The following is a 57671-nucleotide window of genomic DNA, read 5'->3' as shown; positions in this document are numbered from 1 at the left end:
TCGTTACATTGAATTACGCAATATTGATATCAATCCCTTTGAAATGTATGGTATTTCGCAAGATCAAGTGAAATTTCTGCACCTTTTCTTGTTATACTTAGCAACGAAAGAGGAGGGCGCTGATGCCGATGCTTGGGTCGAAGAAGGAAATCGCAAAAACAATCAAGTGGCATTGGAACACCCATTGAATCAAACGATCTATCTTGAAGAAGCTAAAGTAGTTGCGGAAGAATTGATCGCTTTTGCAAAGGAAATCAGTCTGCCGACAATGCCTTTACTGGATCAACTGCTGCCAATGTTGGAAGATCCCGGCAAAACTTTTGCCGGTCGTTTATATCAAGCCAGCCAAAGGTCAAGTCAGGCTCAAGTGGCAACTGAACTAGGAGTATCCTATCATCAAGTTGCCTGGGAAAAACCTTATCAGTTAGCAGGCTTCACCAACATGGAACTGTCAACACAAATTTTGATGTTCGATGCGATTCAAAAGGGAATCAAGGTGGAAGTGTTGGATGAATCTGATCAGTTCTTGAAATTATCGATCGATGAACATGTTGAATATGTCAAAAACGCTAATATGACAAGTAAGGATCGTTATATCGTTCCTTTGATCATGGCCAATAAAACGGTCACAAAAAAGATTTTAGCTGAGAATGGTTTTCGGGTTCCTGCAGGAGCAGAATTCGCCACTGTAGAAAAGGCGCTTGCTGCTTACCCGCAATTTGCTGACAGAGGTTTTGTCGTCAAACCCAAAACAACCAACTATGGCGTGGGAATCTCGATCTTTAAGGATGGCGCTTCGTTGGAGGACTATCAAGCTGCTGTCCGTTTAGCTTTTGCTGAAGACCAGTCGATTTTAGTTGAAGCATTCCTTGCTGGAACAGAGTATCGTTTCTTTGTGATCGATGGTCAAGTTGAAGCAATTTTGCTACGAATACCGGCAAATGTAATAGGAGATGGTCGGCGCACGATCAAGGAATTAGTTGCAGAGAAAAATACCGATCCATTACGGGGGACCCACCATCGGACACCGTTGGAGAAGATCCAATTAGGTGAATTGGAACAGTTGATGTTGAAAGAGCAAGGCTATCACATAGATTCTGTCCCAGAAAAAGGACAAATCGTTTACTTGCGGGAAAATTCCAATATCAGCACGGGCGGCGATTCGATCGATGTCACCGATCAATTTAATGATGACTACAAAAAAATCGCTGCAGATGCCGTGACCGCATTACAGGCACGAATCAGTGGGATTGATTTGATTATTCCTGACAAGGAAAAGCCCACGGAGGATCCGGGAGCATACGGCATTATTGAAGCGAACTTCAATCCCGCTATGCATATGCATATTTACCCGTACCAAGGACAAAGCCGCCGCTTAACCATGTCTGTCCTCAAGCTGCTTTTTCCGGAACGATTTTAACAGCCGCTTAACAGTCAGAAGTTGAAAAAGGAACAGTGACAAGGCTTTTGTCACTGTTCCTTTTTTTAGAATAAATGGTTAGAAGTAGCTTCTTCGGAAATAAGCCGAAATATCTTAAAGCTGACCATTTCTAATACAACTTCTTTTGCTGTTCGTACTAGTGAAGGATCACTAGTAATTGATCCGTTGGTTTGTTTAGCGGAAGAATCGTTCCCAGAATGGTTTTTTTTCTTTGATGGGATCTTCTTCGGAAGATGATTTTGTCTTTTGAGGATACTTTTCTTCGATATCGATTACCTCTTCATTCACTGCCTCATTGGCAACGATCAGTAAACCGATACTGTCAGGATCAGCAGTCTGGGCGTCAGTCACCACTCGAAAATCGAGCTGTTGTTTCGTAATCAATGAAATAAAGGTCGTCTGAAGCGTTTCGGGCAATTTTCCGTTGATCAAGATCAGTGCCCCTTGATAGTTAGGGAGAACCGACTGTAACGTTTCTTGGTTGTCCTTTTTCTTCATTTCTGCTACCGTCATACTTAGATAACAACGTTCACGAAACGTTCCCAAGTATTTTCTTTGTTCATCTGGATTAACACGAGGTGTCCCGTACATTCCTGTATCTAGGCGTTTCTCCAATTCATCGGACATTGAAAATCCTCCTAAGCGTTTTCTTGCTTTATATTATAGCACAAAAAAGGGAGCGTCGATTATTAGAAACATTTAGCTATTTCAGTGAGGTCATAAGAAAGACTAAAAAAGATCAGAAAGAAAGCTGGTGAAAACATGGAAATCCAAAAGAACCACTTATTGATTTTAGCAGAAAATCAACGAATCGAGACACCACGATTATGGTTGCGTCCTGTGACGATGGCAGATGCCAATGATTTATTCGAATACGCAAGTGATGAAGAAACGACGGAGTTTGTTTTTCCGAGGCATCAATCACTTGTGGATACAAAAATCGCCATTGCAACGTATTTTTTAGCGGCGCCATTAGGTAAATTTGCTATTGAAGAGAAAATGAGTGGCAATATGATCGGAACGATCGACTTGCGGGTGGACCCGCTAAAGGAAGTGGCAGAACTAGGCTATACCTTGAATAAAGCTTTCTGGGGGCAAGGGATCGTACCGGAAGCTGCTCGGATGCTTTTGTCTTTGGGTTTTGAAAAATTAGCGCTTGTTCGTATTTATGCACTGCACGATCAGCGAAATCATCGATCTGGTCGCGTGATGGAAAAAATTGGCATGAAAGTGGAAGCACAGATTCCGGCTGCGCGAAGATTTCGTGGGCAAGTAGTGGACGAAGTGATGCGGGGAATTACCCGAGACGAGTGGCAAAAACGAATCATGTAAAGGAGAATCGCTATGGAAATAACGATTGATATGGATGCAGCAGCAGTAGCAAAAATCTCAGAAGTCAAACAGGAGGGAGATCGAATTTATCTAGATTTTGAAGATGGTGTGGGACCTTTTCCGGCTACGGCGATCTCTTGCCGGTTAGATATTAGTTTTCGCTTGATCCTCGTACCAGCAGATTATCCAGAAGAAGGATTGTCTATCTATGATACGAAGCTGGATACAGCAATTGGAACAGTTTGGTTAAAACAAGGCGCAGCAATGTATTTAGAAGAGCGGACACGCTTGGTGGTCGATCCTGACTATCAGCGCTTGCAGTTGACTAGTGACAGCGGTCTGCTGGCATCTAACGTTCAACTGTTGCGCATGGACAAAAAGGTGGCAGGAAACTGATATGGGGAAATTAGCCGTTATCAGCGATTTGCATGTCGATATCAATCATTTCAGTGCAACAGACTTGCAGCTGATAGCCGAATTGCTAGACGCCAATCAAGCGACGCACTTGCATCTAGCTGGAGATATTGCAAACAAAGAGACAGCAGCGATGACCGTCATTGATTTCTTTCAAAGACAGCTGCCTACTACCTTTCATTGGGGCAATCATGAAATGGCTGATTTATCAGAATCATTGATCGAAACCTATCCTGATCCAGCTTTCTTGAACTTTCAAACAGTCGCTTTATCGGAAAAAACACTCTTGTTAGGTGTCAATGGCTGGTATGACTACGGCTATTCTGACTTGCAAAGCACAGAAGAGATCCTTCGTCTCAAGCGCCTCTTTTGGTATGATCGTATGATTCAGCGGACAGGAACCGATCCGGAAATCAGTCATCAGATCAATGAAAGACTGCGTCAAACATTGCGAGGGCTCCCTCAAGATAAAGAAGTCATCGTAACGACTCATTTTGTTCCGAAAGCAACCTTTATCGTCAAACAAACGGGGAAGTATGTTCGTTGGAATCATTTGAACGCGTTTCTAGGTTCACCAGAATTTGGGGCAGTTATTGATGAGGCGGACAATGTGCGTCAAGTAGTCTTTGGTCATACCCATCGTCGGTTTGAAGATCAAGTGATTGGACAGACGATTTATAGCTGTCGTCCTTTGGGCTATTACTATGAATGGCAATTGACCCGACGATTTGTTCTGGAAAATCAGTTGACAGAAAATTTTCAGCCAACAAAGCTACGGGGACTTTTGCGAACTAATCAAGCAGCGTTCAATCAATACAAAGCAGCCCATTTAAGAGCAGAGCTCCAGCAAGCAATCACATGGATCAACTATTGATTCGCTACGAGATAAAAGCGTGCGGGACTGTGTCATAAGTCTCCTACAAGTAAAACTATCCGAACATTAATGATTATTGCTCCTGCGGTGCAGGGACTCCTCGTCGCAAAAGTCAGAGGAATCTATCCTAGCAACAGACTATTATTCGGTTTAACTTGTTGGATGATGACTTATGGCACAGTCCCTCTTTTTTTCGAATAAACGACTAACAGTAGCTTCTTCGGAAATAAGCAGAAATTTCAAAAAAATAAAGCAGCAATTTTCGGCAATTCCTTTTTATTGCTTGAAGCAGTCCACGTTTGCTACTTTCTCTTTTTTTACCGCTGCAATCTTTTCCGCAAGAAAATCCCTAAATAAGCCGCAGCAATGGCTTTGATCACACCGGGCAGAAGGAAGAGAACAAAACCGCCATTGATGGCAGCAGTCCAAGACATAGCGGTGCTCCATTTTAACCATAAGGTACCAAAAAACAATGTTGCTAATGCACCAGCGATATTCGCTAACATCCCTCTCACATATCCGGCGCGGCCTGTTTCCAAAAGTTTCCCCGTCAAGAGTCCATTAAAGATAAAACCAATCAGATAGCCGCCTGTAGGTCCGAATAAGACGCCGATGCCACTTGCTCCGCCGGCAAAAACTGGTAATCCGATCAACCCCAGCAATAAGTAAATAAGGATCGACATGGTCCCTGTGCGCATTCCTAGAAAGGTTACCGCCAAGCCGACAGCAAAGGTTTGGCCTGTCAGAGGAATCAATCCTAATGGGATGGTTAGTTGAGACAGCCCAGCAATAATGATGGCAAAAAAAGCAGCATAGATTTGTTCTCGCAATGGTAGTTTCATAGTATCCTTCTTTCGTTAACACATAATCCAATAGTTGGTTAACGAAATTATAAATCTTGGTTAACGAAAAGTAAAGAGTAAATCAACGTTTTTTTCGCAACGCTTGCAACAAAGTTTCTGTAGCCAAAAAAGGGGTAAACAGTTCAAAAACCTCAGAGGGTACAGGAAAGTATCCGACAAGCGTTACTAACGTAGATTCATCGAGAAAAGGTAGCAGGTCTTCAAGCTCTGACAACCGTTGCTCCGGATTCTCTGACGCTGCCAGGATCTTTTGAAGAATGCGTCCTAGATCTTGCTTTTCGAGAAAAGGGGCAATATCTTCCAACTCGTACAAAGACAGCGAGTTTGAGACAGACTGCTCAACTTTTTGGGCTAAGAAAGTGGCAGATAAGTAGGGCGCTGCTTCTTCCAGAAAAGCGAAAGTATAGTCCTCTTTCATCAATTGTTCCAAATGATCTGTCTCTAAAAAAGGTAAAAATTCTTCTAGTGCTTCTTCGGTCAGCGGTTCTGTTATAGGTTTCAATAAAGCAAATAATTCTTCACTGCTCAAAAAAGGTGCCAATTGCTCCACTAACTCAAGTTCAAAAGGCTGGGCTTGAGTCGCAGCTGCCAATTCTTTAGGTTTAATGATCGGCGCCAACGTGGTGATTTCCTGAGAATCGGCGACTCCCTCGTGGTAATGCATTACTGCAACTCCGCTATTTCCTAATAGTTCGTCAATGGATAACTGCAAAATTGTTGCTAGCTGGGACAATTTTTCGATGTCAGGCAATGTATTGCCTCGCTCCCAATTGCTGATAGCTTGATAACTGACCAATAATTGATCTGCTAAGTTGCTTTGAGTCATATTTAGTTCTCGACGTTTGCTGGCAATCCGTTGGCCGATTTGCCGTATGTTGAATTCATTCATGTGAACTCCTCCTTTCGTGTCTCCAGTATAGGGGAACTAGCAACTGAAATACAATCAAGCCTTCGTTGAGTTGTCTCAAAAAAATTCAAGCCCTCGTTGAGTTGTCTAAAATGACAAGTCAACGAGAGCGGTGAATGATTATGGAGTGATCAATGTGACCAGATAGTCACCGAACGCTTTGGTAGACAAACAATGCGCGTCAGTCATAGCTGCCGCAAAGTCAGTTGTGACTTTCTTTTCCTTGATTGCTGTCTCGATGGCTGTGGTAATAAGAACTGCTGCTTCATCCCACTGGATATATTCCAAGAGCATACAAGCAGAGAGCAACAACGAGCAGGGATTGGCTTTTCCTGTGTCAACGATATCGGGGGCAGTACCGTGGGTTGCTTCAAAGATTGCGGCACCACTTACATAATTGATATTTGCACCTGGAGCGATCCCAATTCCGCCGACTTGAGCGGCTAATGCGTCGGAAAGATAGTCGCCATTGAGATTGCAAGTTGCGATCACTGAAAATTTTTCTGGGTACAAAAGAATCTGTTGCAGGAAATTATCTGCGATCACATCATTGATAATGACTTTTCCGGCTTGTTGTGCAGCAGCAAGTGCTGCTTGAGCCGCTTCAATATTCTGCTCAGATTTAATTGTTGCCCATTGGTTCATCGTGAAGCACTGATCGGCATAATTCGTTTCCGCTAATTGATAGCCCCAATTTTTGAAGCCGCCTTCGGTAAATTTCATGATGTTCCCTTTATGAACAAGGGTGACAGACGGCAAGTGGTGTGCGATAGCATACTCGATCGCTCCGCTGATCAACCGCTGACTGCCCTCTTTTGAGATCGGTTTGATCCCGATGGCGCTGCTTTCTGGAAAGCGAATGTTTTTGACACTGAATTGTGTTTGCAGCACCTCAATTAATTGTTTCGTGAGGGGATCATTTTTTGCAAATTCGATTCCTGCGTAAACATCTTCTGTATTTTCACGGAAAATCACCATATTCGTCTTTTCCGGATGCTTCAAAGGAGAAGGTACCCCGGCAAAGTATCGAACGGGCCGAACACAAGCATAGAGGTCTAATGTTTGGCGCAATGTGACATTGAGGGATCGGAATCCTTTGCCAACTGGTGTGGTCAATGGTCCCTTCAATGCGATTTTAGCCTCTTGGATAGTGGTAAGAGTCGACTGCGGCAACCATTCGCCGGTTTGTCTAAATGCTTTTTCACCAGCTAAAACTTCTTGCCAGTGGATCCTTCTTTTGGGACCATACGCTTGTTTTACGGCCGCATCAATCACAGGTTGCGCTGCTTGCCAAATTTCTGGACCAATGCCGTCACCACTGATATAAGGAATTGTGAGAACAGTGTTAGATAAGGACGCTTCAGAATGCATTGCTAGTTCCTCCTGCTTCTATTTTTTTGCGAATGACCATTGGTAAGATTCCTTGATGTTTCCAGTAACGGATATCTGCTGGTGCATCGAAACGCAGCCGAGTCGGAAAGGTGATCATTGTTTCATCTGTACGTTTGGCTGTCACATCAATCTGCTGATTGACCTGCGGTTCTTCGGGCAGTTGGATAAAGAAGGATTCAGAGCCATCCAATCCCAAGGAAGCGGCAGTTTGCCCAGCAAGATATTCTAGAGGAATCACACCCATCATGACCAAATTGCTGCGATGAATCCGTTCGAAACTTTCTGCCAAGACTACTTTGACGCCTAAAAGTTGGGTCCCTTTAGCTGCCCAATCTCGGGAAGAACCCATCCCATAATCTTTACCAGCTAAAATAATGCAAGACTGTTCGTTTTTCTGATAATTCATGGCAGCGTCATAGATTGACATCGTTTCCCCTGTAGGAAAATAATGGGTGATCCCGCCAGTACTTCCAGGAACCAGCTGATTCTGTAAACGAATGTTGCCGAAAGTTCCCCGCATCATGATGTGATGATTGCCTCGCCGTGAACCAAAAGAGTTGAACTCACGGTAAGGAACAGCTTTGGTTTGCAAAAACCTGCCGGCGGGAGAATCTAATCCAATGCTACCAGCGGGAGAAATATGGTCTGTCGTAACAGAATCCCCCAATTTGGCTAACACTTTCAAATCAGACAAACTTGTTTGGATAGGTAATTCTTTGGTCAAGGAATCAAAATAGGGTGGGTGGGCAATATATGTTGATGTGTCCTCCCAAGCATAACAATCACTGGCAGTTGTATCGATACGGTTCCAACGCTCATTGGCGTCGAATAGATGCGCATAAGCTGCACGAAACGCTTCTGGTCCAACAAAAGCTTGAATATATTCATTGACTTCTTCGTTACTTGGCCAGATATCCGTCAGATAAATTTCTTGTCCTGCTACGACGCCTAGAGGCTCCTTCGTCAAATCTTTCCGGATGGTTCCAGCAATGGCATAGGCGACGACTAACGGAGGAGAAGCTAAATAATTGGCTTTGATCTGTGGATGGATCCGACCTTCAAAGTTGCGGTTTCCAGATAAAACAGAAGCGACCAGTAAATTTTCGTTTTCGATTGCTTCTGCTACGGGTGCTTCTAATGGACCGGAGTTGCCGATACAAGTCGTACAGCCGTATCCAACTAAATAAAAGCCTAATTGTTCAAGATAAGGCAATAATCCACTGGCAGTCAAATAGGTGGTTACGATCTGGGAACCAGGGGCCAAGGAAGTCTTGACCGATTTTGGCACGGTCAATCCTTTTTCTACCGCCTTTTTTGCTAACAATCCCGCAGAGAGCATGACGAAGGGATTGCTCGTATTCGTACAGCTAGTGATAGCTGCAAGTACGATATCTCCTGTCTGCAATGTTTCGGAAGGCTCGTTTGGCCAGTTAACTTGGCTGCTTTTTTGCCATTCCTTCTCCGAAAGACCGAAGCCTTTTGGTCCGATGTCAGCCGTGAGGGAACGATCGAAATCAGTGCCAACTTCCGGTAATAAGATACGGTCCTGTGGTCGTTTTGGTCCTGCCAATGCGGGCTGGATCTTGGCTAGATCGATGGTGACCGTTTTGGTGTAGTCTGGTATCTCCGTCGCATCATAAAAGAGATGATTGGCTTTTGTGTAGGCAGCAACCTTATGGATCAATTCGGGTGTTCGTCCCGTAGTAGCTAAATAGTTGAGGGTCTCTTCATCAATTGGACAAAAACCGCAAGTGGCGCCATATTCTGGTGCCATATTGGCAAGGGTCGCACGGTCAGCTAAACTTAACCGTTGGTAACCGGTTCCGAAATATTCAACAAATTTTCCTACCACTTGCTCCTTTCGCAAGACTTCAGTAACAGTCAACGCCAAATCAGTTGCGGTCGTACCGGCAGGCATTTCGTTCACAAAACAGACACCGATAACTTCTGGAGTCGGGAAAAATGACGGCTCGCCCAAAATCGCTGCTTCTGCCTCGATACCGCCAACGCCCCAGCCCAATACACCGAGACCATTGATCATCGTTGTATGGGAATCTGTTCCTTGCAATGTATCCGGAAAAAGAAACGGCTCGCCAGCAATTTTTTTTTCCAAAATCACATCAGAAAGTGATTCAATATTTACTTGATGGATGATACCGGTCTCTGGAGGGACGACTTCAAAATTGTCAAATGAACCCTGAGCCCACTTCAAGAATTGGTAGCGCTCTTGGTTTCGTTCAAATTCACGCGCCGTATTGAAAGCCACTGCTTCCGGAGTCCCTGCACAATCGACTTGGACGGAATGATCGACAACCAAAGTCACGGGAATCTCAGGATTGATTGTATCTGCATTCCCGCCTAAGGCAACGATTGCGTCTCGCATCGCAGCAAGGTCTACGACCGCTGGAACACCAGTGAAGTCTTGCAAAACGACACGTTCGGGTTTGAAAGGTACGACGCCTGTGGGCTGTTCAGCGTTCCAATTGACCAAATAATCCAAGTAAACAGCAGTGATCTCTTCATCTTGGTGACGGGCGACACTTTCTAGTAACACGCGAATCGAGTAAGGCAATCTTTTTAATTCAGCGTTAAAGTCAGCCGCGACCTTTGCTAAATCAATAAACGTATAGCGCTGATCATTCACGATCAGGTTTGTGTGCCAATTCATAAGCATCCTCCTTAAATATCAATCTATTAGGAATAATTATACGTTTATAAAAAGAAAAATCAATTAAAATTATGAAAAATATTTCATTTTATAAACATCGTGCTATAATGTTTAAAAGTTTTTATTTTTTGAATCAAATGAAGTTAGTAGCATGTTTACGTAAGGATGTTAGGAGGTAACATGGCTGTGGAAAAATTAGAAAAAGAAAAGAATATCGTATATCTTTCATCATTGTGTCAGAAACACAATCAAATCGATATGAATCTTTATTCAGAGTATGACGTAAAACGTGGACTGAGAGATTTAGATGGAAAAGGTGTCTTAGCCGGCTTAACAACCATTTCTACCATTTATCCAGAAAAAATCGTGGCGGGGAAGCCCCTCGAGGCTTGTGGGGAATTACGTTATCGAGGAATCGATATCAATGAATTGGTTGCAGGATTCGTTGAAGAAAATCGGTTTGGTTTTGAAGAGATTGCATATTTATTACTTTTTGGCGAGCTGCCAAAGTTATCTGAATTGCAGGGATTTCGTCAGTTATTGGCGGATAAACGTACGCTTCCAACCAATTTTGTTCGTGACGTGATCATGAAAGCACCTTCTGCGGATATCATGAATAGTTTATCTCGCAGTATTTTGACATTAGCCAGTTATGATCCGCAAGCCGATGATGTCAGTATTGAGAATGTATTAGAGCAAAGTTTGATGCTGATCAGTGTCTTTCCACTGCTGGCGATCTACGCTTACCACGCCTATAATCACTACAATCAAGAGGGAAGTATGTATATTCATCGCCCTTCGGAGGAATTAAGCACGGCAGAAACGATTTTGACCATGCTGCGTCCTAATAAAGCCTATAGTTTTCAAGAAGCTCAAACCTTGGATATGGCGCTGGTGCTTCATATGGAACATGGGGGCGGAAACAACTCGACCTTTACTACTCGGGTAGTTACTTCTAGCGGTACCGATACTTATTCGACGATCGCAGCCGCATTAGGATCGCTAAAAGGGCCTAAACACGGTGGAGCCAATATCAAAGTGACGGAGATGATGAGTGATCTGAAACGCCAGATTGCTGATACAACAGATGAAGCTGCAGTTCGTCGTTATTTAGAAGCAGTTTTGGATAAAGAAGCTTTTGATCGCAAGGGCTTGATCTATGGTATGGGACATGCTGTCTACAGTGACAATGATCCTCGAGCGGCAATTTTTAAAAATTATGTAGCCAAACTCGCACAAGAGAAAGGCATCGGCGCTTGGCAAGAATATCAACTTTACACAACTGTTGAACGAATCGCTCCAGAAGTGATTGCTCAAAAACGAAAAATGTATAAAGGCGTCAGTGCGAACATTGATTTTTTCAGCGGCTTTGTTTATAAAATGTTAGACTTGCCAGAAGAACTTTACACACCGATGTTTGCGATTGCGCGAATCGTCGGCTGGTCTGCTCATCGAATCGAAGAATTAGTCAATGCCCAAAAAATCATGCGACCAGCTTATAAGGAAGTGTCTTCTGACCGGAGCTATACAAGGTTGAATGAGCGGTAGGATTGAGGAAGAATCTTTTTAGATAAATCAGATAAAATATAAGAAGCGATCGAGGAAAATATTTTCTGGAATCGCTTTTTTATATTAAAAAAACGTACCTTATTTCGGTAATTTGCAAAAAAAGTATCCGGTAACAAGTGTTTTTCTTTGTAAAAAAAACAAAAAACTTCTATGCTAATAGAGGAGGGTATTTTTACCTATGGTGGCAGATAACCGCAAAAGGTTGTTGGTTTTGGTGGATCTGTTACTAAAAAAAACGTTCTTTTTTCAGAAATGCAAACAAGGAGTGTGAAAAATGGAAAATGAACAAGCGGCAAATGTAGAGACTGCTTCGCTTACCTTTGAGGAGAAAGTCTTGCAGACGATCGTAGGTGTAGCCTTGGCGTCAATTGATGGCTTAATCAGTGCAGATGGAAAATTTTTTTCAAGTATGACGGAAGATTTGGCCGACCAGAGCAATGTGACATCGGGGATCGAAGTGGAAGTTGGCAAAGAACAAGTAGCAATTGATTTGGAAGTTATTGTTGCCTACGGGAAGGATATTCCCCGGTTGTTTGCTCAGATCCAAGAAATTGTTTTGCAAGAAGTTAGTCGGTTGACTGCTTTAGAAGTCAAAGAAATCAACATTCGCATCGTGGATGTCGTCAAACAAGAAACGATCGAAAAAATCACAGATAATCAATAAGAATCCGCAGAAAAATCAGAAAGGAAGAATGATCAATGATTTCACTATACACAACGCCTAGCTGTACATCATGTCGCAAAGCGCGGGCTTGGTTGACCGAAAATGAACTACCCTTCAAAGAAAGAAACATTTTTAGCGATCCATTAAATAGTGATGAACTACTGGAAATTCTTTCTTTGACAAAAAACGGGACAGAAGATATTATCTCAACACGTTCAAAAGTGTATCAAAAATTAGCCATTGATTTGGATGACTTGAAATTAGAAGAATTATTAGCGTTGATTGAGCAATACCCGAATTTATTGAAACGTCCCATCATTGTTGATGGCGACAAACTGCAAGTAGGATATAATGAAGATGATATCCGCAAATTTGTGCCACGCAATATTCGGAAAGTAATCTTTAAAAAGCGTCAGAAAGATTTGCTGTTGTTCAACTATCATCAAAAAAATTCATCCGGAGAGTCCGTCGTCAATATTATTTGAAGTCGACCTGCCGATTAATCGCGAACTGTGTGGTATTTCCTTCGGGAAACCAGCACAGTTTTTTTGATTTCTCAAAAAAGAGGTCATGTCAGAAGTAGTCTGCTTCAAGAGAGATGAAAAGGAGAGTTCGAAAATTGCTTGTCGGATTTCTGTGAAATTTTGACTTCTTTCCGAAGAAGTTATTTCTAACAATTTATAAAAAAAGAAGCTGTGACAAGATTTCTGTCGCAGCTTCTGGTGAAAATTCTTATAGTTTTTGGTTGTAGAATTCAACGACTAGTGCTTCGTCAACTTCTGCAGTCAATTCATCGCGTTCTGGTAAACGAGTCAATGAACCTTCTAATTTTTCATCATCAAAGCTTACAAATGCTGTACGACCAGTAGTTGCTTCGATTGCTTCTTTGATTGTTGAGATGTTTTGTGATTTTTCACGAACGCTGATCACTTGACCAACTTCAACATGGTAAGAAGGGATATCTACACGTTTGCCATCTACTAAAATGTGGCCATGGTTTACTAATTGACGTGCTTGACGACGAGTAGTTGCAAGACCTAAACGGTAAACGACGTTATCCAAACGTTGTTCTAACAAGATCATGAAGTTAACACCGTGTTTACCTTCTTTGATTTTGCTTGCTTTGATAAACAATGTACGGAATTGACGTTCGTTCATGCCATACATATGACGAAGTTTTTGTTTTTCAGTCAATTGCATACCGTATTCTGATTTTTTGCCACGGCTGTTTGGTCCGTGTTGTCCTGGAGCGTAAGGACGACGTGCCAATTCTTTACCAGTTTCTGAAAGAGAAATTCCTAAACGACGAGAAATTTTCCATGATGGTCCTGTATAACGAGACATAATTTAGTTCCTCCAATAAATATAGTTTGGAGTAAAATAATCCGTTGAAAAATTCACATCCGTGCAGTTCGTTCTTCAATCTTCACCTTTGCAGCCGCGGTTACGCAATTGAACCTTTTAGGCAACGAACTGGTGACGAGCTGTTATTTCCCTGCTGCATTATTTTACACAAGGAACAGTATACGATAAAATAAGAGGAAAAGTCAAGGTATGATTGAATTCAATTGCAATGAAAATGTGATGAAAATTTCATATAAAAAGTAACGTTTTTCAGAAAACACTTTACAAATAGGCGTTTGGTTATTAAAATGTGAAGGTATTGTGTACTTTATAACGAACTCAATTATCATACCCATAAAAAGGAGCAGAAAAATGAATCCAGTATCCCCATTATTTGAAAAAATTGATTCTTCCATTGAAAAGAAGGTCGATTTGATCAAAAGCAGTTATTTACGCTATGCTGTACGGGCCATGATGGCATGTCTTTTCTTGACGCTAGGAACAGCGATTGCCTTTGCGATTGCTATGAAAGGTGAGGACATTGCACATGGACTAGGAAAAATGTTGTATGCATTTATGTTTAGTTGGTCCCTTGTCATGATCTTATATATGAACGCAGAATTAGGCACATCAAATATGTTGTATATGACCGTCGGTGTTTATCGCAAACGATTGAGTGTTCCTTTGGCATTGAAGATTTTGTTCACTTGTGTGCTCTTCAATTTAGTCGGTGGTTTGATTTTTGGATCAATTATTTCTTTGACTGGACCTTTTCAAGGGTTGCCTGCGGATAATTTCTTATTGACTTCCATTACCGCAAAACTTGATAAGCCGACACTCCAAATCGTCGTCGAAGCAATGTTCGCAAACATTGTCGTTAATACAGCTGTTTTAGTAAGTATGCGGATGAAAGATGATGCAGGGAAAGTAGCTGCGATTATTTTCATTATCTTTATCTTTGCCTTCTTAGGCTATGAACACGTCATCGCTAACTTCCCAGCGTTTACGTTAGCTTTCTGGGCATCTGGCGGCCACTTAGCTGGTATGACTGTCGGCAGCGTGATTCACAATCTTGTCTTTGCCTTTATCGGGAACTATATCGGTGGCGGCTTGATCATGGGTCTGGGCTATGCATGGCTCAATCAATCAAAATCAACTTATGTGGATTAAACGAAGAAAGAAGCAGCAATGCTTCTTTTTTTTAAAATCAATATTGACACACTAAAATCATTCTGCTATCCTTGTTAAAAATCAATAAGTAAACACGTAGAAAAAGAAAGTAAGATTCTGTGGAATTTCTAACAGAGAGCCCCGACAGCTGAAAAAGGGTGAAAGAAAACGAATCTGAAAATGGCTTTTGAGTGGGTGTTTCGAGAACGCAAGTTTTAGAAGCGCACGGATGTCCCCGTTACTGAGACCCCAATATCACGCAACAGCGTCGCATTGGAGTAGAGGCATTCTTCGTAAGTCGGATGCAAACTAAGGTGGTACCATGTAAATTTATTACATCCTTAAGAGATAACTCTTAAGGATTTTTTTTTACCCAAAAAAGGAGGAGAAACTATGTGCCAAGTGATCAATCATTATGAAATTGTAGGAAGTTTTTTGCGTCCGGAGAAGTTGAAGCAAGCAAGGGAAGCGTTCGCTGAAGGAAAAATCACTCGATCCGAGTTAAAAGAAGTTGAGGATCAGGCGATCAGTGAGTTAGTCGCAAAACAAAAAGAAGTTGGCTTGAAATATGTCAGCGATGGCGAATTTCGCCGTAGTTATTGGCACTTGGATTTTTTCTGGGGATTTCAAGGAATAGAGCATATTTTGATGGATCAAGGCTACTTGTTCCATGGGGAAGAAACCCGTGCTGATTCTGCACGATTAGCTGGGAAAGTCGCATTCAATCCAGAACATCCCGTGTTTGAGGAATATCGCTTTGTCGCGGCTCAAGCAGATGGGGTGCCTGTTCGCCAGAGTATCCCAGCGCCTGCTCAATTGTTTGTCGAACTTGTTCGAGGCAGCAACGAAGAAAAAGTGAACGCTATCTATCCGGATCGGGAAGTATTGCTTGCTGATATTGCGCAAGCCTATCGTGAAACCATTTTAGCCTTGTATGATCTTGGCTGTCGTCATCTAAAATTGGATGACTGTACGTGGGGGATGCTGGTGGACAAAAATTACTGGCAGTCAAGGACCAACGATGAGTATGATACACAAAAATTACAAGAATTGTATCTGCGGTTGAATAACAGTGCATTGGTGGATCTGCCTAACGACCTGCACGTGACTACCCATGTTTGCCGTGGCAATTACCATTCGACATGGGCGGCATCGGGAGGCTATGAGCCAGTTGCGGATTCGCTGTTGGGACATGAAGCGGTCGAAGCCTTTTTCTTGGAGTTTGATGATGATCGCTCTGGGGACTTCCAGCCATTGCGATTTGTCCCAGAAACAAAGAAAGTTGTTCTCGGTCTAGTCACAAGTAAAAATGGGGCTCTGGAAGAGAAAGAAAGCTTGATTGCCCGGATCAAAGAAGCCAGCCAATACGTGCCCTTAGAGCGTTTGAGCTTGAGTCCGCAGTGTGGCTTTGCTTCAACAGAGGAGGGCAACATTCTGTCAGAAGAAGATCAATGGAAGAAATTGCAGCTGATCATTGAAGTGGCAGATGAAGTCTGGGGCACTCAACCAGTCACTGCCAAATAGACAAAGACGATTGAGGCAAACACTTCATGTGGTTGAAAATATTTCAGTTTCCCCAAAAAATGAGCCACCTTCATTGGTAAGCAAGAGTCATTCACCAAGATCCGCCACTTATTGAAATAGACAGCTTTTTATGTTAAGAATAGGGTATGCTTTTTGGAGAGAACATGATCCAAAAGTAAAAATTCTTGTTATTTCTTACAGAAAGAGAGTCTTAGTTTTTTATGGATATGAATCGGAAATTCTTTGCTTTTGATATTGATGGCACGTTACTGGATTCGAACAAGCAACCGTTGGAAAGTACGATTGAAGCATTGGAGTTGCTGCGAAATGCTGGGCATTTCGTGACAGTTGCTACAGGCCGCAGTCGTTTCCATGCGAAAGACATCATCCGCTCCCTTGCTTTTGATAATTATATTTTATGCAATGGCGCTGCTGCATTTTTGGCACACCAACAAGTGTACAAAAATTTATTAGATGAAGAACAGCTAAAAGCATTTGTTGCTGAAGCAAACGAGTTAGGGATCGATACCGCATTTGTGGGAATGGATACGGCTAAACGAGCTTCTTCTTTAAATATTGGCATCATGGATGAAGCAATGCGCTCTTTTGGCGCACAATTGCCTGAATTAGACATGCACTTTCCGGAAGAAAAAGAAGTCTATCAAGCGTTGGCTTTTTATGGGAAAGAGTATGAAGACTATTTTGACGATCGCTACAGTAAATTACGTTTTGTTCGCTGGCATGAAAACAGTGTCGATGTCGTGCCAAAAGATGGTTCAAAAGCAGCCACGATTCTTTCGGTGGCACACCAACTAGGAATCTCACAAAAAGATGTGATTTGTTTTGGCGATGGCCAAAATGATCGCGAAATGCTGCAAGCTGCCGGCGTCGGCGTGGCCATGGGTAACGCGGCTCCCGAGATTCAAGCGATTGCTGATAAAGTCACCGCCAGCAATGATGAGGATGGCATCTGGCAAGCATTGAAAGAACTAGACTTGATTTAAACAAACTGTGTCCTAAGAAACAGACAAACCTGAAATTTTTTGCAACAGCCAAATCAGAGAAATCAGCCCCGCAAATTGCCAGAAGGATTTCCTTCGGTGCCCCTTCTTAAGGTGGCAGCCTACCTATTTTACTAAGGGATCCGGTTGATTCTATGATGGAAGCTCTGTGTAAGATTAGGCAATGTCTTATTCTTGGGAGCACAGTTTCTTTTTTTCAGCAAGTATTGGTACAATGGAAAAAAGAGGAGGAGTGAAGATGAAAATAGCATTGATAGCCCATGACCGCAAAAAAGAATTGATGGTGAAGATGGTCACCGCTTATCGCGAAATCTTGGCACAGCATCAATTATATGCCACAGGAACAACAGGAAAACGAATCCAAGAAGCTACGGGACTATCCGTTCATCGCTATAAGTCTGGTCCTTTAGGAGGCGATCAACAAATTGGGGCGATGATTTCGGAGGATGCGTTGGATATGGTGATTTTTTTGCGCGATCCATTGGCAGCGCAACCACATGAGCCGGATGTGACCGCATTGATCCGTCTGTCAGATGTTTATGAAATCCCGTTGGCTACGAATATCGGTACAGCAGAAATGCTGCTCCGAGGATTAGATGCAGGATTTGCAGATTTCCGACAGATCATCCATGAAACGGACCATCGACCATTATCTTTTTGAAGGAAGTGACGAAAGTGAAGGACAAACCAATGATCGCCGATTTTTTGCGTTATGCCAAAATCAATACCCGTTCCGATGCAAGCAGCCAAACAATTCCTACTACCCCTGGACAAGTTGAGCTGGCACTTTTATTACGGGATCAATTGCAGTCTATGGGGCTTAACGATGTGTTGTACCATGAAAAGAATAGCTTTGTGATCGGACGTCTTGCAGGAAATCCGGACAAAACGGCTGTCGGATTTATCGCACATGTAGACACCGCTGATTTTGCAGCCGAAAACATCCAACCCCAGATCCATGAAAATTATGATGGCAAAGACGTTTGCCTCAATGAGCCGTTGGGGATCATGATGACAGTCGCTGAGTTTCCTAACCTCAAAGACTACATAGGTGAGACGTTGATCACTACAGATGGAACGACGCTCCTAGGTGCAGACGATAAAGCCGGGATTGCTGAGATCATCGATGCATTGCGGATTTTACAAACGATTGATCCACAAGAACGGGGAGATGTCTGGATCGCTTTTGGTCCGGATGAAGAAATTGGGAAAGGGGCGGATCTGTTTGACCCAGCCGATTTCCCAGTGGCTTTTGCTTATACAATGGACAGTGGTCGTGTGGGACATATGGAGTATGAAACCTTTAATGCTGCGCGGATCGATATCCAAATCAACGGAACAAGCGTCCATCCTGGGACGGCTTATGGTCGTCTCGTCAATGCATTAAAGATCGCCAACCAGATCGATGCGGCACTGCCGCAAGCAGAAGTCCCGGAAAAAACAAAAGACTATCAAGGCTTTTACTTACTTCACAATCTTTCTGGACATATCGGGCAAGCAGAACTCTCCTACATCATTCGTGATCACGATCAAACGCTTTTCCAAAAGCGCAAGGAGAAGATGGTGCAGATCATTGAAAAGTTGAATGAGTACTATGGTGAGCGGATCACCTATCAGCTGTATGATCAATACTACAATATGGGCGACCGAATCAAAGAAAATCCTCAAAGTGTTATCATTGCTCGTCAAGCAATGAAAGACTTAGGGATCACACCGATCGAAGCCCCTTTTCGCGGCGGCACAGATGGGTCCAAAATCACTTACAAAGGGATCCCAACCCCTAATCTATTTACCGGCGGCGAGAATTTCCACGGTCAATATGAATTTATCACTGTTGAAGCGATGGCAAAGGCGCGGGACTTAATCGTTGCGATCGTGAAACGTGTTGCTGAATAATGATGACTCTCCAAACGACCAACGTTGTTTGGAGAGTGTTTTATTTTCTAAAGGGTCCTAGAAGAGCAACAAGAGCAGTCGGTAGGAAGGAATTCCTGTAGTTTAAGGTTGTTTGCTGTTATGGAATAGCTCTTTTTTTTCTCAAGAAAAACACTTATAATAAAGAAAGATGTTAAAAGAGAAGAGGAAAAAGTGTGCGGGTATTATTTATTGGAGATGTGGTTGGATCGTTAGGGAGAAATACCTTGACAGAGTATTTACCAAAATTGAAGAAAGCCTATCGGCCGCAAGTGACGATCGCAAATGGCGAGAATGCAGCTGCGGGTCGGGGGATCACGGGGAAAATTTATAAGAAATTTCTTCAAGATGGCGTCGATGTGATCACACTAGGAAATCATACATGGGATAATCGAGATATTTTTGAATTTATTGGTGATGCAAAAAAAATGATTCGTCCGGCAAATTTTCCAGAAGGGACTCCTGGTACAGGAATGGTCTTTGTGAAAGTCAATGCGATCGAATTAGCAGTCATCAATATGCAAGCACGCTCTTTCATGGTCGACATTGATGACCCTTTTCGTAAAATGGATGAGTTGGTGACTATCGCCCGCAAGCGTACACCATTTATCTTTGTTGATTTTCATGGTGAGACAACGAGTGAGAAACAAGCCATGGGCTGGTATCTAGACGGACGAGTTTCTGCAGTCGTCGGCACACACACCCACGTACAAACCAATGATGCCCGAATTTTGCCACAAGGAACGGCTTATTTGTCAGATGTAGGAATGACTGGTCCTTATGATGGGATTTTAGGGATGAAACGAGAACCTATCATCGAAAAATTCTTGACGGCATTGCCGCAACGCTTTGAAGTGATCGAGAACGGACGCAGTATTTTGTCCGCTTGTCTGATCGAGATCGATGAACAAACTGGAAAAGCCAAATCGATTCGTCCAATCCAAATCAGCGAAGACCGGCCTTTTACAGAATAGGAGAATCATGGACCCATTAGAAAAAGAAACAGCAGTAGCACAAGAATTGGCTGCGTTGCGGCAATTATTGGCACAACACCCGGTAGTACAAGAGTTTCAAAGGATTCAACAACGGGCGCAAAAGAATCAAAAGCTGCTGGAGTTAGAAGAAGCAATCAAGCAAACCCAAAAAGAAATCGTTCAGTATGAACATTATGATAAACCGGAAGCAAAAAAGGATGCTTTGCGACGAGTGGCTGAGTTGACCCAACAATATGACCAGCATCCACTCGTGATCGCCTATCGTGCGGCACTTCAGGAAGCAGATGAATTGCTGCACTACGTCACAACAGAAATCCAAAAGCAAGTGAATAAAGCCATCGAGGAGGAAGATGCTCATGCCTCAAAAAACTAAAAACACTCCTATGATGGAACAATATTTAAGCATCAAGGCACAATACCAAGATGCTTTTTTGTTCTATCGTCTGGGAGATTTCTATGAACTGTTCAATGAAGATGCGATCAAAGCTGCACAAATCTTGGAGCTGACATTGACAAGCCGCAACAAAAATGCGGAAGAACCGATCCCAATGTGCGGAGTCCCTTATCATGCCGCCAGTAATTACATTGATACGTTGATCGAACAAGGCTATAAAGTCGCCATCTGTGAACAAGTCGAAGATCCCAAAACCACCAAAGGAATGGTCAAACGGGAAGTCGTTCAATTGATCACTCCAGGGACAGTGATGGATAGCAAAGGGCTGTCCGCCAAAGATAATAACTTCTTGACGGCTGTGATGAAAACGACGCAAGGTTACAGTTTTGCTTATGCAGACTTGAGTACCGGCGAGTTAAAGACCGCGCTTTTAGAAGACGAGGACGCGGTATTGAATGAGGCCGCTGCCTTACAAACCAAGGAAGTCGTTTTGTGCAGCGAAGTTCCTGACTCCCTTAAAGAACTGTTGACCACTCGCTTGAGTGTTGTTTTTTCAAAACAAGAGACATATGAAGAAAATGCTGAATTCCGTTTTTTGACTAGCGGATTGCCTGAAGATGAAAAGACGGTCACTGGCAAATTATTGAGTTATCTCGCAATCACCCAAAAACGCAGCTTGGCTCATATCCAGCAAGCAGTAGAATATCAACCAGATCATTCTTTGAAAATGGACTATTACTCAAAGTTCAATCTCGAATTGAGTCGATCCATTCGAACTGGCAAAAAGCATGGAACACTCTTATGGTTATTAGATGAAACCAAAACAGCAATGGGTGCCCGTTTATTGAAGCAGTGGTTGGATCGTCCTTTGATCCAACCAAAGAAGATCTTTGCACGTCAAGAAATGGTTCAATCATTGTTGGACAGCTTTTTTGAACGAGCAGACTTACAAGACGCACTGACAAAAGTATATGACATGGAGCGCTTAGTTGGGCGAGTTGCCTTTGGCAATGTCAATGGACGGGATCTTCTGCAGCTGAAATCTTCTTTGCAGCAAGTTCCTCTGATCGCCCAGTTGATCAAAGGCATCAATCGTGGAGAGTGGAATGACCTGTTGATCGAATTGGAGCCACTGGATGAGTTAGTGGCATTGATCGATAGCGCCATCGATGAAGACGCACCGCTGCAGATCACTGAAGGAAATGTCATCAAAGATGGCTTTCACGAACAACTAGACAAGTATCGGGAAGCGATGCGCAACGGCAAGCAGTGGCTAGCTGAGTTAGAAGCCAAAGAACGCCAAGAAACAGGCATCAAGAATTTAAAAGTGGGCTTCAACCGTGTTTTTGGTTATTACATCGAAATCACCAAAGCCAATCTGGCTGGTCTCGAAGAAGGCCGTTATGAACGAAAACAGACCCTTGCTAATGCGGAGCGTTTTATTTCACCTGAATTAAAGAAGCTGGAAACAGTGATTTTAGAAGCGGAAGAAAAATCGGTGGATCTGGAATACCAATTGTTCTTGGAAGTACGAGAAGAAGTGAAAAAAAGTATCCTTCGCTTGCAGAAATTAGCCAAAGCCATTAGTGCAGTCGATGTGTTACAAAGTTTTGCGACAATTGCTGAACGCTATCAATATGTACGGCCAGTTTTGAAAAAAGAGCGCTCCTTGAATATCATCGATGGGCGTCATCCCGTTGTGGAAAAAGTGCTGGGGCACCAAGAATATATTCCTAATAGCATCGTGATGCATGAAGACACCGATATTTTACTGATCACTGGACCGAATATGTCTGGTAAGAGTACGTATATGCGGCAATTGGCACTGTTAGTGATTATGGCTCAAATCGGTTGTTTTGTTCCTGCGCAATCAGCAGAAATGCCGATTTTTGACCGCATCTTTACCCGAATCGGTGCCAGCGATGACTTGATTGCTGGACAAAGTACATTCATGGTCGAGATGATGGAAGCCAATCAGGCGTTGCGTCATGCCACACCAAACAGTTTGATCCTATTCGATGAATTAGGGCGTGGAACAGCCACCTATGATGGGATGGCACTTGCTCAAGCCATCATTGAATATATCCATAAAGAAGTCAAAGCGAAGACCCTTTTTTCGACCCATTATCACGAACTGACCATATTGGACGAAGAATTACTGCGTTTGCGGAACATTCATGTAGGAGCGGTAGAAAAAGACGGTGAAGTTGTCTTCCTGCATAAAATGATGGAAGGTCCGGCAGACAAGAGCTACGGAATCCATGTGGCGAAAATTGCAGGACTGCCTAGCGGATTACTACAACGGGCGGCAACGATCTTGAAAGCTCTGGAAGAACATGAACCAACGATCGAAAAGCCTGTGATAGAAGAAACACAACAGCTTTCATTGTTTAGCGAGGTGTCCACAGAAGAAGTTGGCGTCATCGATCAGTTGAAAAAACTGAATCTCTTAGAAATGACCCCAATGGATGCGTTAAATAAGCTTTATGAATTGCAAAAACGAATCTAGAAAGAAGGAAAACAGATGGGCAAGATCCAAGAATTATCTGAACGTCTAGCGAATCAAATCGCTGCCGGTGAAGTCGTGGAACGGCCAGCCTCTGTTGTCAAAGAACTTGTGGAAAATGCAGTGGATGCCGGCAGCACACAGATCGATATCTTCATTGAAGAAGCCGGTCTACGCAAAATCCAGGTGATCGATAATGGCGAGGGGATTGCCGAAGAAGATGTCGTTACGGCCTTCAAGCGCCATGCCACCAGTAAGATCCATAACCGCGATGACTTGTTTCGGATACGGACACTTGGCTTTCGCGGTGAGGCATTGCCAAGTATTGCCTCAGTCTCGATTTTAACAATCGAAACAGCTGTCAAAGATGCTTCCCAAGGCTCATTCCTTCGGTTGAAGGGAGGCACTGTGGAAGAACATATACCAGCGAACTTGCGCCAAGGAACGAAGATCACTGTAGAAAACCTTTTTTATAATACGCCAGCGCGCTTGAAATATGTCAAAACATTGCAGACAGAATTGGCCAATATCGGCGATATCGTGAACCGTATTGCATTGAGTCACCCGGAAGTTGCTTTTCGCTTGGTCCATGAAGGCAATAAAATGCTGACTACTACTGGTAGCGGGGATTTGAAACAAACCATCGCCGGGATCTATGGTGTTGAGACTGCTAAAAAAATGTTAGCTATCAACAGTGAAGATCTTGATTTTAAGCTGACTGGTTATGTCTCGTTGCCTGAAGTGACCCGGGCTAGCCGTAATTATCTATCCACGATCATCAATGGACGATGCATTCGGAATTTTGCCTTGAATAAAGCAATCGTTGCTGGATATGGCTCAAAATTGATGGTGGGACGATTCCCGATTGCGGTCCTGGAGATCACGATGGATCCATTATTAGTCGATGTCAATGTTCACCCCACTAAACAAGAAGTACGTTTATCAAAAGAAGAAGAACTGACCAAATTGATCAGTAAATCGATCAATGACAGTTTGCGAGACGAGAATTTGATTCCGAATGCTGCCGATAATCTTCGTTTTAAGAAAAAAGTGACCACTGAACCTGTGGAACAAACGAAACTGGATCTGGTAACGAGTCCTACGACTTCTTCGGGATTAACTTTCAACCGCGAGACAGGAAAGTTTCAAGTGGCGTCATCAGGTTATCAACAGACTGTGGATAACTTTGTGGAAAACCCTGTGGAGGAAGGTGGAAAACTTCCAGAAAGCGCGGAGCAAAGGGAAAAGGCTCCGGAGTCTTCGGCATATTCTGTGGAAAATCAAGCAGTTTTCGATAGTCTGGAAGAAACACTGCCCAATAAAACGTTGCGAGATCCCTTTGCTGCGACAGGACCTGTGACAGAGATTGTCCAAGAAGTTGATCAACCAGCAGCGTCTGTTCTCGAGGATGCCAGTCAGCAGGACTTGTCGTTAATCGAAGAGCAGGCGCAAGAACGGCTGCATCCTGAACTGCATGCCGGACAGAAAAACTATACGAAATATGTGGATCGTTTGTTAGAAGAAACGCCTGCCAAGCAACGTTTCCCTCATTTAGAATATTTCGGACAGATGCATGGGACGTACCTGTTTGCTCAAAGCGACGAAGGACTTTATATCGTGGACCAGCATGCGGCCCAAGAACGGATCAAATATGAATATTTTCGGGAAAAAATCGGAGAAGTGAGCGACGATTTGCAAGAATTATTGGTACCGATCGTCTTAGATTATCCCAATAATGATGCGATTAAGTTGAAGGAACAAACTAAAAAATTACAAGAAGTTGGGATCCATTTGGAGGAGTTTGGGGCGAACAGCTTTATTGTAAGGGCGCATCCCACTTGGTACCCAGCAGGAGAAGAAGAAAGCATCATTCGAGAAATGATCGACATGCTTTTAGAGACAGGTTCAGTCAGCGTCAAGAAATTCAGGGAAGCAACAGCGATCATGATGAGCTGCAAACGTTCGATCAAAGCCAATCATTATCTAAATGAGGCGCAAGCACGAATCCTGTTGGCGGATCTTGCAAAGTGTGAGAATCCCTTCAATTGTCCTCATGGACGTCCGGTATTGATTCATTTTACCAATAGTGATATGGAGCGAATGTTTAAACGGATCCAAGATCCGCATCGTGCAAGGAGTGGAATGGAATGATTGTCTTAGCTTCTCAATCGCCACGGCGAAAAGAATTATTAGCGGAATTGGTCCCATCTTTTCAGATACAGCCGGCAGATATCGATGAGTCTGTGGTATTTGGAGAGGCACCAGAGGAGTATGTGCAGCGAATGGCGCGGGAAAAGGCAGCAGCTGTCACAGCCTGCTTTCCCACAGATCTTGTGATCGCCAGTGACACTACCGTAGTGGTTGGCCAGGAGATTTTCGGCAAACCTGTTGATGAAGCAGATGCCAGAAGGATGTTGCAGAAGATGAGTGGAAAGACTCATTGGGTCCATACTGCGGTCGTTTTACAAAAACAAGAAAAACGACGAGAAAAATTGGTTTCTGCACAAGTCTCCTTTAGTCTGTTGACGGAGCAAATGATTACCGAGTATCTGAAAACTGGGGAATATCAAGACAAAGCCGGGGGCTATGGGATCCAAGGAGCAGCAAAAGTGTTTGTTGAAGCGATCCAAGGGGATTTTTATACGATCGTTGGCTTCCCTGTTAATACGGTTGCCAAGTTATTAAAAGAATTTCCGGAGGAGCTGGAAAAATGAATCTATCCGGTAGGTGTCTTTGTGGTCAAGTTACGATTGAGCTAACGGAGGTTCGTCCCCAAGTGACTGCTTGTCATTGCTCAATGTGTCAGAAATTTCATGGTGGTCCTTTTTTAGCGCTGGCCGCTTGTTCCCGTGATCAAATCACATTTACTGGCGAATCCTTGATTCAACGGTATAACTCTTCTAATTGGGCGTAAAGGGGATTTTGCCGCCAGTGTGGTTCTAGCTTATTTTATTATGCACAGGAGACGGCAGAATTCTTCTTTGCCACTGGTTTGTTTCAAGAATTGACAGAAGCAGTTTTCACAGAAGAAATCTATACGAAAGACCAGCCGCCGTTTTATCATTTTGCTGAAAGAACCAGAAGGTGGCCAGAACTGCCCTCTTCTTAAGTAAAGAAGCAAGTTCGTTTACAAACGATTGGAAAAAAGGCAAGATAAGAGAAGAAAGCAGGTGAGAAAAATGTCAGAATCAAAAGAAGATTTGAAAGCGAAATTGTCACCGATCGAATATGCGGTCACACAAGAAAATGCGACCGAACGTCCTTTTACAGGGACTTATGATGATTTTTATGAAAAAGGGATCTATGTGGATATCGTCAGCGGCGAACCGCTATTCGCTTCGACAGATAAGTATGATGCTGGTTGTGGCTGGCCTTCTTTTTCGAAGCCCATCGACCGCAAAGAAATCAAAGAGAAAGCAGATTTCTCTCATGGCATGCACCGTGTCGAAGTCCGCAGTAAAGAAGCAGATTCCCATTTAGGACATGTTTTTTCAGACGGCCCGCAAGACAAAGGCGGGTTGCGCTACTGCATCAATTCCGCAGCCTTGCGATTCGTCCCATTGGAAGAAATGGCTGAGCAAGGATATGGAGAATATACTTCTCTTGTTGAGTAAAGGAGCAAGCTTCGCTTGCTTCTTTTTTTGTCTTTCAGTCTATGCTACAATAAAGGGAACGTATGTACAGCTAGATGTATAGAAAGGAACGGTTATGTACGAATATATTATTGGAAAAGTCACGGATATCTTTCCGGCGTATATCGTTGTTGAAACGCACGGTATCGGTTATCAAGTGGCATTCGGCAATCCGTATGCGTTCAGCGGCAAGCTGAATCAAGAAGTGAAGATTTATCTGCATCAAGTAATTAGAGAAGATGCCCATAGTTTATACGGGTTTTCTACATTAGAAGGAAAGCAATTATTTTTAAAACTGATCAGCGTCTCTGGGATCGGTCCTAAAAGTGCATTGGCAATTATGGCGAATGAAGACCATGCGGGATTGATCACGGCTGTCGAAAACGGAGATGTCACTTATTTAACCAAATTCCCAGGTGTTGGCAAAAAAACAGCACAGCAAATGATATTGGACTTAAAAGGAAAAGTCGCAGAATTAGTCGGTGAAGAGCCAACGGCACCAGTCACTGTGGCGAATACCGCGTTGGACGAAGCGATGGCAGCTTTGAAAGCATTAGGCTATAGTGAAAAAGAAATCAAGAAAGCTGAGAAATATTTAGCGCCTAATACGACTAAATCAACAGATGAATACTTACGAGAAGCATTAAAATTGATGATGAAAAAATAAGGAGCGAGTTAGGTGACGGATGAACGGATTGTTTCACCGGAAACGAATGAAACAGAAGAATTGATCGAAAAATCATTGCGTCCGCAGTTTCTCGCGCAATATATCGGTCAAAATAAAGTAAAAGAAGAGTTGTCGATCTACATTCAAGCAGCCAAAAATCGGGAAGAAGCATTGGATCATGTGCTGCTTTACGGACCACCTGGATTAGGAAAGACGACAATGGCGATGGTCATCGCCAATGAAATGGCGGTCAACATCAAGACGACTAGTGGACCTGCTATCGAAAAGCCGGGAGACTTGATTGCGATTTTGAATGAATTGCAGCCGGGGGATGTCTTGTTTATTGATGAGATCCATCGTTTGCCGCGAGTTGCCGAAGAAATGCTCTATTCTGCAATGGAAGATTTCTTCGTGGACATCATGGTTGGCCAAGGAACAACTGCGCATCCGGTCCATTTCCCGTTGCCGCCATTCACCCTAGTAGGAGCTACGACTAGGGCAGGGATGCTTTCTGCACCATTACGGGATCGATTTGGGATCATTTCTCATATGGAATATTATGAAGACCAAGACTTAAAAGAAATCGTCTTACGTTCAGCGGATATTTTTCAGACGGAGATCGTGGAAGAAGGGGCATTTGAGATTGCTCGACGATCTCGAGGAACGCCAAGGATCGCTAACCGCTTGCTGAAACGTGTTCGAGACTTCGCGCAAGTGCAAGCGAATGGAATCATTGACCGCCAAATCGCAGATAAAGCTTTGCTGCTTTTGCAAGTCGATCATGCTGGTTTAGATTATGTGGATCAGAAGCTGATTCGAACGATGATCGAGTTGTATGGTGGAGGGCCTGTGGGCCTCAGCACATTATCTGTAAACATCGGTGAAGAAACAGAGACCGTGGAAGATATGTATGAGCCTTACTTGATTCAGAGAGGGTTTTTGAAACGAACACCACGTGGACGGATCGCTACCACACTTGCTTATACCCATTTTGGCTATGAAAATCATTTTGAAGAGCTGTAAAGCTCTTTTTTTTATGGTTTAGTGAAACGTTTTTCTATCGTTCATGTTCTAAAATTAGTTGCTTCGAGAAAAGAAACAACGCAATAAACAGTTGCAAGAGCTGTAGAAAAACAAAAATAAGTGATCTGGTGTAGCGGATAACCTTGTTATTAAAGGTTTTTGTTTGTGAAAAATATCTTTAAAGGATATGTAAGTCATTAAAAATGAGATAATGAAAAATGATAAAACTTTAATGATGTAAAGGCTTGCATTTCTTTCTAGCGCGATTTATAATCAACTCGTAGAAACGTTTCACTAAAAAGAAAAAGATAGGATGAGCGTTGAGACGATAACAGAAAGGGTTTTTGCGTATGAGTAAGCTGAAAGAGATATACCGGCAGCGGCAACTGCATTGGATGGTACTACCAGGCGTGGCATTCATGATCGTATTTAATTATATTCCAATTTATGGAATCATTATTGCTTTTAAGAATTATACGGTCATTGATACGATTTCCTCTGCACCATGGGTAGGGTTAGAGAATTTCCGAATTATTTTACACGACAGTTTTTTCTGGGAAGCAGTTGGGAATACGTTAGCAATCAGTATGATGAAGTTAGGCTTAGGCTTTGCGATTCCAATTATTCTCGCCATTATGATTTTTGAGATGCGGGACGGAAAATTGAAGAAATTTATTCAAACCGTTTCGTATATCCCTCACTTTTTTTCTTGGATTGTCCTAGGCGGTATGATGATTTCATGGTTGTCGACCAATGGGTTTATCAACCAAGTCCTGATGTCTTTAGGAATGATGGATAAAGGTGTCAATCATTTGTTGGATCCTGATAAATATTGGTGGATCGCTGTTTTATCTGACCTTTGGAAAGAAGTAGGATGGGGAACGATTTTATATCTTGCAGGAATGTCTCGTATCGATCCAACTTTTTATGAAGCGGCCAGAATCGATGGCGCCACCAAGTTGACGCAGATTCGGACAATCACATTACCACTTTTGACGCCGATCATTTCATTGAATCTGATCCTAAATGTGAGCGGCATCTTAGGATCTAATTTAGACCAGACATTGGTTTTGATGAATTCACAAAACCAAAACAAATCGGAAGTCATCAACTCATTCGTTTATAAAATGGGTCTGACACAAGGCGATTTCTCATATGCAACAGCGGTTGGCTTGGGAATAGCAATCATTTCTGTCATTCTTCTAGTCATCACCGATCGTGTGACACGCAAATTGAACAATGGCAATTCAGTTATCTTATAGGAGGGGTGACCAAGTGATAAAAAGAAGAACACAAGAGAACAAATGGTTTTATTTCTTTAACACAGTGATCCTCGTTCTGTTTTCGCTGCTGATCATTATTCCAATCTGGAATATCTTAGTCTCATCGGTATCTTCTAGTTCAGGGTTGGCTGAAAACGGTCTCGTTTTATGGCCGCGGGGATTTACTTGGGAGAATTACCGGAAAGTATTTTCCGATGACAGTATCCCACGGGCATTTTTGATCTCTGTACTGAAAACATTGATCGGGGCAGTGACACATACACTGTTTTGTGCCGTTGTGGCATACGGACTCAGTAAATCACGGCTGATCGGCCGGAATATCTACACCACGCTAGGAGTCATTACGATGTACTTCGGCGGGGGGATGATCCCAACCTATTTGCTGATCAAATCGTTAGGGTTATTAGATTCATTTTGGGTCTATATCATTCCAGCGTTATTCAGCTATTATGACGTCGTTATCTTGATGAACTTTTTCCGTGAGATTCCTCCTTCTTTGGAAGAATCGGCGAAAATCGATGGGGCCAGCGAATTTCAAATTTTTTACAAGATTTTCCTACCATTAACGAAACCAGCATTAGCTACCATCATATTGTTCAATGGTGTCGGACAATGGAACGACTTTATGACCACAAAATTGTACATCACCAAAGAATATCTCTATCCGCTGCAAATGAAGATCTATGAAATCATTGTGCAGTCCAACTTAAGCACGATGACCGAAAGCGGTAGTACCGACTTTGTCGTGCAGGCAACGACCCGCGGGGTGCAATTGGCTACTATCGTTATCACGACTGTACCAATTTTGATTATCTATCCATTACTTCAAAAACACTTCATCGGCGGTATGATGGCCGGTGCGGTAAAAGAATAGAAAGAGGGATCAGTATGAAAAAAGTATTAGGCAGTTTATTGGCAGCAACAGCATTACTTAGCTTAGCAGCATGTGGCGGCAGCTCGAATGACGCTAGCAGCTCAGATTTTTCGATCAAAGATCGTTATGAGCTTGATGAGAAAACACCAGCATGGAAACTTGATACCAAAAAAGAACCAACTAAAATCACTTGGTACATCAACTCAGACTGGACGGCATTACCTTTTGGGGAAGATGTTACCACCGCACAGATCAAGAAAGATTTAAATATCGATATCGAATTTATTTCCGGAGACGACTCGAAGTTGAATGCACTTATTTCAAGTGGCGATATGCCAGACATCGTGACATTGATGGACAAAACCAGTCAAGCAGCCACTAAAGCAGATAGCTGGGCTTACTCATTGAATGATCTAGCGAAAAAATATGATCCTTACCTATTGAATGTCGTAACAGAAGATACCTTCAATTGGTTTGCATTAGACGATGGCAAAACATATGGCTATCCAAACTATTCGAATACAGCAGCCGATTATGAAAGCGGCAATATTCCGGTAAATGATAACTTCGTCATTCGTGAAGATGTCTATGAAGCACTTGGCAAACCAGACATTTCTAAACCAGAAAATTTTGTCAAAGTAATGGATCAAATCAAAGAGAAATATCCTGATCTAACCCCAATGGGCTTCACGACTGTCGGTGACACAGCAGGTCCTTTCTTAGATAAATTACAAGACTTCTTAGGTGTTCCATTAGAAGATGAATCTGGTAATTACTATGACCGCAACTTAGATGAAGAATATATCAATTGGTTGAAAACATTCAACAAAGTATACCGTGAAGGCAACATCAGTGATGACAGCTTTACAGATGACGGTCCGACCTATGATGAAAAAGTAAAACAAGGGAAATATGCAACGATGCTTGTTGCAGGAACTAGTGGTCAAGGCGGCAACTTTACTGAATTTATGAAGAATTCTGATACTCGCTATATTGCTATTGATGGACCAGCCAGCACATCAGGCCGGAAACCAACATTGAATCAAACCGGTATCTCAGGCTGGTTGATCAACTACATCACAAAAGATGCAGTCGATCCAGCAAAAGTCACTCAACTATTCACTTACTTGATCGATGAACCAGGACAAATCTTGACGAAATTCGGTGTTGAAGGCGTCACTTATGAATACAATGACGAAGGCAAAATCGATTACTTACCTGAAGTAAAAGAAATGGAGAAAACAGATAACGAAGGGTACAACAAGAAATATGGTATCAGTCGCTTCAACTACTTCAACAATGACCGTGTCAATGCATTGAAAGTAGAAACAGAGAGCGCATTAACCCAAATGCAAGAATGGGGTGAAGGAAAACTTTATCCGCACTTTGTTATTGAGAACACAGATCCAGATGCTGGGACTGCAGAAGCTCGTTCCAATAATTCGATCAAAACAAAACTAAATAGCACAGTCATCTCCTTGATTCGTTCAAAAGATGAAAAAACGTTTGATTCAACACTGTCTGATTTTGAAAGTTTCTTAGATTCCAACAATTGGGATGCAATCAAAGAAGTCAAATCTGAAAAAATGGCAGAAAACCGCGAAAAACTTAAATAATCAGTTATAGAAAGGATGAAAAGAGGAAAGCGAGACCCAACGACCTTTCCTCTTTTTGCTTTGAAACACTGCGATTGGCTTACAAAGCAAGACATGCAAGTTCTTCTTGGCGCCAGCCTAGAAGCAACTGTAGGCGAAGCGCAGTGTAGACGAGCAGATGTAGAAAAGTACCTACTCGGTGCTTTGAAACACTGCGATTGGCTTACAAAGCAAGACATGCAAGTTCTTCTTGGCGCCAGCCTAGAAGCAACTGTAGGCGAAGCGCAGTGTAGACGAGCAGATGTAGAAATGTACCAACAAAAGTATATGTAAAAGGATCTTTTTACTACTTTAGCAAAAGGATAATAAACAAGAGATGAGTAAGAAAACAACAAGAAATCAGTAGGATTGAAACTAGAAAGGGAGCAGGTGAGTGGAGATGAAACAAATTTTCTCTTATGAAGGATGGTACTATCGTGTCTTTTCCTTTGCCGCGGATATGATCCTATTAAGTTTTTTGTTCCTTGTTCCTGCGGTCACGATTGTACTGACAGGACCAGCCTTGATCGCCTTGTATCAAACCATCGATCAGCTTTACCAAGAAAAAGATGTTCCAGTTTGGCAACGGTATAGTCGAGCTTTTCTAGCAAATATCAAACGTGGAATCGTACTTGAAGGGATCATCGTGGGGTATGTTGCTGTCACCGCGGCGATCATTTATGGATTGATGGGAATCACCACTTATCTTGGGGTGTTGGCAGTGATACTCAGCAGTTTAGCTGGTTTATTCTTGACGGTGTTTGTCCTACTGTTTTGTTTGTTTTCTTCCACAGTCAAACAAACCGCACACGAAACTGCCTATGCGGTGTTGAGTAGTACCGCAAATGCGATCATCTTGCTAGTGATTCCAGTATTCGTATTTCTATTGCTGAATAAGATCAATTCTTTCTTATTCGTATGTTTAGGTATTTCAGGATTCGCTTATCTGCAAGTACTGTTCTTTCATAAGGTGTGGGCAAAAGAGGGTGACGTCAATGAAATCAATTAGAAATGAACCATCTCAGGAGGAAATCGACCGTTTTTGGCGACAAGTCAAACAAGAAATCAAACAGATTCCATTAGCGTTTGAACGAAAGCAACAACCAGCATTGCTGACAGGAATCGATGTCTATCAGGTCAATTTCCAAAGTTTATACAATGAAACGATTTACGGCTATCTTTTAGTTCCGAAAAATAAGAGCCAACTTCCAATCGTCATCGATTATTTAGGTTATATGAATCACCTACAGGAACCCTTTCAGTTTGCCCACTGGGCATTGATTGATTGTGCCTGCTTGGTGATCGATAATCGCGGGCAAGGCGGCCGTACGAAAGATACACATCCTTATGAAACGACGCAACATGAGGCACCGTTTGGTCGAGGAATTTTAAAAAAAGAAGATTTTTATATGAAACGCATGATTGCAGATAGTCTTCGCCTGCTAGAGGTCGCAGCAGAGCTGCCGGAGATTGATTCTGAACGAGTGATTTTAAGAGGCGGGTCACAAGGCGGCGGGATTGCATTAATTGTCAATGCGCTGGCTGAAACGCCAATCTTTGCGACTTTTGCAGATGTTCCTAGTCACTCGAATATTTCTCACCGCATCGAAAGCAGAACTGGGAGCTATCATGTGATGCAAGAATATATTGATACCTTTCCAGATAGCAAGGAGACCATCTATTACCAAATGGCCTACTATGATTTGAAAAATCTGGCAGCAAAAATCACTGGCCCTGTCTTTGCTTCAGTAGGGAGCCAGGATCCTATCTGCCCAATGACCGATTTTTTTGTCAGTTACCATCGAATCTCAACCCCAAAACAATTAACTGTGTATTTAAACAAAGGGCATGGCGGCGGTGAAGCCAAACAGATTCGAAAAGAAATGCAACAGATCCAAAAATTGTTAAAAAGGATATGAAGAAATGAAAGTGGCAACTTACAATTTACGTGTGGATACGGATTACGATAAAGAGTGGCAATGGTCTTATCGTGCGGACAAAGTATTGGCATTGATCGATTATCATGATTGGGATATTTTGTGCGTACAAGAAGTCCGGCCGACGCAAGTCGCTGATTTAGCAAGATTGACTGATTACGAGTCGGTAACTGCTGAACGAGACGGCGATGGAACAGGAGAAGGTATCGGGATCTATTATAAGAAGACGATGTTTTCTAAAGTAGATTCAGGCTCATTTTGGTTATCTCTGACACCTGATGTGCCAAGTATTCATCCAGAAGCGGAATACTTGCGTCTGTGTTTGTGGACGGTACTAAGAGATAGAAAAGGACATGACTTTTTAGTCATCGATACGCATCTGGACAATATTTCAGAAATCGCCCGTTTTGAAGGGATGAAAGTCATCTTGGAACGGTTAGCGGATAAAATCGCCGCTTTACCCGTTTTACTAATGGGGGATCTCAATGCAGAAGCAGTTGAACGCGTCCATGAATCCCTGCAAACGATTTTTGTTAACGCAAAAGAACAAAATGAAAAAGGACATTACGGTCCCAGAGGTTCCTATCAAAATTTTGACTATCAACTCCCATGGAACCAGTTAGAAGAAATTGATTATATTTATACTAAAGGATTTCGAATCATTAAAACCGGGTGTTTGACGGATTCTTGTGACGGACGGTTTCCTTCCGATCATTTCCCGTTGGAAGCAGATCTCCGATTCGATGAACGATAAAGGTGGAACAAAAATGGAAAAGACAAAATTGACGCACTTACTTGAACAAATGACTATCGATGAAAAAATCGATCAATTATTGCAACTGGCTGCTGCGTTTTATTCAGACAAAGCGGAAGAAAAAACCGGACCGATGAGTGATCTGGGACTGACCCAAGAAACCATCAACAACGCTGGAACAACGCTAGGCGTTTCCGGTGCCAAAGAAGCGATCCGAGTACAACAAGAATACATCAAAAACAATCGCCTGCAGATCCCGACGATTCTAATGGCAGATATTATCCATGGGTTTCGAACAATCTTCCCGATTCCATTGGCTCTAGGTAGTTCGTGGGATCTGAATGCTGCGGAACAAATGGCCGAAATTTCAGCTAGAGAAGCCGCTGTGTCTGGGCTCCATGTGACGTTCTCGCCAATGGTGGACTTAGTCCGAGACCCTCGTTGGGGACGAGTGATGGAATCTACCGGAGAAGATCCCTACTTGAACAGTCGCCTTGCGGAGGCTTTCGTGAAAGGCTACCAAGGAGAAGATTTGACCAATGATTTTGAACGGGTCGCCGCTTGTGTGAAGCATTTTGCGGCGTATGGCGCAGCAATTGGCGGTCGTGATTACAACACAGTCAATATGTCTGAGCGTCAATTGCGGGAAAGTTACTTACCAGGCTACCAAGCCGCACTAGCAGCTGGGGCAAAATTGGTGATGACTTCCTTTAATACGGTAGATGGGATTCCGGCTACAGCGAATCGCTGGTTGTTCCGTGATGTGTTGCGAAAAGAATTTGGTTTTGATGGCGTAGTGATCTCTGACTGGGGTGCGGTCAAAGAAATCATTGCCCATGGCGCAGCAGAGGATGAGAAACAGGCGGCAGAATTAGCGATCAAAGCAGGCGTCGATATTGAAATGATGACGACTTGCTACAACGATTATTTGAAAGAATTGATCGAAGAAGGCGCTGTTGCGGAAGAGTTATTGGATGAAGCAGTATTGCGGATCTTGACCCTTAAAAATGATCTTGGTCTTTTTGAAAATCCTCATCGTGGGGCAGATGAAGCTGCTGAAGCTAGGGTCGTACTTTCGCAAGAACATCGAACAGCCGCGAGAGAAATCGCTCAAAAATCAATGGTTTTATTGAAGAATGAGAACATCTTACCATTTAAATCAACGGAGACGGTCGCGATCATTGGACCAGCGGCTCACTCTAAAGATATTTTAGGTGCATGGTCATGGCAAGGGAAACAAGAAGAAGCCGTTTCATTGATCGAAGGGAGCAAAGCAGTTTCAGAGAACATTCTTTATGGAAAAGAACCATTCGATTATTTTGCGCCAACAGAAGCAGCGATCAATGAAGCTGTTACATTAGCTAAACAAGCAGATAAAGTGGTTCTCGCACTAGGTGAACAAGACTGGATGAGCGGAGAAGCAGCGAGCCGCAGCGATATTCGCTTGCCTGAAGCGCAGTTAGCATTATTCAAACAATTGCAGGCAGTCAATGAGCAACTCGTTGTGACCTTGTATAATGGTCGTCCATTAGATCTTCAAGGCATTGATGAAGCAAAAGCCATCGTTGAAGCATGGTTCCCTGGAACAGAAGGTGGTCACGCATTAGCAAATCTTTTATGGGGACAATACAATCCAAGCGGCCGTTTGAGTATGTCTTTCCCAGAAACAGTCGGTCAAGTACCTGTTTATTACAATACTGAAACTACCGGTCGTCCTTATGAAAGTGCACCTGATGAAAAATATGTCTCGAAATATTTGGATGTCTCCAACTATGCAAAATATCCTTTTGGTTTCGGTTTGAGCTATCACGAGGCTCAGTATAGTGAGTTAAGTTTAGATAAATCACAACTGTCTGCTGAAGAGACACTGACAGTATCCCTTCAGATCAAGAATAATAGCGACTTTGCTGGTGAAGAAACCGTCCAGTTATATCTGCGAGACCTCGTTGGTGAAGTTGTCCGACCAATCAAAGAATTAAAAGGATTCCAAAAAGTATGGTTAGAACCAGGGGAAACCAAAGAAGTAACTTTTTCAATTACGGAAGATATGTTGCGTTACGTCCACAGCAATCAGGAAACATCCAGTGATGCTGGCACATTCCAAGCCATGGTCGGCAGCAACAGTCGCGATCTGCAGATGGCTACATTCAAATTCGTAAGATAAGGATAGGAAGGTTTATATGACACAATATATTACTCTTGAAAAGAATCAGACACGCCTGAGATTTTTGAAAACCGGGGATCTGTATGAAATAGATAGCAATGGCATGATGATCAATCAACTAAATGGCAATCCGTTAGACGGCAGTTTGAATCAATTGTATCTGCGAGTCTATACATCAGAAGGGATTCGTTGGACACCGATGGTCGGTTCTAATTCAGCCAGTAAGTTTGGGTATTCCCAACAGCAGTTGTCTTGGTCAGGAGAGTTTTTGGACGTTCATTATCAAGTGGACTTGCAACTGGCAGAAGATTGCTGGTTTTGGCGAATCCAGTTAACGGGTTCTGGAAAAGCAGATATCATTTATGGTCAAGATATAGGCAATGCACTAAAAGGAGCAGTTCAGTCCAATGAAGCGTATGTTTCTCAATATCTGGATCACCACGTGACTCAGGATAACGGAACGATCGTCGTCTCTTCTCGTCAAAATCAACCGCAATCCGGCAAATTTCCATTAGTCGAACAAGGAAGTTTCCAACCCTTGCGGAGTTATTCAACAGATGGGTATCAATTTTTTGGCAGAACATACAAGGTGACTAATTTGGCGCAAGCCTTAGCGCACGAAACATTAGCGAATGAAGTGTATCAATATGAATTTGCCTACATTGCTTTGCAGTCCGAGTCTTATCAGCTATCTGACGAAACAACAGAAGTCATTTTTTATAGTGCTGTCAAGGCAGATCAGCCACAAGCAGTATCCGGTCCGCAATTCGACCGCCCTTCTCTGAAGGAACAGTTTCAAAAATTGACTTTTGAGTCATTGACGACACAGCTACTTCCGGCAAAACAACTCGGAGCAGCATTGACTGGAGAGACCTTGTCAGAAGCAGATATTTCCGCGCTATTTCCAAAACAGGAAGCAATGGAACGAATCGATGGCCAAATGTATTCATTTTTTACCGAAAACTACCGTCACGTTGTGTTGAAGGAAAAAGAAAGTGCCGTGGAACGGGCTCATGGGCATATATTGCTGAGTGGCAGTGATCTAGTGGTAGATCAGCCGTTGCTTAGTACGACGGTTTATATGTATGGTATTTTCAATTCGCAGATCGTTCTAGGGAATACGTCAATGAATAAATTATTGAGTAACAGCCGTAATGCGTTGAATGTCATGAAACGATCAGGACAGCGGATCTACTTGAAAGAACAGGATACGTGGCGCTTATTGACGATGCCATCTGCGTTCGAGATGGGGCTGAACTCTGCAACGTGGTATTACAAAACAGCAGATGATTTGATCACGGTCACGACGTATACACTGCTTGACAGCCGTGAGATCCGAACGACGATCCATAGCAAAAAGGCTTATTCATGGGCCATCAGCAACCAGTTTTTGATGGGACCAGATGAAGAAGCACCGACAGCGGTTGTGAAAAAAGAGCAGCAAGTAGTGATCACAAGCGGGACTATGTCACCAGTAAAAGAAGCGTATCCAGAATTAACTTATTATCTGCAGGCGGATCAGCCTTTTGATGTGACAGATGATTCCTTGTTCTTACAAGAAAACAGTGATGGCGCACTAACTGTTCTGACATTTGCGGATCAGTCAGAAGTTACCCTTAAGATTCAAGGAACGTTGACCGGAGATCCTTACCGAGAACAAGCGTCTTCTAAGCAGCAAGAAGAAGCAAAATATGTGACGTTCATTGATTCACTGCTGAATCAATTTGAATTGACCCATGACCAAGCAGAAGTCCAAACTCTTAATTTGCTCTCTCGGTGGTACACGCACAACATGCTGGTCCATTATTTGTCTCCTCATGGTTTGGAACAGTATGGCGGTGCTGCTTGGGGGACCAGAGATGTCTCACAAGGACCAACAGAATTTTTCTTAGCAGTCAATCGTCCAGAGATCGTTGCGTCGATCATCAAACACCTCTTTGCCAATCAATTTGCCGACGATGGCAATTGGCCGCAATGGTTTATGTTTGACCGCTACGAAAAACAAAAAGCCGACGAAAGTCATGGAGATGTGATTGTGTGGCCAATGAAAGTCGTCAGCGATTACTTGGAAAAAACGAAGGACTTCGCGATTTTAGAAACGCAAATACCTTATACAGATCGCGAAACGTTCTTAAAGACAAGTCAAACTGCTTCTCTTTATGATCATTTACAGAAAGAGATTGCATATATCGAAGCGAATTTCTTGGAAGGTACGTATCTTTCATGTTATGGGGATGGGGACTGGGATGATACCCTGCAGCCAAACAATAGCAAATTGAAAAAGCAGATGGCCAGCAGTTGGACAGTTGCATTAACTTATGAAGTGATGAAGAAACTAGCGGCACAGCTGAAAGACTATGATCCAAATTATGCTGATCATTTACAAACCATCGTCAGCGGCATTCGTACAGATTTTGATAAATACATTTTGTCCTCAGGAACCATCCCAGGATTTGTTTATATGGAAGACCCTGAACATGTGGAATTGATGATCCATCCAGAAGACAAAAAGACAGGGATTCAGTACCGATTGTTGCCGATGCAGCAAAGCATGATCGGTGAATTACTTTCTCCGGACGAAGCCGAGCACCATTTAGGCATCATCAAAGAACACTTGCAACATCCAGATGGCGTTCGCTTGATGAATCGTCCAGCGGCTTATCATGGTGGGGTCAGTACGAATTTCAAACGTGCAGAGCAAGCAGCGAACTTTGGTCGGGAAATCGGGTTGCAATATGTTCATGCCCACATCCGTTTTACTGAAGCAATGGCCAAATTGGGACAAAAAGAAGAAACTTGGCATGCTTTAGGGGTCATCAATCCTATTCAGTTGCAAGAACGCGTGCCAAATGCAGAACTGCGACAAGCCAATGTCTATTTCAGCAGCTCTGACGGCGATTTCAAAACAAGGCTTGAAGCCCAAGAGAATTTTGGTAAACTTAGAGATGGAAGCGTCGGTGTAAAAGGCGGTTGGCGCGTGTACTCCAGCGGACCAGGTATCTATTTGAATCAATTGATCAGCAATGTCTTGGGCATTCGCGAAATGGCAGATGATTTGTTCCTTGATCCTGTCTTGCCAACTGAGTTATCTGACTTAACGATGACCTACCGGGTCTTTGATCAACCGGTTAAGATCCATTTTCACGAAGCGTCAAAAGAACAGGTATTGATCAATGGCCAACCGGTAGACTATACACTAGCAGAAAACAGCTATCGAAAAGGGGCCTTTTGTTTAGACAAATCAGCAGTGCTGCCGTTGTTCAATAAGGAAATAAATCATATCGATATTTATCGATAGAAAGGAGGAGCCATGGTAGGGATCAAAGATATTGCTAAAAAAGCCGGTGTGTCTATTTCCACTGTATCCTATGCTTTGAACGGCAGCCCTAAAGTGACGGAGGAGACGCGCGCCCGTATCCAAGCGATTGCTCGTGACTTGAATTATGTTCCGAACATGGCTGCTCGTACACTGAAGCGCAGACAAACGAACATCATTGGCGTGTACCTCGCAGACTACGCGGGGAGTTTCTATGGAGAGTTGCTAGACGGGATTAAAAAAAGTCTCGAGACTTTTGGTTACGAAATGATTGTTTGCAGCGGCAAAAAATCCCATTTGTTTATACCAGAGCGTATGATCGATGGAGCCATCATTTTAGATTGGACTTTTCCTTCAGAGGAAATTGAGCGGTATGCTCAGCGGGGACATCAAATCGTTGTACTAGATCGGATCCTCGATCATGAAAATATCCATCAAGTCCTTTTGGATAATAAAGGTGGTGCGGCACTGGCTATTGATAAATTGATTTCAGGTGGCAGCCAACATGTCTTTTTACTTGCTGGTCCTGAAAAAAGTTATGATAGTCAAGAACGGTTAGAAGCCAGTATCAAAGAGCTTACCCGATTTGGCATTTCCTATGATGTAATAGCTGGTGATTTTACTGAACCCTCAGGGTATCGGGGAGCAGAAGAAATTTTAGCAAAAAATCCGCTAAGACCAATCGATATCTTTGCCTTAAACGATGAAATGGCCATCGGGGTTTATAAGTATGTACGTAAAACAGACTTAAAAATCGGAGAAGATATCCGCATCATTGGTTTTGACAATACAGAATTAGGGGCGTTTATACAGCCGCGGTTGTCGACAATTTCTTACTCGAAGCATCGTTGGGGAATGATTGCTTCAGAGAAAATCGTCAAATCGATTCAAGGAGAGCAAGTAGAGGACGAGCATATCTATACAACATTTATTGATGGACGTTCTTTTCCAAATAATTGAAAATGAAGCACCAAACAGAGGACTGTTTGGTGCTTTTTTTGCGCACGGAAATAAAAATACATGCTGTTAAATTAGATTAATAGTTATTTTATTTTTTATGATTGTATTATTTTTCTAATGTTGTTTAGAAAAAATTATAAATTTTTTTTCGGTTATTATACTTTGAGTTATTTTATTTTAGAAAATACAGTGAATTATTATTCGTTATAACATTATTAATTCTATGAAATATAAATGATGTTAGCGATTTCTATATAGGGGCATCAAGTACAAATAATTCGGATAATAGATTAATTTTTCAGTGGTAAAGATTGCTTTATTATGTGATTTTTATAATCTTATTCTAATTATATCTCTTGAACTCTTACGTTTTTTTAGTATGCTAGGTGAAATTAACTCTAAATTTATCCTTTCCAAGCATTTCAAGTAAATGTCAAACAAACTGCCTGACAAGGCCAAAAATGAGAAGAAACAAGCGGTTAGGATGTCAATTTATAATCATAATTTTGGAATGGATGAAAAAAAAATTATAATCCTTTTTTTATTTGGATATAGACTATGGATAGCATAATGCGTGTATTGCGCAATATTTTACTCATTTTCACTCAGTCAGGAGGGATAAAGTGAATCGTTTTTTAACCAATTTTCTTGTTTTTCTATTAGTATCTTCTCCTTGTTTTTCATATACAGAGGTAGTTGCACATGCAGAAAGTATCGCGCAAAAAAGTGAAACAACGGATACTTTAAACGAGTTAGAAAAGCTTAGCGATATAGATAATAAGGAAAGTATCACGAGTAACAGAGAAAGTAGCAGTGAAAGCAGTGAAGGTACCGCAAGTCAGGATAACGAAACAAACGAAACATCTGAAGCGACTGAAACAGCAGAATCGGATGAATCGCCAGCACATTCAGCATCTGAATCTCATTCCCAAGAATCTGTTACTAGTTCTTCACAAGAGTCAGAAGAACTGACGATAACCTTCAAAAGTGCTGAAGGGCGTTTGTTGGAAACAGGAGAAACAAGCCTTCAAATCAGCAAGAAAAAAGGGGAACGTCTTACAGCAACGGACATTCCTTCCTTTAAAAATCCGGCATCCTTTGAAGGCTGGCAGCTAGAAGGAAAAATTTATAGTAATGAAGCATTGCAAAACGTGGACCTAGATCATGATCAGATCCTGCTAGCAGTTTTTAAACAGGGCGTGAGTGTCCGGTCTAGCGGTTCCTTAGTAGACCTGTCCATCAAAGATATTATTGCAAGTGCAGATCCTTCACGACTTGTTGCCGTTCCAAGTCCTGCAGGCGATGGGGAAACTTACGCTGAGTATGCAAATAGTGTCGATGGCTTTCGGCAAGCCTTGTTTGATATGTATCAAAATGGCAATGGCGGTGAGTTTGCTTTGTATGTCGGATCAGGGGGTACCTTGACTTTACCGGCTGATCTGACAGCCAAAACAATACCAAGCACAGTAGACAGTAGCAATATCACGTTTTATGCATTACAAGGGAAAGTTAGTCGCTTGATATTAACTGGTCATGCTAACGATCCCATCACAGATGCGACAACATTGGCTTCAGGCAGTCGACGGGTTGATTTCTCAACGAATAATTATTTTGGCTCGGATATCGTGTTTCGCAATATCGACTATAGGGGATCGACGATTTACATGAACGGGCACAGTCTTTTCCTCAATGGGGGTGCCGTTGGAAATGGCTTTACGATATATGGTGGCACAAACAGTGGGGATCTGGAAGGCAATCCGACGATCCATGTGAATAACACGGGTTCAGGTACTTGGAATATTTATGGGGGCAACCAAAGCGGCGGAACGTTGAAGGGGAATGTAACGATCAACGTAAACAATACCGTCTCTGGGATAAGTACCATTGCAGGGGGAGCCAATGTTGGAACGATCGATGGCAATACAAAAGTAGCGATCAAGCAATTGAATGGCACATTGACAAACTATTATGGCGGTGGTGTTGGATCAAGTGCTACAAATGCAGCCAATGTGACTGGGAATGTTGAAACGACGATTGCTACGAAAAATGCCAATTTTCGGTTGGGAACGTTTGTCGGAGGGGTTCAGTATGGAACGATCGACGGTAGAATCAACAGCACTGTTTCCGGTAGTGGAGGCTGGACTGGGACAGCCAATCGTTTTATCGGCGGTTCCTATTATGGAAATATTGGCTCGGAACCTGCTAAAGATGCCATCGTAACGAATCTTGATTCGAGTCTCTATTCTACAGGCCGGGCAACTTTTGAAGGTGGTAATCGATACTCTGGCACAATCAATGGAAACATCGTAAATACGGTCAAAGCGGGTCCTAGCGCTAGTGTCGGTGGGATCGGTGATTTCAATGGCGGCGGCGGGAACAATGTCAGCACGCTCTCACAAAGTTCGATGGGAGCTTCGAATACAACGACTTACGACAATTATACTCCCGCACAACGGGCTCAATTAGCAGAAGCGGGAGCAAGTTTCAAAGTATACGGCAATATTACCTCCCATCTGGTCAGCGGTTCTTTTTCAAATGGTGCAACATATACTACAGCTGCAGGTCGCGGCGGTTATATTGATGGGAATACCACGATTGAAGTGGGGTCGATTACAGCAGATGGCAGTCCAGGTGGAGACGGTATTGCTTATAAAGGATCAAAACCGACCAACCTTGCTTATTCCACAACAACCAAAAATCGAGGGGAACTATCTGGCTGGGATATTGTCGGCGGTGGGGGAGATCCGGGAACTACCTGGAATATCTACATCAAAGGGAATACTAAAACAATTCTAAATAATACGGTTGCTCGCTGGACCTATGGCGGCTCTTTCTCTGGAGTTATTGAAGGAAATGCATCGAATACATTGAACTCAGGGATCGTAGACACCCTTGAAGGTACTGGCTATACCGGTAGAAGAGTCTATGGTAATGGTGAAACGACAGTCAATAACGGACAAGTGGATTGGTTCTTGTCTGGCGGCGGCTGGAACGATCTCTTGATTGGTGGGAACGTGGCAGTAACGGTTTATGATGGGGTGATCAATGCCTCTCTAGGGGCTTCATACGGAGATTCCAGTTCTCATACGATCAACGGAAATTCGAATAATCGGATTTTCGGCGGGAACTTTTCCGGTACCCCACGAACTAGCTCTAATGGTTTTTCTGGCGGTGTGACTAATAATGGCAGACTATTGGGAAATGCAAGTTTAACATTGGATTTAAGAAATTATGACGGTGAGTTTAAGCTGCCTAGCGGGACCAATATTTCTGGCGGAAATCCATTCAACAGTACAAATATTGTCGGAACAGATACATCCAATACGATTACGCTGAACATCTATACAAAACCAGGATCGGATGTCTTGAACGGTGCCACGATTTATGGGGATGGCGGCCGAACTGCTAGCAATACGAGAAGCGGCAAGATCATGATGAACATTCAAGCGGAAGATTCCAGTATTGGTAATTTATATACCACCTATTACTCGAATATTTCCTCTAATCAGATTTTGCGCGATGTAGAGATGCGTATTCAAGGGGCGAAAAGTATCAATGGGATCTCTGGCGGAAATGCAACGGACAATTTCACCAATGCAATCGTTGCTAACAGCACCAATCAAGTCAAAATGAATTTTGGCGAGAATGTAGATGGAACCAATGCTTACCAAGATGAGCCCATATCTATGACAGGATTAGGTCTCGTGAATTTTACCGAATTAACTGTGACTAACGGATTGACATTGATGGCTACCGGTGGGGATATAAAAAATGGGCGCTCAGCTACAGCGGCCAACCATAGTACGACTTATCACCAGTTTGGGACGATCCAGCTGTCGAAAAATGCCGGTATTGGAATTTCTTCAGCAAACAACATGATTTCAGGCAGTAAGTTAACCATCGAAGATGAGGCAACCATTGAATCTCCTCCGGGTACTGGTCGGATCAACCTTTCCGATTTTGAAGTGCCAGATTCAAAAAAAGATCATTTGACTTGGATCAAAAATACGGAGAATGATGCTGCAGCACGAGCAAAAAGTCAGGGCACTTGGTTTGGAGAAGTCACAAGCTACCAAGTATTGACTATCAATCCAGTTGCAAACAATGCGACGCCGATCACGCCGATCACTTTTAGCGGCATCGAAAAAGCGACTGGTAAAACATTCATTGGGGACAATGATGTGACGGGAGTCAATGGCTACGGAATTGCGATTCCTGGTTCAGTGATCGACTATGAAGTCGAAATGCCCGGTATCGCTGATGGGCAAGGTTCAATCACTCATGACGTGACAGGCGTTAAAGAAAATAATGCGCCACTTGTGATTCAAGCATGGGGAACAGATATTGCTGGCATCCAGGTTCAAAAAGGGCGGCTGCTTATTCCGTATACTGGGTCAAATTTACCGATACTGACCTTTACACCAGAAACCCAGAATAAAGGTTCTTGGTTTTATGCTGGACAGATCCAGTCAAGCAAAGTTGCTAGTGCGACAGAAACAATCCCAGAACAATCGTCTTCAGATCCAGTCGATTGGCAGATTCCCGATGGTGAATACAGCTATCAAGTGAAGGTTTCTTACTCGAATCAAGCTGAACTTCGTGCTCAGAACGCAATCATTACAGAACAAGAAGCTGAGAACCTCACTAAAGAAGATGCACTGGACTATTTGCAGGCACAAGGACGCCCATTCTTTACAGATAGTCTGACGGAAGAAGCAATAGCAGAGATTCAAAAACCATTGGGGTCAGCAACTTCTCGCAAGCATCTTGTTTCATTCAAAGCAGGAGCAGCAAATCAATCATCTGTAGAACAAGCAGTCAATCTGGTAGTCGTGAAAAATGAGAGTGCCTTGGCAAGCAATCGGCAATTCGCTGTCTTTGCCAAAGATAGCCGCTTGACTTTAGGGGAAGCAACGGCTATCACGAATCAAGCTGATTTAGCAGCATATACGGAAGCCGCAACGATTTTTGCTGATGGTCGAGACGAGCAGTTGCCGCAAGTTGCACCAGAAGCACTCGAATCGATCCAGCAAACAAGCGAAGAAGAGCTGCTAAAAAATGTCACAACTACGTATCATTTCACCGAAAATGGGCAAACTGCTGAAAAAACAGTGAATGTGGCGATCGCTGGTGAGTTGACCTTGAGCAGTGTACCGACAACTATCGATTTTGGGGCACAAAAAATCACTACCACCACTCAAACGTATTGGCCTGACATTCAAGGAGATTTGATTGTCAAAGATACACGAGGATCTGAACGAAGTCCTTGGCGGCTCACTGTGAAAGAACAGCAGAGCTTGAGTAATGGGACAGATCATTTAGAAAATACGTTGTTCTTTGTAAAAAATGGGGAAGAGCAATTACTAACAAATGGGGAAATTATCGTTGAAGAGACGCAATTGACCGAAAACGGCGACTATCATGTGAATCAAGAATGGGGAGAAACAGCGAATAAAGGTCTTAAATTAGTTGTTCCGGTAGAAAAGCAAAAAATAGGCGAATATAGCGGAACGTTATCCTGGCAACTAGTATCTGCTCCAGGCAATCCATAAAAGGCAGAAGAGTAAAGATAAAAATAGTCATTAATGCAAGTTTGCTCGGCTGATTATTCTTGTTTTTGGCAACTACCTTAGCTGCTGAAATAGGCGCGGATGACAGCAATGGCGGAACGTCATTTTATGGCGTTTAGGAATATCCAGCAAAAAATCCAAGACCATAGGCGAAAGTACTGAGAAATCAGCCATTCGACCAACAAGGACATAAAATCTTACCCACAACGGGTTCTGACTCTTCCAGTTAACTCGCGATGGGGGTTGCTTGTTGGCAGCACTAGGTATTTTATCAAAAAGGAGCAAATGAAATGAAAAAGAGTTTAATAACGATGGGTATCGTCATCCTTAGTTCAATAATCTTGCCGATCACCGCAGTTGCAGCAGAGTATACATCAAATGGGGCAATTATTTTTGAAACGGATAATGATCTCACTAAACCAGTCGACCCTACCGATCCGGAAAAACCAGTCGACCCGGTCGATCCCACGGATCCAATGGGACCAAATCCAGGAACTGCTGGGCCGTTGTCAATTGATTTTGCCTCCAGTTTCCAATTTGGCAATCAAAAGATCACATCAGAAACAATGGATTACTATGCAAAACTGCAAGAGTTCACTTCAAGTTTAGCAGGTCCGAATTATGTGCAAGTCACAGATAAACGGGGGACTCAAGAAGGCTGGTCTCTTAGCGTCATACAGAACGGTCAATTTAAGACAGCACAGAGTGAAGTGCTAGCAGGGGCTTCATTATCAATTTCTTCCGGAACAGCAATTTCTGTGACAGATAAGCAGTATGCACCAACAGTAGTAGAGAATCACACATTTGTTCCCAATAGTGAAATGAACTTGGTGAATGTCCCGGCAGGCAAAGGGATGGGGACTTGGATCTATCGCTTTGGTGCTGATGCATCAGAAGGAGCGGCAGCTGTAAAATTAAACATTCCTGGTCGTTCGGTTAAATTAGCCAAAGAATATCGAACAACCTTGACTTGGTACCTCAAAAATGTACCAGAGACTGAATAAGAAGGGGCAGAAAAGTGAAAAAAATAGTAACCGCAGCAGTATTCGTAGGATTGGGAATGACGAGCACGATCACTGCTCAAGCAGCAGAAGTGGCAGCTTATCATTCAAATGGTCAAATTGTCTTTGAACCAAACACGGAGCCAACGGATCCAATCAGTCCAATAGACCCAGATCCAGACAATCCAATCAAACCAGTCGATCCCACCACGCCAGATGGCAAACCTGAACCAGGAACCAACGGACCGTTATCGATCGACTTTGCCTCCAGTTTGTATTTTGGCATGCAAAAAATCACTTCAAAAACGGAAGTCTACCATGCCTCATTGCAAAAATATGAGGATGCAGCAGGTGCAGAACAAGAAGGACCAAATTTTGTACAAGTCACAGATAACCGAGGAACGGAAAGCGGCTGGACGTTGCATGTCAAACAAAATGGCCAATTTAAAACAGGGAAAGACCAAGAATTAAGAGCAGCTCAAATTCGCTTGACTAACGGGACGATCGTTACACCATCCGAATCCCCAAAACCTTCTAATTTTAAAAGCACGATTACCCTGGATCCCAATGGGGCTGAATCATTAGTCATGAGTGCCCAAAAAGGGGAAGGAGCCGGTACTTATCTTATGAGCTGGGGTGACAGTTTATTCGCAGCAGTAGATAGTATTGAATTAGAAGTGCCTGGCTCAACAACGAAATATGCCGTGAAGTACAGTACCACATTTACCTGGCTGCTAACTGATACCCCGACAAATCCATAGCAACCAGTCCCTTTAAGTGTAAGGTTTTGATACGTAAGGGTGGTACATAGATAGAGAGGGAAAATCCATCATGAAAAAAAGTAAACAGCTCATTATACTGGTTTTGGCAAGTCTTTTCTTTTTTATTTCGGTAAGAGGCATGGCCTCTGAATTCAATTTTGCAGTAAATCCAGTCATACCAGAGAACCAAATAGACAAATCTAAGACTTATTTTGATTTGAAGATGTCACCAGGTGCTGTTCAAACGGTGGAGGTTCTATTAAGAAATGATACGGATAAGGACGTAGTGATTGAGCCGAAGATCGCTTCGGCAACCACCAATCTAAACGGCGTTGTTGAGTATGGTCAAAATGATATCGAACCTGATGAAACCTTAACGCACAATTTGAAGGATTTGGTAGACATCGCAGAGACCATCACGATTCCCAAACAGTCTCAAGTGACTTTGCCTTTAAAAGTAAGCATGCCTTCAGAATCATTTAAAGGCGTGATTTCCGGTGGACTGACATTAAAAGAAAAGCAGGAAGAAGCCTCTGATCAGTCCGAGGATCAAGGATTAGCGATCAAAAATGAATATGCCTATGTCGTCGCAATTTTGTTGAGACAAACAACGGATGAAATCGTTCCAGATTTGAAGTTGTTAGCCGTCGAACCTGATCAAGTGAATGCCCGCAATGTAATCAATGTGACTTTTCAAAATCCGACCGCTGCCTATTTGAATTCATTTTGTTTGATCAACGATGTCACTAAAAAAGGGCAAAACGACAGCCGCTATTCTTCTGATACTTCTGGTATGCAGATGGCACCAAATTCCCATTTTTCTTATCCCATCTCATTAGAAGGACAAAAGCTTGAAGCAGGTACTTACCTGCTGAAATCTGTTGCCTACAGCGGAAAAAGCGATGAAGGACAATATAAAGTCAAGAATGGTGATGAGGAAGAAAGATATTTATACAGATGGGAATTTAAAAAAGAGTTTACAGTGGCTGGCGATGTTGCGCGAGACCTCAATCGGAAAGATGTCACTATCGAAGAAGATCATACGTGGCAATATTTATTGATTGGACTCCTCTTGGTGATCATTGCATTTCTGATTGTTTGGCATCGTCAGAAAAAGAATGAAGGAGAGTAACTGGTTTTGAAAAGTGATGAGCGATAGCCGATTCATTGCGGAATCATTTTCTTTCCTGTTTCTCAAAGTAAGTCTTATGGAGAAAGATCTCCAGTTAGGACAACAAGTTAGCAGCAAGTAAGAACAGCTGGCTTTTTCAGCTACACCTAATGGTGTGGGGCTGTCTTTGATAGATTCATCGATTATTGATGGTACGTGAGGAGAGGCCCAAGTGAGATGCCAGATAGAACTATGTTAAGGCGGTGAAATAATCAATGAAACGCAAATTTAGCTTTGTTTTAGGAGCCTGTATTATTATCGGAATGATCGACCTTGTTACCGAACAGGTCGTATTCGCTACCATCTATAATCCGCTGAATCCTTCAGAAGAAATCGTTCCGAAAGACCCTCCAGAAATCAACGAGGCGCCTGTTGATGAGAAGACACCAAAAGCAGCAGAACCAGCATCGCCTAAGGAAGAACCCAAATCAAAAGAAAACAGTCAAAAGGAACAGCCGTTACTGAATCTAACAAAACCGTTTTTGGCTGATGGCAAGCAGCTGGCAAAACGCGTGACGGTGGAAGATATCTTCCTTGCAAATAGTCTGTCGGTCGACTTAGCAATGCCAGACGATGATTCAGGTGGTGATGGCAATGATCAGCCGTCTTATCTTACAAGCTTGTGCTATTTATTTACCGGAAGTGTCCTTTATGGGCAAAAGAATGATGGAGGCCTGAAAACGCATGTTTTTGACATTTTTGAATAAAGCGGATAAGCGAAAATTGGTGCTGCTTCAATACTTGGAAAATGCGGTTTCTTTATCCGAGACAAAAGAGGCATTGATGGATAATCTGACAATGTCCGAATTTTTGATCAACAAGACCGTTCAAGAATTAAACACGGACTTTTATGAATTTGGATTGGATGAAGAGTTTGGTATTGTGACTGATGGGACCGTGATCAAATTAAATGCTTCTGGTTTGGCAACCTCTGATAACGTCTTGACCTATTATTTGGACCAGTCACTGAAATTTTCCATGCTGAAAGAATGTTTTTTTGAACAACTGTCTTCACTTTATGAATTCGCTACGAACCATTTTTTAAGCCATACGCCTGTGTATAAAGAATTTAAACAATTCAAGCAGATCCTTAATGATTATGACATTGAGGTGACGAAGGAATTTCGATTGATCGGTGAAGAAAATGAAATAAGGGAATTCATATTATTGTTTTTTATGAAAGAATACTATTTGAATCAGTCGGTTTTTCCGAAAGAAATCGAAACAAAAAGAAAGACTTTCGATGCGCTTAATAGTCAAGGCTGGTTGAACCCTCAGCAATCTGCCCGAATGCAGATCCGCAAAGAACAATACTTAGGAATCATTATTACCCGAATGTGCAATGGTCATTTTCTGAAAAATACAGTTGAGGATGGTTTGATCAATGCTGAACACTTACGAATCATTGAAGAGCTGAAAGACTGGCTGGCGAAGATCTTGCCTACGGTGAGCCTGACTACCTTAGAGCGGGAAGCAAAGGAGATATTGCGGTTTCTGATCGTAGAAGGCTGGTTAGTAGAAAATGACCGCTACATTGATCAAAATCATTATATCACCCAATTAAATGAACATTTCTATACAGAACTTAGTGGTCGTTTTGCTCTTTCCCAAGAGCTTCTAGCACTGCTTACAACTGAATTGACGAACATTCATTACCAACTGCTTTCATTTTCTTTCAGTTCGCGATGCGAGTATCAACATTTGGACGTCACTTATTTCCTGCAAACATACCCTGAATATGTGGCTTTTTGTCGGAATTACCTTGAAGCTAACCGGAACCGACCCATTTTGTGGAACAACAAGGAATTTCTATTCTTTCGCTATCTGATTTTATTGATCTCAACGATCCCATTAAAAGAAATATCTGTTCCTCTCTATGTATGTGTCGATTTTTCTTATGGTCGTTCGTATAATCAAATGATTCGCAACAATATTGAAAAGATTCTCGATTTGAATATTCAGTTTCAAAGTTTTCCGGATGAAAAGACTCATCTGACTCTTTCAAACATGCCTTTTTATGGGGCAATGGGGATCAATCATATTTTGTGGCTGGCGCCGCCGCGTCCAGTGGATTGGGTCAACTTTACCGAGAAAGTCGTGGGCATCCGCAGAGAATTTTTGAAAAAAAATTTGAGAAATAAGTTCACCCAACCGATTGGGACGTGAAGGATTGCATTATTAAAAAAAGAGCTGAAATTGTTTTCAGCTCTTTTTTTGATCCCAGCTAGTGAAATAGCTGGGATTTTTTCTGCAAGAATACTTTTTTAGTTGGAAATTTGGTATGATAAGGAGAGAATTTGAAAAAGAGGTGTACCATGGCAGAAGGGAATCAAACCAAAGCAGTCATTGGTCAAACATTCGTTGAACTTTGTGAGACAAAAGAATTAAACAAAATCAGCATTCAAGAGCTGGCTGAGAAGGCGCAGATCAATCGACAAACCTTTTATTATCATTTCCCGGATAAAAAAGCATTGATTCGTTGGATCTACAAAACAGATGCGCTGATTTATCTAACATCTGAAAACATTTCGCTAGACAATTGGGAAGAAGCAGCTTTGAAAATGTTGAAGGCGATGCGGCAAAACGGAACCTTCTATCGGAAATCTGTTACTTATGACCGGGATATTCTGATGAGTGAGTTTTATCAAATTACGGAGCCTTTATTTCAGCGCTTGTTTGATGAAGTCGATGAAGAGCAACAATTGTCGCAACAAGACATTGCTTTTTACAGCCGTTTCTTTTCTTATGGCTGTAGTGGAATCTTAGAAACTTGGATTCGTGATGATTTTCCGGAAATGCCATTAGAAATCGCGACCCAACTCTTTCGCTTGGCAAAAGATGTGGAATTTTTTTCTTATCAAATTTATCAAAAAGAGGAGCAATAATCATGACGAAAGTTTTATTTGTCTGTTTAGGAAATATTTGTCGTTCACCGATGGCAGAAGGGCTTTTCAAGCAAGCAATAGCAGAACGTCAATTGCCTTGGCAGATCGATTCAGCAGCCACTAGTTCATGGGAAGCGGGTAATCCGCCTCATCAAGGAACTCGTCAACTATTAGCAGATGCGGGGATTTCTTGGCAGAACATGGTTTCCCGCAAGATCACTTCTGAGGATTTTGAAACCTATGACTGGATCATTGGCATGGATCGTAACAATTATGAGGACCTTTCAACAATGGCTCCAGCAGGTATGCAGCATAAGCTTTACACGTACTTAAGTGTCGTTCCTGGAGAGGGAGAAGATATTCCAGATCCTTATTACACAGGAGATTTCAACCAAACATACCGCTTGATTCAAGCAGGACTGCCCCTTTGGATAGAAAAAATAAAAAATGCTGCCTAATAAAGGGAATGTTCGCTTGTTTTTTCCTCAAAATTTGTTAAAATAAAAGCAATAAACGAGAACGTATGTGCGGTTTTAGAGAAACCCGCTGCTGTTAGCAGAAAGGAAAGACCAATGGAAAAGAAATCATCTCCCATCAGACAGCTGGGCAAGTTGATTGTCATGACTTCGACAACCTTGTTGGATACTTTCTTCAGTGACAATGCCGATAAAAAAAATCAAACTGAAAAGATCAATGAGATTCGGCAAATTTTGCAAAAAGCGGCCAGTGACAAACATCTGGTCGTCTTACAAGTGAAAACCGAGAAGGTTGGCAATTTTGAAACCGTTACCGGTTGGATCGTTGGAAAAACGGTTGCGAAAGAACAAGTCGTTTTGAAACTGCAAAGTGATCGGCAACAAATTCGTATGATCCCTTTAGCCAGCGTTTTAAAGGTCAGCACATTAAAGGTCAAAGCAACGCGGCCCGAAAAGTAAAAAAAGTCTGTGACGTAAGTAAAACAAGAGACCAAAACAGCAGATAGCAGCCATGTAGGCGGAAGAAGCAATCAAGCTGATCTTAGGACGTTGTTTTATTACACTCACAGACTTTTTTGTTACACTTTTTTAGTTAATCGGTAGTTGTTTTCGCTAAAACTTCTTGCAAACGCCAAGCGGTTATTCGAGCAATCAAATCATAAGGAATAGGTTCTGTAAACGAAAAACGGATTGTTCCTTTACTGGTCTTATAAGACTGCAATTCTTTTTCAAAAGCAAGAATGGCAGAGGGTGTTGGATAAAATCCTATGTGCTCTTTTGCACAGGCAAAGTGGACGATATTCTCTGTTTGGAAATAGGTTGGCATCTGATAACGAATCCGCTCTTCGGCATCCGGCAGGACTGTTTTGATCAAATTTCGGACCTCCTGCAATACAGTGGAATGATCCGGAAAGCCAGCAATATACTGATCAACCGTTTCAATGGTGTTTGTCATAAAGCTCCCCTTTTTGTATTGATTGTACTACAGAAAGGAATTTTACAAAAAAAGGAGCCTGTCAGTGGGTGGCTGACAGGCTAGGAGTTAAAAATGAAAAGTGTTAGTTAGGGTTGTTTGTTGGTATGCTTATACTATAGTCGGCAAATGTGAATTTTTTGTGGAGAAAAGCTTGGAAAGTTGTAAAGATTGCTTTCTAGAGAAAAAGAGACAAAAAATTACCCGCCGGTGGGTGGCCGGCGGGAAGGAGTTAAAAATGAAAAAGTGTTAGGGTTGTTTGTTGGTATGCTTATACTATACTAACTAAATATGAATATTCTGTGACAAAAGTTTTCGGAAGTTCTTAAGAAAAGATAACGATTCGGTTACACGTGCTGATTTTTTTCATTGAAGTATTTTTTCAACGTACGATAAAGATCGATGTATTGAGCATCAGCAGCTGCATAATCCCATAGATAAGTTGCCATCGTTGGGTTCATTTTTTTCATCAATTGATTGGAACTAATCACTAAATCATAGGGTTCCTTCAATTGCGGATCATAAGGATCCGCTTGCACAAAGGTCAGGTCTTGCAGAAATTGATTCAAGGATTGGACAAGTAAAAAGTTGTCTTCCAAAACGACACCGACATGCAGCCGATTGGCGTAGCGGATCTTATCATAGAATGGTAACAAGACGTGAGTAAACATCGCTGCTAACTGTTCTTGATTGGTGTCATTGATATAGTCTACATTATTGGAAGAGCGATAGTCGGTAAAGAATTGATCGATATGCTGATGCAATTGTTCCTGTGGCAGACCATGTCCCATGGAAAGGGTGAGCAGCCGGTAAATATTAGGAAACGGTTGTCGAAAGACGTAGTTGCCAAAGGTCGCATTGATTAGATTACCAATCAAGATAGGATCATCTAAAAGTTCCTGCTGTCCAGCAAAATAGGTCTGTTTCATTTGGGCAAGGAAATCAGAAACTAACGGATAGATCGGATTCTGTTTAGTCGTATAGAATGTCAATGTTTGTTGCAAGGAAGGATCTTCCTCAGACAAGTAGAAGGGTAGCATTTGGGAGAGCAAATAGATAAAACTTGATTCTCCTTTAAGCTGTTTTTCTGTTAATTCAGTATCGGCAGTCAACGTGGTACGCAAGCGATTGAAATCATAATAGCGATTGTTTTTCATCAAAAAATTATAACGGCGGTCGTATTTTGCAAAATTCGCTTTTCTAATGCGTAAAAGGACCAACGCAGCAAAATATTTTAACTCTAGCTTCCCTAGATAAGAACGAGAGATAGGAAAATAGCTAGCAAACTCATCGACGAAAGCTTCTGCATCAGACTCAGAAACGGCAAAAGGCCATTTGATCCCCCGGACGCCTAACCAAATGATATTGAATAAGGAAAGACGCACTAAGCGCTCGTCGCCAACGAGATTCGATTCTGTATAAGTAAAACGCAATTGAAACTGCTTCAAATGGTTTTTTAGATGTTCGAATTTTCGGGATACTGTTGAACGGCTGACATCATATTTCTTGCAAAAATCCGTAATGGTAGGATTTTCTTCATTCAGCATATAAAGAACATATAAGAATGGTACGCTCTTGTTCAAAAGATAAAACCGGTACTCATCAATCGTTGCCGCAATATTTTGGGGCTGCAGCTTGCCACCACGTCCAAGTATTGACAAGTGATCCGGGGTCAACTCGTGTAAATCTTGATCGATCTCAGTCAACTCAATGAATGTTTGCTGATAGCTCAAGTCCATTTCTTTGGCTAATTGCGCGATTGGATGATTTGGATTTTGTAAAGTAAGCATGCGCCGGAATAATTTAAATTTGATCAACGTTTGCGGATCCATCATAAGTTCTTCGTAAAACATAAATATCCTCCTTTAATGGGTCTATTGTACCTGTTTTTGTTTCAACTGTCAGTCTTTTATCAAAAAAAATGGCCTACCTTTCAAAAATGGTAGGTCATTTTTAATGAATTAATGATTTTTGACGGATTTCGGTTCTTTTTTGCACCAAGCCCAAACGAGACCTATGATGAAACCGATGATTGCAGGTGCCAGCCAACCCATGCCGATTTTGAAGAACGGCAAGTATTGCTCTGCAAATTTCAATAACTGCTGAACGACAGCAGTGTCTCTAATCAATGCCGGGCAAGCATTTAATCCGTCAATAACGGCTGCCACCAGGGTGAAATAAGTGGTCATACGGTACACACTGGCACGATGCTGGAACAATGGACTAATGATCGCCAACAAAATCAATGTAATGGCCAGCGGATAGACAAACATCAGAACAGGAGTTGAAAACTCAATGATTTTCGTCAGACCGATATTTGCAAAGATCGCCGGTAGAATGCTGGCAACAGCACTGAAAAACAAGTAGCTTCTTGCAGGAAACAATTCTGCAAAGGTTTCGGCAAATGCGGTGATCAATCCGATCGCAGTTTTCAAACAAGCTAAAATGACGATCAATGCTAAGAGCAGACTTCCAGAGCGGCCTAAGTAATGGTTGGCTACTTGTGCTAAAGTGATCCCACCATTGGCACTGATCCCAAATTTTCCTAGGCTCATCGCTCCCATGTAGGAAAGCAATGTGTAGATGATCCCCATCAGAAAGATACTGATAGAGCCAGAAAGAATCGTATCTTTCGCGATTTCGGAAGGTTTCGTGATACCCATGTTACGGATCGCAGTCACAATAATGATGCCAAAGGCTAATGAGGCTAGTGCATCCAACGTATTGTACCCATTTGTGAAGCCGGTGAAGAAGGCGTGTTCTTGGTAAAGCGGAGAAACAGGCGCCTCTTGGATTGTACCCATTGGCTGCGTAAAAGCAAAGACTAAAAGTAAGCCAAGCAATACCAAAAAGAGGGGATTCAAGAATTTTCCTACGTAATCCAATATCTTACTAGGCTTGCGTGAGAACCACCACGCAGCCCCAAAGAATAATAGTGAAAATACGGCCAACAAGGGTGCTTGGAGATCTTGGGAAACAAAGGGTACAAGTCCGATCTCAAAGGAAGTTGTGGCTAACCGAGGGAGTGCAAAAAAAGGACCAATCACTAAATAAAGCAACACAGTGAAAATAATGGCATAACGGCGGTTGATCCGTGAAGCTAATTCGAAGACACCCGTACTTTGGGAAAGACCAAATGCGATAACGCCTAAGAATGGTAACCCAATTCCGGTCACTAAGAAACCTAAATTGGCAAGGGCTACATTACTACCAGCTTCTTGTCCCATATGCACTGGGAAAATCAAATTTCCCGCACCAAAAAATAGACCAAACAACATAGAACCAACATACAAATAGTCTTGAATACGTAACTTTTTCTTCATATCAACTTACTCCTATAGTTCTCTAGTTTTAAAAAAAATAACAAAAAAATGATCAAATAGCAACTCTTAGTTGACCAAGGCCAAAAAAAGAAACCAGGGAACAAGCGACAAGAAGATGATTCGGTAAGGACAAGCAATGCCCTCTTGTAAGACAGGAAGGCACTGACTGTTCGTCTAAATCATTTTGTCTGCAACTTGTACCCTAGTTCAGCACAGGATCAATTAAGTACCCGCGATAGAAATTCTTTCGTCCGCTGTTCTTTTGGATGGATAA

At 42.5% G+C, this 57671-nt stretch carries 50 protein-coding genes and 1 other annotated feature (2 of these 51 cut by a window edge); of the genes, 40 read left to right on the top strand and 10 right to left on the bottom strand.

The window, feature by feature from the left end; genetic code table 11:
* Window positions 1-1420: the 3' portion of a bifunctional glutamate--cysteine ligase GshA/glutathione synthetase GshB gene (gene gshAB / locus IGJ45_RS14685; RefSeq protein WP_096710881.1), read on the top strand. The gene continues 836 nt to the left of window position 1, outside the view; the window shows 1420 of its 2256 coding nt (coding positions 837-2256); its start codon lies beyond the left edge, outside the window; the stop codon is at window positions 1418-1420.
* A gap of 195 nt (window positions 1421-1615) precedes the next feature.
* Here gshAB and IGJ45_RS14680 read toward each other — a convergent pair whose 3' ends face one another.
* Window positions 1616-2068, bottom strand: coding sequence for a YueI family protein (locus tag IGJ45_RS14680; protein WP_041119905.1), 453 nt, complete (start codon window positions 2066-2068; stop codon window positions 1616-1618).
* 135 nt (window positions 2069-2203) lie between these two features.
* Between IGJ45_RS14680 and IGJ45_RS14675 the strand changes: the two genes are divergently transcribed.
* The 3 genes from IGJ45_RS14675 to IGJ45_RS14665 are packed head-to-tail and all read left to right on the top strand — an operon-like array spanning window position 2204 to window position 4061.
* Window positions 2204-2773: a GNAT family N-acetyltransferase gene (locus IGJ45_RS14675; RefSeq protein ID WP_021150613.1), complete on the top strand. Its 570-nt coding sequence runs from the start codon at window positions 2204-2206 to the stop codon at window positions 2771-2773.
* Between the two features lie 12 nt (window positions 2774-2785).
* A complete protein-coding gene (locus IGJ45_RS14670) occupies window positions 2786-3169 on the top strand; it encodes an iron-sulfur cluster biosynthesis family protein (protein ID WP_003128068.1) in 384 nt (127 codons plus the stop codon).
* Between the two features lies 1 nt (window position 3170).
* On the top strand, window positions 3171-4061 hold the full coding sequence (locus tag IGJ45_RS14665) for a metallophosphoesterase (protein WP_096710882.1): 891 nt from the start codon (window positions 3171-3173) through the stop codon (window positions 4059-4061).
* Between the two features lie 317 nt (window positions 4062-4378).
* Here IGJ45_RS14665 and IGJ45_RS14660 read toward each other — a convergent pair whose 3' ends face one another.
* The 4 genes from IGJ45_RS14660 to acnA all read right to left on the bottom strand — a co-directional run bounded on the left by IGJ45_RS14660 (window position 4379) and on the right by acnA (window position 9891).
* Window positions 4379-4903 (bottom strand): biotin transporter BioY, encoded by a 525-nt coding sequence (locus IGJ45_RS14660; RefSeq protein WP_003128071.1) that lies wholly within the window; start codon window positions 4901-4903, stop codon window positions 4379-4381.
* A gap of 82 nt (window positions 4904-4985) precedes the next feature.
* A complete protein-coding gene (locus tag IGJ45_RS14655; RefSeq protein WP_096710883.1) occupies window positions 4986-5813 on the bottom strand; it encodes a helix-turn-helix domain-containing protein in 828 nt (275 codons plus the stop codon).
* Between the two features lie 138 nt (window positions 5814-5951).
* A complete protein-coding gene (gene icd, locus IGJ45_RS14650; protein WP_003128073.1) occupies window positions 5952-7202 on the bottom strand; it encodes an NADP-dependent isocitrate dehydrogenase in 1251 nt (416 codons plus the stop codon).
* Entirely contained in the window at window positions 7192-9891 is a 2700-nt protein-coding gene (gene acnA, locus IGJ45_RS14645) for an aconitate hydratase AcnA (RefSeq protein ID WP_005470052.1), read from the bottom strand. Before acnA ends, icd begins: the two co-directional genes overlap by 11 nt.
* Before the next feature lie 186 nt (window positions 9892-10077).
* Here acnA and IGJ45_RS14640 point away from each other — a divergent pair, with 186 nt between their 5' ends.
* The 3 genes from IGJ45_RS14640 to spx all read left to right on the top strand — a co-directional run bounded on the left by IGJ45_RS14640 (window position 10078) and on the right by spx (window position 12609).
* Window positions 10078-11439: a citrate/2-methylcitrate synthase gene (locus IGJ45_RS14640; protein WP_172956408.1), complete on the top strand. Its 1362-nt coding sequence runs from the start codon at window positions 10078-10080 to the stop codon at window positions 11437-11439.
* 295 nt (window positions 11440-11734) lie between these two features.
* The gene (locus IGJ45_RS14635; protein ID WP_003128077.1) at window positions 11735-12124 is read left to right on the top strand and encodes an Asp23/Gls24 family envelope stress response protein; all 390 of its coding nucleotides are present in this window, start codon (window positions 11735-11737) and stop codon (window positions 12122-12124) included.
* Between the two features lie 35 nt (window positions 12125-12159).
* Complete coding sequence (spx, locus tag IGJ45_RS14630) at window positions 12160-12609, top strand: transcriptional regulator Spx (RefSeq protein ID WP_003128079.1); 450 nt, start codon at window positions 12160-12162, stop codon at window positions 12607-12609.
* Window positions 12610-12856: 247 nt separating this feature from the next.
* Here the strand turns inward: spx and rpsD are convergent, their stop codons facing one another.
* On the bottom strand, window positions 12857-13468 hold the full coding sequence (gene rpsD, locus IGJ45_RS14625; RefSeq protein ID WP_003128081.1) for a 30S ribosomal protein S4: 612 nt from the start codon (window positions 13466-13468) through the stop codon (window positions 12857-12859).
* 372 nt (window positions 13469-13840) lie between these two features.
* Here rpsD and IGJ45_RS14620 point away from each other — a divergent pair, with 372 nt between their 5' ends.
* The 33 genes from IGJ45_RS14620 (at window position 13841) to IGJ45_RS14460 (ending at window position 53560) form a co-directional block, all read left to right on the top strand.
* Entirely contained in the window at window positions 13841-14638 is a 798-nt protein-coding gene (locus tag IGJ45_RS14620; protein ID WP_003128082.1) for a formate/nitrite transporter family protein, read from the top strand.
* 88 nt (window positions 14639-14726) lie between these two features.
* Window positions 14727-14984, top strand: a binding site (T-box leader).
* Window positions 14985-15031: 47 nt separating this feature from the next.
* A complete protein-coding gene (locus tag IGJ45_RS14615) occupies window positions 15032-16162 on the top strand; it encodes a 5-methyltetrahydropteroyltriglutamate--homocysteine S-methyltransferase (protein ID WP_003128083.1) in 1131 nt (376 codons plus the stop codon).
* Window positions 16163-16389: 227 nt separating this feature from the next.
* On the top strand, window positions 16390-17166 hold the full coding sequence (locus tag IGJ45_RS14610; RefSeq protein WP_003128084.1) for a Cof-type HAD-IIB family hydrolase: 777 nt from the start codon (window positions 16390-16392) through the stop codon (window positions 17164-17166).
* Between the two features lie 256 nt (window positions 17167-17422).
* A complete protein-coding gene (gene mgsA / locus IGJ45_RS14605; RefSeq protein ID WP_003128085.1) occupies window positions 17423-17845 on the top strand; it encodes a methylglyoxal synthase in 423 nt (140 codons plus the stop codon).
* 29 nt (window positions 17846-17874) lie between these two features.
* On the top strand, window positions 17875-19080 hold the full coding sequence (gene pepT / locus IGJ45_RS14600) for a peptidase T (protein WP_005470063.1): 1206 nt from the start codon (window positions 17875-17877) through the stop codon (window positions 19078-19080).
* A gap of 194 nt (window positions 19081-19274) precedes the next feature.
* Window positions 19275-20072 carry a TIGR00282 family metallophosphoesterase gene (locus IGJ45_RS14595; protein WP_003128088.1) on the top strand — a complete coding sequence of 266 codons (798 nt, stop codon included), beginning with the start codon at window positions 19275-19277 and terminating at the stop codon, window positions 20070-20072.
* Window positions 20073-20079: 7 nt separating this feature from the next.
* A complete protein-coding gene (locus IGJ45_RS14590; protein ID WP_005470065.1) occupies window positions 20080-20466 on the top strand; it encodes a YlbF family regulator in 387 nt (128 codons plus the stop codon).
* Window positions 20450-22996: a DNA mismatch repair protein MutS gene (gene mutS, locus IGJ45_RS14585; RefSeq protein ID WP_060813256.1), complete on the top strand. Its 2547-nt coding sequence runs from the start codon at window positions 20450-20452 to the stop codon at window positions 22994-22996. Before IGJ45_RS14590 ends, mutS begins: the two co-directional genes overlap by 17 nt.
* Window positions 22997-23011: 15 nt before the next feature.
* A complete protein-coding gene (gene mutL, locus IGJ45_RS14580; protein WP_096710884.1) occupies window positions 23012-25144 on the top strand; it encodes a DNA mismatch repair endonuclease MutL in 2133 nt (710 codons plus the stop codon).
* Entirely contained in the window at window positions 25141-25707 is a 567-nt protein-coding gene (locus IGJ45_RS14575) for a Maf family protein (RefSeq protein WP_096710885.1), read from the top strand. The genes mutL and IGJ45_RS14575 overlap by 4 nt, the downstream gene beginning before the upstream one ends.
* Entirely contained in the window at window positions 25704-25907 is a 204-nt protein-coding gene (locus tag IGJ45_RS14570; protein ID WP_096710886.1) for a GFA family protein, read from the top strand. The genes IGJ45_RS14575 and IGJ45_RS14570 overlap by 4 nt, the downstream gene beginning before the upstream one ends.
* Window positions 25908-26172: 265 nt before the next feature.
* Window positions 26173-26607 carry a peptide-methionine (R)-S-oxide reductase MsrB gene (gene msrB, locus IGJ45_RS14565; RefSeq protein ID WP_096710887.1) on the top strand — a complete coding sequence of 145 codons (435 nt, stop codon included), beginning with the start codon at window positions 26173-26175 and terminating at the stop codon, window positions 26605-26607.
* Window positions 26608-26701: 94 nt separating this feature from the next.
* Window positions 26702-27292 (top strand): Holliday junction branch migration protein RuvA, encoded by a 591-nt coding sequence (ruvA, locus tag IGJ45_RS14560; protein ID WP_003128096.1) that lies wholly within the window; start codon window positions 26702-26704, stop codon window positions 27290-27292.
* Between the two features lie 12 nt (window positions 27293-27304).
* Entirely contained in the window at window positions 27305-28315 is a 1011-nt protein-coding gene (gene ruvB, locus IGJ45_RS14555; protein WP_003128097.1) for a Holliday junction branch migration DNA helicase RuvB, read from the top strand.
* 350 nt (window positions 28316-28665) lie between these two features.
* Window positions 28666-29577, top strand: coding sequence for an ABC transporter permease (locus IGJ45_RS14550; RefSeq protein WP_005470074.1), 912 nt, complete (start codon window positions 28666-28668; stop codon window positions 29575-29577).
* A 13-nt stretch (window positions 29578-29590) separates the two neighbouring features.
* Window positions 29591-30472 (top strand): carbohydrate ABC transporter permease, encoded by an 882-nt coding sequence (locus IGJ45_RS14545; protein WP_021150594.1) that lies wholly within the window; start codon window positions 29591-29593, stop codon window positions 30470-30472.
* A gap of 14 nt (window positions 30473-30486) precedes the next feature.
* A complete protein-coding gene (locus tag IGJ45_RS14540; RefSeq protein WP_096710888.1) occupies window positions 30487-32088 on the top strand; it encodes a sugar ABC transporter substrate-binding protein in 1602 nt (533 codons plus the stop codon).
* A 15-nt stretch (window positions 32089-32103) separates the two neighbouring features.
* Entirely contained in the window at window positions 32104-32400 is a 297-nt protein-coding gene (locus IGJ45_RS14535; RefSeq protein WP_040013641.1) for a hypothetical protein, read from the top strand.
* 106 nt (window positions 32401-32506) lie between these two features.
* Window positions 32507-33115 carry a DUF624 domain-containing protein gene (locus IGJ45_RS14530; RefSeq protein ID WP_003128102.1) on the top strand — a complete coding sequence of 203 codons (609 nt, stop codon included), beginning with the start codon at window positions 32507-32509 and terminating at the stop codon, window positions 33113-33115.
* Entirely contained in the window at window positions 33102-34025 is a 924-nt protein-coding gene (locus IGJ45_RS14525) for an acetylxylan esterase (protein WP_005470078.1), read from the top strand. Before IGJ45_RS14530 ends, IGJ45_RS14525 begins: the two co-directional genes overlap by 14 nt.
* 4 nt (window positions 34026-34029) lie before the next feature.
* A complete protein-coding gene (locus tag IGJ45_RS14520; protein ID WP_003128105.1) occupies window positions 34030-34797 on the top strand; it encodes an endonuclease/exonuclease/phosphatase family protein in 768 nt (255 codons plus the stop codon).
* A gap of 13 nt (window positions 34798-34810) precedes the next feature.
* On the top strand, window positions 34811-36961 hold the full coding sequence (locus IGJ45_RS14515; RefSeq protein ID WP_029486280.1) for a glycoside hydrolase family 3 N-terminal domain-containing protein: 2151 nt from the start codon (window positions 34811-34813) through the stop codon (window positions 36959-36961).
* Window positions 36962-36977: 16 nt separating this feature from the next.
* A complete protein-coding gene (locus IGJ45_RS14510) occupies window positions 36978-40259 on the top strand; it encodes a GH36-type glycosyl hydrolase domain-containing protein (RefSeq protein ID WP_096710889.1) in 3282 nt (1093 codons plus the stop codon).
* A gap of 12 nt (window positions 40260-40271) precedes the next feature.
* The gene (locus tag IGJ45_RS14505; protein ID WP_003128108.1) at window positions 40272-41237 is read left to right on the top strand and encodes a LacI family DNA-binding transcriptional regulator; all 966 of its coding nucleotides are present in this window, start codon (window positions 40272-40274) and stop codon (window positions 41235-41237) included.
* Window positions 41238-41860: 623 nt separating this feature from the next.
* A complete protein-coding gene (locus tag IGJ45_RS14500; protein WP_096710890.1) occupies window positions 41861-46789 on the top strand; it encodes a hypothetical protein in 4929 nt (1642 codons plus the stop codon).
* Window positions 46790-47097: 308 nt separating this feature from the next.
* Window positions 47098-47811 (top strand): WxL domain-containing protein, encoded by a 714-nt coding sequence (locus tag IGJ45_RS14495; RefSeq protein ID WP_021150589.1) that lies wholly within the window; start codon window positions 47098-47100, stop codon window positions 47809-47811.
* A 56-nt stretch (window positions 47812-47867) separates the two neighbouring features.
* Entirely contained in the window at window positions 47868-48569 is a 702-nt protein-coding gene (locus IGJ45_RS14490; RefSeq protein ID WP_096710914.1) for a WxL domain-containing protein, read from the top strand.
* 70 nt (window positions 48570-48639) lie between these two features.
* Complete coding sequence (locus IGJ45_RS14485; RefSeq protein ID WP_029486287.1) at window positions 48640-49701, top strand: DUF916 and DUF3324 domain-containing protein; 1062 nt, start codon at window positions 48640-48642, stop codon at window positions 49699-49701.
* A gap of 254 nt (window positions 49702-49955) precedes the next feature.
* The gene (locus tag IGJ45_RS14480; protein ID WP_021150586.1) at window positions 49956-50447 is read left to right on the top strand and encodes a hypothetical protein; all 492 of its coding nucleotides are present in this window, start codon (window positions 49956-49958) and stop codon (window positions 50445-50447) included.
* Complete coding sequence (locus tag IGJ45_RS14475; protein ID WP_096710891.1) at window positions 50425-51906, top strand: helix-turn-helix domain-containing protein; 1482 nt, start codon at window positions 50425-50427, stop codon at window positions 51904-51906. Before IGJ45_RS14480 ends, IGJ45_RS14475 begins: the two co-directional genes overlap by 23 nt.
* A 149-nt stretch (window positions 51907-52055) precedes the next feature.
* A complete protein-coding gene (locus tag IGJ45_RS14470; RefSeq protein ID WP_005470091.1) occupies window positions 52056-52625 on the top strand; it encodes a TetR/AcrR family transcriptional regulator in 570 nt (189 codons plus the stop codon).
* A gap of 2 nt (window positions 52626-52627) precedes the next feature.
* A complete protein-coding gene (locus tag IGJ45_RS14465) occupies window positions 52628-53083 on the top strand; it encodes a low molecular weight protein-tyrosine-phosphatase (protein WP_096710892.1) in 456 nt (151 codons plus the stop codon).
* A 114-nt stretch (window positions 53084-53197) separates the two neighbouring features.
* Window positions 53198-53560, top strand: a complete 363-nt coding sequence (locus tag IGJ45_RS14460; RefSeq protein WP_003128119.1) for a hypothetical protein — start codon at window positions 53198-53200, stop codon at window positions 53558-53560.
* A 133-nt stretch (window positions 53561-53693) separates the two neighbouring features.
* Here IGJ45_RS14460 and IGJ45_RS14455 read toward each other — a convergent pair whose 3' ends face one another.
* The 4 genes from IGJ45_RS14455 to IGJ45_RS14440 form a co-directional block, all read right to left on the bottom strand.
* The gene (locus IGJ45_RS14455; RefSeq protein ID WP_096710893.1) at window positions 53694-54056 is read right to left on the bottom strand and encodes an iron chaperone; all 363 of its coding nucleotides are present in this window, start codon (window positions 54054-54056) and stop codon (window positions 53694-53696) included.
* A gap of 365 nt (window positions 54057-54421) precedes the next feature.
* Window positions 54422-55927 (bottom strand): helix-turn-helix domain-containing protein, encoded by a 1506-nt coding sequence (locus tag IGJ45_RS14450; RefSeq protein WP_029486290.1) that lies wholly within the window; start codon window positions 55925-55927, stop codon window positions 54422-54424.
* A gap of 108 nt (window positions 55928-56035) precedes the next feature.
* Window positions 56036-57397, bottom strand: coding sequence for a branched-chain amino acid transport system II carrier protein (gene brnQ / locus IGJ45_RS14445; RefSeq protein ID WP_096710894.1), 1362 nt, complete (start codon window positions 57395-57397; stop codon window positions 56036-56038).
* Between the two features lie 218 nt (window positions 57398-57615).
* Window positions 57616-57671, bottom strand: the end of a protein-coding gene (locus IGJ45_RS14440; protein ID WP_003128125.1) for an amino acid ABC transporter ATP-binding protein. It continues 679 nt past the right edge of the window; the window shows 56 of its 735 coding nt (coding positions 680-735); the start codon falls outside the window, past its right edge — the gene reads right to left on this strand; the stop codon is at window positions 57616-57618.

The sequence above is a fragment of the Enterococcus sp. DIV0574 genome, from assembly GCF_051711125.1.
Taxonomy (GTDB): domain Bacteria; phylum Bacillota; class Bacilli; order Lactobacillales; family Enterococcaceae; genus Enterococcus_D; species Enterococcus_D gallinarum.
Note: the sequence above shows the minus strand (reverse complement) of the source record. Positions and strands in the feature narration are given on the sequence as shown.

Coding starts and splice junctions, on each gene's coding strand:
- IGJ45_RS14680 (WP_041119905.1), bottom strand. CDS start 2,068: ATGTCCGATGAATTGGAGAAACGCCTAGATACAGGAATGTACGGGACA.
- IGJ45_RS14675 (WP_021150613.1), top strand. CDS start 2,204: ATGGAAATCCAAAAGAACCACTTATTGATTTTAGCAGAAAATCAACGA.
- IGJ45_RS14670 (WP_003128068.1), top strand. CDS start 2,786: ATGGAAATAACGATTGATATGGATGCAGCAGCAGTAGCAAAAATCTCA.
- IGJ45_RS14665 (WP_096710882.1), top strand. CDS start 3,171: ATGGGGAAATTAGCCGTTATCAGCGATTTGCATGTCGATATCAATCAT.
- IGJ45_RS14660 (WP_003128071.1), bottom strand. CDS start 4,903: ATGAAACTACCATTGCGAGAACAAATCTATGCTGCTTTTTTTGCCATC.
- IGJ45_RS14655 (WP_096710883.1), bottom strand. CDS start 5,813: ATGAATGAATTCAACATACGGCAAATCGGCCAACGGATTGCCAGCAAA.
- icd (WP_003128073.1), bottom strand. CDS start 7,202: ATGCATTCTGAAGCGTCCTTATCTAACACTGTTCTCACAATTCCTTAT.
- acnA (WP_005470052.1), bottom strand. CDS start 9,891: ATGAATTGGCACACAAACCTGATCGTGAATGATCAGCGCTATACGTTT.
- IGJ45_RS14635 (WP_003128077.1), top strand. CDS start 11,735: ATGGAAAATGAACAAGCGGCAAATGTAGAGACTGCTTCGCTTACCTTT.
- spx (WP_003128079.1), top strand. CDS start 12,160: ATGATTTCACTATACACAACGCCTAGCTGTACATCATGTCGCAAAGCG.
- rpsD (WP_003128081.1), bottom strand. CDS start 13,468: ATGTCTCGTTATACAGGACCATCATGGAAAATTTCTCGTCGTTTAGGA.
- IGJ45_RS14620 (WP_003128082.1), top strand. CDS start 13,841: ATGAATCCAGTATCCCCATTATTTGAAAAAATTGATTCTTCCATTGAA.
- IGJ45_RS14615 (WP_003128083.1), top strand. CDS start 15,032: ATGTGCCAAGTGATCAATCATTATGAAATTGTAGGAAGTTTTTTGCGT.
- IGJ45_RS14610 (WP_003128084.1), top strand. CDS start 16,390: ATGAATCGGAAATTCTTTGCTTTTGATATTGATGGCACGTTACTGGAT.
- mgsA (WP_003128085.1), top strand. CDS start 17,423: ATGAAAATAGCATTGATAGCCCATGACCGCAAAAAAGAATTGATGGTG.
- pepT (WP_005470063.1), top strand. CDS start 17,875: ATGATCGCCGATTTTTTGCGTTATGCCAAAATCAATACCCGTTCCGAT.
- IGJ45_RS14590 (WP_005470065.1), top strand. CDS start 20,080: ATGGACCCATTAGAAAAAGAAACAGCAGTAGCACAAGAATTGGCTGCG.
- mutS (WP_060813256.1), top strand. CDS start 20,450: ATGCCTCAAAAAACTAAAAACACTCCTATGATGGAACAATATTTAAGC.
- mutL (WP_096710884.1), top strand. CDS start 23,012: ATGGGCAAGATCCAAGAATTATCTGAACGTCTAGCGAATCAAATCGCT.
- IGJ45_RS14575 (WP_096710885.1), top strand. CDS start 25,141: ATGATTGTCTTAGCTTCTCAATCGCCACGGCGAAAAGAATTATTAGCG.
- IGJ45_RS14570 (WP_096710886.1), top strand. CDS start 25,704: ATGAATCTATCCGGTAGGTGTCTTTGTGGTCAAGTTACGATTGAGCTA.
- msrB (WP_096710887.1), top strand. CDS start 26,173: ATGTCAGAATCAAAAGAAGATTTGAAAGCGAAATTGTCACCGATCGAA.
- ruvA (WP_003128096.1), top strand. CDS start 26,702: ATGTACGAATATATTATTGGAAAAGTCACGGATATCTTTCCGGCGTAT.
- IGJ45_RS14550 (WP_005470074.1), top strand. CDS start 28,666: ATGAGTAAGCTGAAAGAGATATACCGGCAGCGGCAACTGCATTGGATG.
- IGJ45_RS14540 (WP_096710888.1), top strand. CDS start 30,487: ATGAAAAAAGTATTAGGCAGTTTATTGGCAGCAACAGCATTACTTAGC.
- IGJ45_RS14535 (WP_040013641.1), top strand. CDS start 32,104: ATGAAAAGAGGAAAGCGAGACCCAACGACCTTTCCTCTTTTTGCTTTG.
- IGJ45_RS14530 (WP_003128102.1), top strand. CDS start 32,507: ATGAAACAAATTTTCTCTTATGAAGGATGGTACTATCGTGTCTTTTCC.
- IGJ45_RS14525 (WP_005470078.1), top strand. CDS start 33,102: ATGAAATCAATTAGAAATGAACCATCTCAGGAGGAAATCGACCGTTTT.
- IGJ45_RS14520 (WP_003128105.1), top strand. CDS start 34,030: ATGAAAGTGGCAACTTACAATTTACGTGTGGATACGGATTACGATAAA.
- IGJ45_RS14515 (WP_029486280.1), top strand. CDS start 34,811: ATGGAAAAGACAAAATTGACGCACTTACTTGAACAAATGACTATCGAT.
- IGJ45_RS14510 (WP_096710889.1), top strand. CDS start 36,978: ATGACACAATATATTACTCTTGAAAAGAATCAGACACGCCTGAGATTT.
- IGJ45_RS14505 (WP_003128108.1), top strand. CDS start 40,272: ATGGTAGGGATCAAAGATATTGCTAAAAAAGCCGGTGTGTCTATTTCC.
- IGJ45_RS14495 (WP_021150589.1), top strand. CDS start 47,098: ATGAAAAAGAGTTTAATAACGATGGGTATCGTCATCCTTAGTTCAATA.
- IGJ45_RS14490 (WP_096710914.1), top strand. CDS start 47,868: ATGACGAGCACGATCACTGCTCAAGCAGCAGAAGTGGCAGCTTATCAT.
- IGJ45_RS14485 (WP_029486287.1), top strand. CDS start 48,640: ATGAAAAAAAGTAAACAGCTCATTATACTGGTTTTGGCAAGTCTTTTC.
- IGJ45_RS14480 (WP_021150586.1), top strand. CDS start 49,956: ATGAAACGCAAATTTAGCTTTGTTTTAGGAGCCTGTATTATTATCGGA.
- IGJ45_RS14475 (WP_096710891.1), top strand. CDS start 50,425: ATGTTTTTGACATTTTTGAATAAAGCGGATAAGCGAAAATTGGTGCTG.
- IGJ45_RS14470 (WP_005470091.1), top strand. CDS start 52,056: ATGGCAGAAGGGAATCAAACCAAAGCAGTCATTGGTCAAACATTCGTT.
- IGJ45_RS14465 (WP_096710892.1), top strand. CDS start 52,628: ATGACGAAAGTTTTATTTGTCTGTTTAGGAAATATTTGTCGTTCACCG.
- IGJ45_RS14460 (WP_003128119.1), top strand. CDS start 53,198: ATGGAAAAGAAATCATCTCCCATCAGACAGCTGGGCAAGTTGATTGTC.
- IGJ45_RS14455 (WP_096710893.1), bottom strand. CDS start 54,056: ATGACAAACACCATTGAAACGGTTGATCAGTATATTGCTGGCTTTCCG.
- IGJ45_RS14450 (WP_029486290.1), bottom strand. CDS start 55,927: ATGTTTTACGAAGAACTTATGATGGATCCGCAAACGTTGATCAAATTT.
- brnQ (WP_096710894.1), bottom strand. CDS start 57,397: ATGAAGAAAAAGTTACGTATTCAAGACTATTTGTATGTTGGTTCTATG.